Below are 56885 nucleotides of genomic sequence, written 5' to 3' on the forward strand. Positions count from 1 at the left end.
TTGAGGTCGCGGTGGACGACCCCGGCTTCGTGGATCGCGGTCAGCGCCGTGGCGACGGCGGTCGCGAGGCGGTGCAGGTCGCCCCCGGTGAAACGGCGGCCGTCCTCGACGGCCCTGCGCAGGCTGGGGCCCTGGACGTACTCGGAGACGATGTACGGCCTCGGCCCGTCGAGATCGGCGTCGATCACGGCGGCCGTGCAGAAGGAGGCGACCCGCCGGGCGGCGGCCGCCTCGCGCCCGAACCGGTCGCGCAGCTCGGAGTCGGTGGTCGCGTCGCCGTGCAGCACCTTGATCGCGACCCGCCCGCCCGCCGCGTCGTAGGCCTCGTAGACCACGCCCTGGCCGCCCGCGCCGAGACGCCCCGCCAGCCAGTAGCCGCCCAGCCGTTGCGGGTCTCCGTCGATCAGTCCGGTGCTCATCTTCCGCCTTTCCCTCTTCGGCTCGTTGGACGCGCCGGTGGGCGCCGTGGTTCGGCCGATGTCACACACTCGGAGGATGTCTCGTCCTTCTTGTGTGAACAGCGACGAAGACCTCGCGGCCGAGTTCGCCGCCATCAGGCCGAGGCTGGTCGGTGTGGCCTACGGGCTGCTCGGCAGCCTCGACGAGGCGGAGGACGTGGTGCAGGACGCCTGGCTGCGGCTGGGCCGGGTGGAACGCGCCGAGGTCAGGGACGTCACCGGCTGGCTGGTGGTCACGGTGTCCAGGCTGGCGCTGGACGTGCTGCGCTCGGCCCGCGTGCGCCGGGAGGAGTACGTGGGGCCGTGGCTGCCCGAGCCGGTGGTGACCGAGGCCGATCCCGCCGACAGGATCACGCTGGCCGAGTCGATGAGCCTGGCCATGCTGGTGGTGCTGGAGTCGCTCAGCCCCGCCGAGCGGACCGCGTTCGTGCTGCACGACGTGTTCGGGCTGCCCTTCGAAGAGGTCGGCCGGGCCGTCGGGCGGTCGCCCGCCGCGTGCCGTCAGCTCGCCGCCCGCGCCCGCAGGCACGTCACGGCCAGGGCTCCCCGGTTCGAGGTGGACGCGGCCGAGCATCGCAAGGTGGTCGAGGCGTTCGCCAGGGCCAGTTCGGGCAGGGACATCGCCGCCCTGGTCGCGCTGCTCGACCCGGACGTGGTGCTGCGCAGCGACGGCGGTGGCCTGGTGAAGGCGGCCAGACGGCCGATCCACGGCGCGGACAAGGTCGCCCGCTTCCTGGCCGGCGTGACGAAGCGGTACGGCGCGAGCGGCCGGCTGGCGGCGACCACGGTCAACGGCTGGCCGGGACTGCTGCGCTTCCAGGACGGAACGCTCATCGCCGTCCTCGGGCTGTCCGTCGCCGACGGCCGGATCACCGAGATCGACGTCGTGATGAACCCGGAGAAACTGAGGAGTGTTCGATGAAGGAGCGGATGAACGTGGCCGAGCTTGCCCCCGAGGCGTACATCGCGGCGATCAACGCGTGGAACCGGATCGGGGTGACCACGCGTAGGACGGCCGGCTCCCTGCGCGATCAAACCGGTTGATGGCCGTCGCCCACGCGGACTAGGTTGGCTTGCACGGGCATCCGCATGAACCGGCCTCCCGCGGTCTTCGCGGGCCGGACGACGGTTGCCGCCGAATCGGTGAGATCGAGGGAGAGGGGGCGGACAATGCGGCGCACCAAGGTCGCCCGTTCGCAGAATCGGCGTCGCCGCGCCCGCGCTTCCGATCTGGACCTGCGCACCCCGTCAGGCCGTCGGCTTCCCTACTGAGGCCTTTCCCACTGAGGTCTTTCCGCCGACGATCAGATCTTTACGACGGTTTTACACGGCGATCTGTAGACATCTCATGTAACGAAATCGTCACGCCGGGGGGCTCGATGAAGAGGCTTGTGGTTGTGCCACCATACGTCGCGCGGCTCAAGATCAGGGATATCCGTTCCGCGACACGCCGAAGGACGACCGGTGACGCCAAGGTCGTCGATCTGCTCGCCTACACCGGGCGCAACGTCCTGCGGTTCCCGCGTACGAGCGGCCCCACCCCCGCGGCCTGACCCTCACGATCCGCTCCACGAGAAGGACCCGCCCCCGCGGGTCCTTTCCCGTTTCCGGCCCGCACTCCGCCCCACAGGTGGACGGCGCGTCCGCCTATACGCTGAGAGCCATGGAGAGAGCAGACGCCGCACGCAACCGGGCGCGCATCCTGGCCGCCGCCGGGGAGCTGTTCGCCGCCAAGGGGGCGCCGAACGTCACCATGGAGGACATCGCCAGGGCCGCGGGAGTCGGTCGGGGCACCCTGTACCGCCGTTACCCCGACCGGGCCGCGATCGCGACCGCGATGCTCGACGAACACGAGAAGGCGCTGCAGCGTGAGCTGATCGAGGGCGACGCCCCCCTGGGCCCGGGGGCGCCGCCCGCGGAGCGGCTGGCCGCCTTCTACTCGGCGATGGTCGGGCTGCTCGAGTCGCACTCCCACCTGGTGCTGGGCGCGGAGACCGGACGGTCGCGCTTCGGCACCGGGGCGTACGGCTTCTGGCGGGTGCACGTGCGCTCGCTGCTGGTCGCCGCCGGCGCGCCCGACCCGGACGCGCTGGTCGAGGTCGTGCTCGCCCCGCTGGCCCCCGAGGTCTACGCCCACCAGCGGACCGGCAGGAACCTCAGCCCCGAGCGGATAGCCGCGGCTCTCGGCGAGCTCGCTCTGCGACTGCTCCCAGGGCCATCGCCAGCTCCCGGGGATGCGTGAGCTGCGGGTAGTGTCCCGCGCCCGGGATCACGACGGCCGGTCTGTCGACGGCGAGCGGATCCGCCGAGCCGACGACGATCGTCACCGGGGCCTCGACCCGGTCGAGCAGTCCGCGCAGCTCGTTCCTGGCGGCGTCGGCGGCGCGCATCGCCTCGACCACCCGGCGGGCGGCGCCGGGACGGCGCAGGTCGCCGAGCGCGGCCCCGGGGACGCCGAGCCTGGCGCCGAGGCGCGCCCTGGAGATCCGGCGCAGCACCGGCACGGCCGCCGCGGAACGCGGAAACCGTCCGCCCCTCGGCTGCAGGAACGCGGGAGCGACCAGGACGACGGCGGACACCCTGTCGGGCCGGGCCCGCGCGTAGCGCAGGACGGGCCCGCAGCCGAAGGAGTGGCCGACCAGCACCGGCCGTGTCCTGACCGGCTCCAGCAGGGCGGCCGTCCAGTCGTCGAGTGAGCCGGCGGGAGCGGAGCGGCCGAGGCCGGGCAGGTCGGCGGCCAGAGCCTGGTCGTCCAGGAGCTCGCTCACGTCCGCCCACGAGTCCGCGTCCAGCGGCAGCCCGTGCAGCAGCACGTATCCGGGGTCGCGCCGCTCGCCGGCCACCCAGGCGCGGCTTCCGGCGACGTCCTGGAACCCGTACGGCCCGCGCGGCGGGACCCCCTCCCCGAATCCGGTGCCGACCAGCCCGTCCGCCCAGTCCCTGAGCACCTGTTCCACGGGAGGCGCGCTCAGCCCGGCCCGCTCGGCGAAGGCCGCGGCCGGGGCGGTCTCGTAGCGGTCGCCGGACAGGAACGACAGCGTCTCGGGGTCGGCCCCGGTGAGGGCGCGGGGCAGTCGCCGTACCACCCGGACCGGAACCGTACGGCGCGGCGCGCGCACGCCCAGGTGCCCGGCCACCAGCGCGACCAGCTCGGGCAGGTTGGGCGTCTCGTCGTCGAGCACCCAGTAGGCCTGCCCCCGCGTCTCCTCGTGCTCGGGCACCGCGGCCATGAACCGGGCGAAGTGGTCCGCGTCGACGATCGGCAGGAAGACGTCCGGGCCGCCGGGCAGCACGGGCAGCCGCCCTCTCCACAGATCGTGGACCATCGCGGCGAGACCGATGAACTGGCCGGTTCCGACCACCGTGCTGGGGTTGACGATCGTCAGCGGGATGTCCAGTTCGCGTGCCCTGGCCCGGACCGCCGCGTCGCCCTCCCGCTTGGACGCCTCGTAGGCGCCGTCCCGCCGGTAGTCGGCGGGGCCGCCGCTGACGCGATAGCCGCTGATGTGGACCAGACGGCGTAGCCCCGTGCGGGCGGCGGCCCAGTCGGCCACGTTGAGCGCCCCGGTCACGTTGACCGCCCTCGCCTCCTCGACGCCCAGTCCGAAGGCGAAACGGGCCGCGGCGTTGTAGACGTCGCGCACCCCTGCCAGGCCTTCGGCCCCGGGACCGGAGACGCCGTCCAGGCCGAGGCCGGGAACGGTCACGTCGGCGGTGACGACGGTCAGCCGCGCCGCGTCCACCCCCTGCCCGGCGAGCCAGGACGTCAGCCGGTCGCCGCGGCCGCGCAGCGCGGCGGCCACCTCGCGGTCCTGCCGGAGCAGTTCCGCGACCAGGGAGCGTCCGACGAATCCCGCCGCGCCGAAGACGATGGAGTCGGGGGCCACACGATCACCTCATAATAGATCGGTCTACATATTTTATGGACACACAGCAGTCCGCGGCGGCGGATCCCGTCACCGCCGCCGTGAAGGGTCTAAAGCAGCGCCGCGACGCGGCGGGTCACCCGCTCGAGCGGTTCCCTGCTGCGGTGGGCGCGGGCCAGCAGCAGCGCGCCCTCGACCAGGGCGAGAACGGCGACGGCCGTGTCCTCGGGCTCGGGATGCCCGTCGGCGGCCAGCCGGTCGCGCAGCGTGCCCTCCCAGGAGCCGTAGACCTCGGAGCAGACCTCCTGGAGCGGATCGCTGGTCGCCGCCATCTCCAGCGCGACCGTCGCGACCGGGCAGCCCCTGCGCCACCCGGACTCCTCCAGCCTGTCGCCGAGCAGCGCGAGCATCCCGGTGACCAGGCCCACGGCGTCGGGCGCGGCCTCGGCCAGCTCCCGCGCGACGTCGCCGATCTCGCGGCCCGCCCGCCGCACCGACTCCCCGACGAGCTGTTCCTTGCCGCCGGGGAAGTGGAAGTAGAGCGAGCCGCGCGGCGCCCCGCTGGCCGCGACCACCTGGTTGAGCCCGGCCCCGAAGTAGCCTCCGCCCTCGATCAGGTCCCGCGTCGCGTCCAGCAACCGGCTCCTGGTCTCGTCACCCTTCCGTCCCATGCCTTAAAAATAGACCGGTCTTCTTATTATCTGCAAACCCGCCGCACCCCGGTCCGGCGAAGTTTTCCCGTTCCGTCTCCGAATAGAACGGAACATTTTGTTCCACAAGCTATATTGATGGCATGGAGACAACGAGCACACCACCCCTGAGCGGCAGGAAGGCCCAGGCGGCCCGTAACGACCAGGTCATCCTCGAAGCGGCACGGGCGGTCTTCGTCGCCGACCCCGGCGCGCCGATCTCCGCCGTCGCGGAACGCGCCAAAGTCGGCATCAGCGCCCTCTACCGCCGTTACCCCAGCAAGGAGGACCTGCTCCGCAAGCTCTGCTCCGACGGCCTGAAAACCTACATCGTCGCCGCGGAGAGGGCCCTGGCCGACGAAGGCGACGCCTGGACGTCCTTCGCCGCCTTCGTGCGCGACGTCGTGGACGCCGACACCCACTCCCTGACGATCAACCTGGCGGGCGCCTTCACCCCCGACGAGAGCCTCTACCGCGACTCCGCCCACGCCTCCGAGCTCACCGTCCAGATCTTCGACCGCGCGGCTCAGGCCGGAGCGCTCCGCCCCGGCCTGGACGTCGCCGACGTGACGATGGTCTTCGAACTGCTGGCCTCCGCGCACCTCGGCGACGAGGCCAGGACGTTTGAGATCAGGCGCCGCTATCTGACGCTGCTGCTGGACGCCCTGCACCTGCCCTCCGCCCCTCCCCTGCCGGGCCCGCCTCCGAGCGTCGAGGAGGTCAACGAGCGCTGGAACACCTGAGGCCTGTTTCGCGGGGCGTCCAAGCCATGGCGGCGGCCAGGCGACGGGTAGGCGACGGGTAGGCGACGGTCACGCCGGCCGTGGAGCGCGAGGGGCCGCAGGGCCCCTCGCCCGCCGGCGTCGGACGAGCCCGTCGGCGTCGAACTCACCGAAGGCGAAGAAGGCCCGCGCCCCCCTTTCCCCCGTCACGGACACACCAGCCGGAGAGGCGTCCCTCGGCACACGGCATCGACCGAGAATCCTCACGGAAAGGCGCGGGGAATCGCTCCGGCGGGACACGAGGGACACACGGTTTCGTCTTTTCGACATGCCGATAACTCCCCTAAAACAGCATTGACCCAACATGTCCCCCCATTTACTATCCAAATAGGTCACCGTAAATATCTGACTACGGAGAGTGAATATCGCGGAGGCGGCGCGCGGGGCCTGCGATCCGAACGGATCCGCGGCCGCGCCGACACCGCCCGGACGGGACCGGCCCCGGAACGCGACACCTCTCTCATCCCCCCCATGCACGCCCCTGCCATGCCAACCCGCTGAGTCAGCCAGGAGCATCCGCATGACCGTCACCCCCGAGCCCATCGTCCTGGACCCCCGCGGTGCCGACCTCCCCGGCGAGGTCTCCCGGCTGCGCGCCCTCGGCACCGTGGTCAGGGTGGAGCTTCCCGGCGGGGTTCCCGCCTGGGCAATCACCCAGCACGACCTGCTCAAACAGGTCATCCTTCATCCCAAGGTCAGCAAGGACCCGCGCCTGCACTGGAACCTGTGGCCGCAGATCGACTCCCACCCCGAGTGGGGCTGGCTGCACCTGTGGATCGGCATGCGGAACCTGCTCAACGCCTACGGCACCGATCACCAGCGGCTCCGCAACCTCGTCGCGCCCAGCTTCACCAGTCGCCGGACCAAGCTCATGCTGCCGATCATCGAGCGGATCACCGCCGATCTGCTCGACCGCCTCGCCTCCCTGCCCGCGGGCCAGGTCGTCGACCTGCGCGTCGCCTTCGTCCACCCGCTGCCCATGAGGGTGATCTGCGAGCTGTACGGCGTTCCCGACACGCTGCGCCCCGAGGTCGCCGACATCGTGGAGGCCTTCCTCGACAGCAGCGCCACCGCCGAACAGGCGGCCGAGACGGCCGCCAGGATCAACGTCGTCTTCCCCGCGCTGATCGACCACAAGCGTGAGCACCCGGGCGACGATCTGACCACGGAACTGATCAACGCGCGTGACCGGGACGACCGGCTGAACGACGACGAGCTGCGCGACACCCTGCTGACGATCCTGGGCGCCGGGCACGAGACCACCGTCGACCTGATCTGCAGCGCGGTGCACGCCCTGCTCACCCATCCCGACCAGCTCCGCCGGGTCCGCGCCGGGGAGCTCACCTGGGAGGCCGTGATCGAGGAGGTCCTGCGCTGGGCCCCTCCGGTCGCCAACTTCCCGCTGCGGTACGCCGTTGAGCCCCTCGACGTCGACGGCGTGCGCATCCCCGCGGGCGACGCCATTCTCGCCACCTACTTCGCGGCGGGCCACGACCCCCACCAGCACGGCCCGCACGCCGACCGGTTCGACGCGGAGCGGCCCCCAGCCGAGCATCTGGCCTTCGGCATCGGGGTGCACCGCTGCATCGGCGCCCCCCTGGCCCGCCAGGAGGCGCTCATCGCCCTGCCCGCGCTGTTCGACCGCTTCCCCGATCTCCGGCTCGCCGCCGGCGAGACCGGGCTGCGGCGGCTCCCCTCCCTGGTCGTCCACGGCTGGAGCGAGCTTCCCGTTCGGCTGTCCCCCCCGGAGGAGCCCTGAGGACCACCGGTCTCAGAAATCACAACCGCGGAAAGAAAACGGAGCGGCCGCTCTTTTCCAGAAAATGGACACAGTAGGATATATATAGAAATTCCCGAGCTTCGGGGAAGAGTACCTCTTTCCTGCCACCTCACCGGATCACAGATATATGAAAAATCCCTAGATGCCAGGAAAAATGCCGTAAGTCAGGAAAGGGAACTTCTACCGTTTTCTTCTGATCGCCTCGGGCGGTGAGCCCCCGCTGCCCGCGCGGCGTCTCCACCGGGGTACGGCCCGCTCAGGCGGGGGTTCGGAAGGTCCTGCGGTAGGCCGAGGGCGAGGTGCGCATCGCCCTGGCGAAGTGGTGACGGAAGGTCACCGCGCTGTCGAACCCCACCGCCGCGGCGATCTCCTCGATCGGCGCCGCGGAGGACTCCAGCAGCGCCAGGCTGGCCGCGATCCGCTGGGAGATCACCCAGCGCAGCGGGCTGGTGCCGGTCTGACGGTTGAAATGCCTGATGAAGGTGCGTTGCGACATGTGTGCCGCCCCGGCCATCGCGGCGACCGTGATCGGCTCGGCCAGACGGCCGAGCGCCCAGGCCATCGCGGCGGCCACCGCGTCGTCGTCCTCGACGGGGGTGACCGGGGCCTGGACGAACTGGGCCTGCCCGCCCTCCCTGTGCGGCGGGATGACCAGCCTGCGCGCGACCGAGTTGGCCACGGCGGGGCCGTGGTCCTTGCGGACCAGGTGGATCAGCAGGTCGAGGCCGGCCGCGCTGCCCGCGCTGGTCAGCACGTCGTCGCCGTCCACGTAGAGCACGTCCGGATTGACCCTGACCCGGGGGAACCTGCGCTGCAGCAGTCCGGCGTACCTCCAGTGGGTGGTCGCCTCGCGCTCGTCGAGAAGCCCTGCGGCGGCCAGCGCGAAGGCTCCCGAGCAGATCGACACGATCCTCGCCCCTCTGGCGCGCGCCGCTCCCAGCGTCGCGAGCAGCTCCGGCGAGACCTGGCCCCGCACATCCGGGACCGCGGGCACGATCACCGTGTCCGCACCGGCCGCGACGTCGAGCCCGTGCTCGGCCCGCATGGTGAACCCGCCGACGATCCGCAGGTCGCCCGGCCTCTCGGCGCAGACCGTCAGCTCGTACCAGGGGACGTCCAGCTCCGGCCTCGCGATGCCGAAGATCTCCACCACGCAGCCCAGCTCGAAGGGGGCCATGCCGTCGAAGGCGATGACGGACACGGTACGGCGGGCGCCGCGCGACGCCGGCGACGGGATGAGCATGGCGAGATCTTAGCGATAACCGGCATTCACGCCACTGTTCGACCGCCCTCCGACACCGGCACCATTTGTCGTGTCTCCTTCGCCTGCTCAGCCCGCTGTCCCGTCTCTTTGACCTGCTGACCCCGAGTCCCTTCCGTCCCCGTCCAGAGGCGCGCCCTCTGCCCCGCTTTCCCGCTCACGCCCCCGACCGCGAAAGGCCGCCATGATGTCCGCTGCGACGCCCACCACGATGCCCACCACGATGCCCGCCACCGCCTCCCCCGCTCTCCCGCCGTCCCCCGGCGCCGTCACCGCGGTTCCCGCCGCCGGAAACGCCGCCGCGATCGCCCACTTCGCCGCCCGTCTGACCTTCGAGACCGACGTCTCCGACGTGGCCGCCGACCTGGCCTCCGGAGCCGGGAACATCGTGGTGATCGACTCGCGCAGCGCGGAGAGCTGGCGACAGGGCCACATCGCGGGAGCCGTGCACCTGCCGACCGGTGAGATCGCCGCCCGCGCCGCCCTGGTCGTCCCCGCCGGAGCGACCGTGGTGACCTACTGCTGGGGCCCCGGCTGCAACGGCGCGACCCGCGCCGCGCTGGAGTTCGCCAAGCTGGGCCACCCCGTCAAGGAGATGCTCGGCGGCTTCGAGTACTGGGCACGGGAGGGCTTCCCCGTCGAGACCTCGGCCGGTCTCTCACGGCGTGAGATCGACCCTCTGACCGCCCCGGTCTCCGGCGTCTCCTGCGCCTGCTGAGAGGGCTCCGGATCCTTTCCGGGCGTCCGGCCCCGGCCGCCTGCGCCTCAGGCGCCCGGCGAGAACAGGTCGACGCCGTTGCCGTCGGGGTCGTGGACGACGGCGTACCGCTGCCCCCAGAACGCGTCCCAGGGCTCCTTGTGCCCCTCGTATCCGTGTGAGACGAGCTCGTCGTAGGCGGCGTCGACCTCGGCGGGGCTGTCGAAACGGAAGGCGAGGGAGATCCGGTGGCCGCCGGCGGGAGACTGCCACCGGGGGTCGAACGAGCGGATCGTCTCGACCGTGTCCCAGGCGAGACGCAGCCCTCCGGGCAGCCCCGCCTCGACGTGCGGCTCTCCGTCGGCCTCAGGCGGCAGTTCCAGGCCGAGCAGACGGTAGAACGCCAGCGACTTGGCCATGTCCGTGACGACGATGCCGACGACGTCCAGTTGGGCTCGCATACGGGTTCTCCGATCGGTGATGGTGCGACAGACGCCGTGGCCGATCTCCACCGGACGCGTCCCGGGGGACGGCCCACCGGAATCCCGGCCCGCGGATCGGGTTCACGCGGTTCAAGGTAGCCGGGACGGCCGCCGACGGTCTTGCAGGAATCGGACATGCCCGCGAGCTGCCTTCTCTTCCCCGCGCGACCTCTCCTGCCCGCCCCCTGCAGGACTGCCAGAACCCCGATTCAAGGGCCTAAATAGCACCAATTCCCCTATTTCGGTCATGCCATTGCGGCCACGAGGGCAGAATGATCACCTTCGACGCCGCTCGATCGGCAAGTGGCATCCGATGAAGGGATGAATGCGTGATCACGTCGACGAAGACGGTCCTCCTCGCCGCGGCGCTGGCCGCCGGAGGGCTCATGGCGGGCCCGGCGCACGCCGCGACCGCCGCCGCGGCCTCATCGAGCCCGGAGAGCGTCTGCGGCTCGGGGTTCGGCAGGGTGGGCGACGGCAGCCGTCCGGTGAAGACGGCCTCGGGAAAGGTCTGGGGTCACGTCTACCTGCTCTACAACCGCACCACCGGCTACAACTGCGTGGCCACGATCAAGACGAGCTACGCGGGAAGGGCCACCTACACCTCCGTGACCCTGCAGACCCAGACGAGACGGGTCCGCGACGAACCCGCGCGGACGGCGACGAAGAAGGACGCGGGGCAGTTCAAGTACTACGCGGGCCCGATCAAGCTCTACGCGAAGAACCTGTGCGTCAAGTACTGGGGGGTCGTGAAGTCACCCTCGGGTGAGACCGCGACGGGCGGCCGCGGGTCCTGGGGCAACTGCGGATAGCCTCTCGGCGGCGTCCCCGGCCGACCTGCCGGGGACCCCGCCGTCTCAGGAGGCCGCGCTCGCCCTGAGGGCGGCGATCAGCCACTCGAAGGCGGGAACCGCGGACGGGAACGACGGACGGCCGTTGATGGCCCCCAGCAGCTGCCAGTAACGCTCGACCCTGGCGTCGGTGAACGTCTCCAACTGCTCGACCAGCCGGACGCGCTCCTCCTGCGAGGTCTCCGGTGCCACGAGGAGGTCGAGCACGGCCCGCCCCTGCGCGGAAGCGGGTTCGATCCCCTCCCTCACCGCCCGCCCCGCGTGCTCCGTGACGAGACCGGGGTCAGGGGCGGGGCCCGGCTGGGCCGCGTTCTGGCCCGCGACCGCCATCCTCCGCACCCGCTGCTGGAAGTCCTCGTCTCCGACGAGCTCGGCCAGCTCTATCCACGCGTCCACCTGCTCCGGGGTCGGATCGTCCGGCAGCTCGGCGTTCACCTGCCGCATGCCGGCCGCGACGCCCGCTGCGGGCCCGGCGGGATCGAGCCCGGCGAAGACGCGGTCGACGAAGTCGTCGACGATCTGCTGCCGCTCCCGCGCGGACAGCCGGGCCAGTTTGTGCATCAACAGTGCCTCCTCGATCGTGCTGCCGCGCTTGGCCACCGTGCTGAGCACGGCGCGGCGCAGCCGCAGGGTACGGATCTCCGCGTCCAGTGCCAGGACATGCGTCTCGGCCACCTGGGCGACGGTGGTGGTCCGGCACAGAACCTCCCTGACGACCTCGAGCCCCAGCCCGAGCTCGCGGAGAGTTCGGACGAGGTCGAGACGGGCCACCGCCTCCGCGTCGTAGAGGCGGTAACCACCGGCGGACCGGTCGGCGGGTGGGACCACGCCGACGTCGGACCAGAAGCGGATCGTCCGCACCGAAAGCCCGGTACGGCGAGCAAGCTGTCCGATGGTGAAAAGCTCTGTGCCTTCGCTCACGGAGACCACTGTGCGGTCTCCACCCGCTGGAGACTCAAGTCGGGCGGAAGGGGATTTCGCCCCCGAGGCGCGTCCGGCCGGGAGCCGACCGGCGCACCGGTGCGACGGTGGAACATGACAGTGCCTTCCTCCCCCGTGGTTCGCCGTCACAGCCCATGCTCCCCACGACCCGTGACGTTCCCCACGACCTGTGACACGACAAGCCAGGCGCCGAGCGCCCCGGAAGGCGGAGCGGACGGCCGAAACCGCTGACGCGCCGGCGGGCCCTCCACGCGGAAGGGCGGGGCGCCCGGTTCTCACCGGACGCCCCGCCCCCTGGAACGCGCCGCAGGTCGCTGTGCCTGCCGTACGCCCTGTGTCAGCTGCAGCCGCTGGTGGAGCCGCAGCCCTCGCAGACGTAGCAGCTGCCGGCGGGACGCATCTTGGTGCCGCAGGTCATGCAGAGCGGCGCGTCCGCGGTGCGGCCCTGGTGGGACTCGAGGGAGCCGACCCGCTCGGGAGCGGCCACCGCGACCACGGTCTGGACGCGGGGCTGGGTCTGGGGCTCCTCGATGGGCGCCGAGGTGGCCAGCTCGGCGATGACCTCGTCGGAGGCGATCGGGGCCGGGTCCTCGCCACGCTGCTGGGCGGCGCGCTCGGAGGCCGAGAAGATGCCGAGGGCGGCGCGCTCGTCGTAGGGCAGGTGGTCCAGGGCCAGACGGCGGAAGATGTAGTCCATCACCGAGGCGGCCATGCGGACGTCCGGGTCGTCGGTCATGCCCGCCGGGTCGAAGCGCATGTTGACGAACTTGCCGACGTAGGTCTCCAGCGGCACGCCGTACTGCAGGCCGATGGAGATCGCCACAGAGAAGGCGTCCATGACGCCCGCCAGGGTCGAGCCCTGCTTGGACATCTTCAGGAAGACCTCGCCGAGACCGTCGTCGGGGTAGGACGAGGCGGTCATGTAGCCCTTCGCGCCGCCCACGGTGAAGCGGGTGGTGGTGCTGGGGCGCTGGTTCGGCATCCTGCGGCGGGTCGGACGGCTGACCTCGACGACCTGGATCTCCGGCTCGGCGGGCGCGGCCTTCTCCTCCGGCTTCTGCTCGGTCTTCTTACCCGCCGCCGACAGCGGCTGGCCGACCTTGCAGTTGTCACGGTAGACGGCCAGGGCCTTCAGGCCGAGCTTCCAGCCCTCCATGTAGACCTGCTCGATGTCCTCGATCGTCGCGGACTCGGGCAGGTTGACCGTCTTGGAGATGGCGCCGGACAGGAACGGCTGGGCGGCCGCCATCATCCGCACGTGGCCCATGGGCGCGATGGCCCGCTCGCCCATCGCGCAGTCGAACACCTCGTAGTGCTCGAGACGCAGCCCCGGGGCGTCGACGACGTGGCCGTGCGCGGCGATGTACTCGACGATCGCCTCGACCTGCTCCTCCTGGTAGCCGAGCTGCCGCAGCGCGCGCGGGATCGTCTGGTTGACGATCTGCATGGAGCCGCCGCCGACGAGCTTCTTGAACTTGACCAGGGCGAGGTCGGGCTCGATGCCGGTGGTGTCGCAGTCCATCATCAGGCCGATGGTGCCGGTGGGCGCCAGCAGCGAGGCCTGGGCATTGCGGTAGCCGTTCTTCTCGCCGAGCTTGAGGCAGTCGGCCCACTGGCGGGAGGCCTCGGTGTGCACCGCCCTGTCGATGCCGCCCAGCGTGCGCAGCGCCTGGTTGGCGTCGGCGTGCTTGTGCATGACGCGCTTGTGCGCGTCGGCGTTGCGGGCGTAGCCCTCGTAGGGGCCGACGACCGCGGCCAGCTCGGCGCTGCGGCGGTAGGAGGCGCCGGTCATCAGCGAGGTGATGGCGCCCGCGATGGCCCGCCCGCCCTCGGAGTCGTAGGCGTGGCCCGTGGCCATGAGCAGCGCGCCGAGGTTGGCGTAGCCGATGCCGAGCTGACGGTAGGCCCGGGTGGTCTTGTCGATCTTCTCGGTCGGGAAGTCGGCGAAGGTGATGGAGACGTCCATCGCGGTGATGATCAGCTCGGTGATCTTCACGAAGTTCGCGACGTCGAAGGAGTTGTCGTCCTTCAGGAACTTCAGCAGGTTGATGCTCGCCAGGTTGCAGGAGGAGTTGTCCAGGTGGAGGTACTCCGAGCACGGGTTGCTGGCGGTGATGCGGCCCGTCTCCGGGCTGGTGTGCCAGTCGTTGATCGTGTCGTCGTACTGGACGCCGGGGTCTGCGCACTCCCAGGCGGCCTTGGCCATCTTCCTGAACAGGTCCTTGGCGTCGACCTTCTCGATGATCTCACCGGTGAGGCGGGCGCGCAGACCGAAGTCGCCGCCGTTCTCCACCGCGTGCATGAACTCGTCGGAGACGCGCACGGAGTTGTTGGCGTTCTGGTACTGGACGGAGACGATGTCCTTGCCGCCCAGGTCCATGTCGAACCCGGCGTCGCGCAGCGCGCGGACCTTGTCCTCCTCGCGCGCCTTGGTCTCGATGAACTCCTCGATGTCGGGGTGGTCGACGTCGAGGACGACCATCTTGGCCGCGCGGCGGGTCGCGCCGCCCGACTTGATGGTTCCCGCGGAGGCGTCCGCGCCGCGCATGAAGGAGACCGGGCCGCTGGCCGTGCCGCCGCTGGAGAGCAGCTCCTTCGAGGAGCGGATCCGGGAGAGGTTCACGCCGGACCCCGAACCGCCCTTGAAGATCACACCCTCTTCCTTGTACCAGTCGAGGATGGACTCCATCTGGTCGTCGACGGCCAGGATGAAACAGGCGCTGACCTGCTGCGGAGAGGCGGTGCCCACGTTGAACCAGACAGGCGAGTTGAAGCTGAAGACCTGGTTGACCAGGGCGTGCTTGAGCTCGTGGTCGAAGATCTCCGCGTCCTCCTCGGTCGCGAAGTAGCCCTCCTCCACCGCGGTCCTGGTGTAGACGCCGACCACCCGGTCGACGAGCTGCTTCAGGCTCCACTCACGCTGCGGGGTGCCGACCGCGCCGCGGAAGTACTTGGTGGTCACGATGTTGGCGGCGTTGACCGACCAGGACTTAGGGAACTCGACGCCACGCTGCTCGAAGTTGATCGAGCCGTCCCGCCAGTTGGTCATGACGACGTCACGGCGCTCCCAGGACACCTCGTCGTACGGATGCACTCCGGGCGTGGTGAAGACGCGCTTCATCTTCAACCCCTTGCGAGACCGCTTCCCCCCACGCGCGGCCGCGCCACTGACCGTCTCCGTCATGACTTCCCCCTTCCGGGGCTCCCCAGAGCCCTCGAGTCGGACCACATCTACGCGCCGCTTTTCCCCCGGCGCCCGGGGACTGACTCAGTCGCGCCCGGCGGAACGCTCCGCGCGCAACTGCTCGATCTCCGCTTCGAAGTCGGCCAGGGTCTCGAAGCTGCGATAGACGGAGGCGAAGCGCAGGTAGGCCACCTCGTCCAGCTCCCGCAACGGCCCCAGGATCGCCAGCCCGACCTCGTGGGCCGCGATCTCCGCGGTCCCTGTGGCCCTGATGCTCTCCTCGACCCGCTGGCCGAGCTGGGCCAGCGAGTCCTCGCTCACCGGGCGCCCCTGGCACGCTCTCCGGACGCCGGCGACCACCTTGTCCCTGAAGAACGGCTCGGTCACCCCGCTGCGTTTGCTCACCATGAGCAACACCGTCTCCTGCGTGGTGAACCTTCGTCCGCACTCCGGACACGTGCGCCTGCGGCGAATGGCGCCGCCGTCCTCGGTGGAGCGGCTGTCGATGACCCGCGTGTCAGGGTGACGACAGAACGGACAGTGCACGTGCGTCGCCTCCTTGACTTGCCCAGCGGCCCACCTTTCTCGTGTTACTCCACAGCCTCTATCCGGAGACGCTCGCGCACGCCCCTCGAATGGTCGAGATGCGGTAATAGAACCACAATCTATGGTGGAGCAGAATGATGAAGCCACTAGATGTTGTGGTCCAACCGTAGAAGTGTCGGACCATGAACGCAAGTTAGGAAGACCCCGGGGAGCGAAGTCGCTGATCAGCGCACCACAGGAGCCTCGCCCCGGCGTGTCGTCCCCCTGGGCGGCCCGTCGGAGGGTCCGCTCAGCGGTCGGAGCCTCCGGACGGACGGAGCCGGGCACCGGGCCGGACCGGCGGCCGGGACGGGTCGCCGGGATCCATTATCGGGCCGATCGCCGGTCCGGCGTCACGCTCCGTCGCCACACCCGTCGCCACGACGCCCGCGAGGAGTCGCCCCCGCGGGCCGAGACCGACGACGACCCCTCGCGGTCACACATGGTCACACGCAGTCATATGCGGTCACGCGTGATCATGACGCCAGCGCGAGGGCCGCGTCGATGCGGGCGCCCGCCCACAGCGCCCCCAGGAGCACAAGCACGAGCGCCAGGACGACCACGATCCGCCCTCTCCGTGTCAGCCGGATCGGCGGGGCCTGACGCCGCGCCCTCCGCGAGGAACCCCGCCCCCCGGCGCCCGCCTGACCGGGTCTCCCGCCGGCCGTCCCGTCCGCTCTCCTCGCGCCCGCCGCGCCGGCTCTCCCTCCGGCCGCCCTGCCGCCCCCGGCCGCACGGCCCGCGCCCCTCGCGGCACGGCCCGCCCCCACGGCGGTCGCCCGCCCGGCGCCCCCGACGATCACTCGCCCGACGCCGCCCGCGGCCGCCCGCCCCGCGCCTCCCGCGGCCGTCGACTCCGCCCCGCCGGCGGCCGCCCTGTCGGTGCCCCCGACGACCGTCAGCCGGGGCCTGGTTGTCCTGGATGTCCTCGCGGTCGCCTTCATGCTGTCCCCATCCCCTCGACCTGGCCGAACACATGTCGAAGAAAGATCGGCGAATCGAACACGATGTCGATCGAACTCCCGTACGATGTTGTACACCACGCCGCCATCGATTTCGAGGACCACTCGAACAATTGTTTGAATATGATCTTCGGCGAGGGTACGGTCGCTGTGTGCGACTTGAGCAATACAGACCGGGAGCGAGGAGATCGCATGAGCGAGCACGACGAGAACGGTTCGGCCGTCAGCGACCTGGCGGTGCGCAGGCGTGACTCCCTTGGCCTCACCCCCAGGCAGCGCAAGATCCTTGAGGTGATCCGCGACTCGGTGCAGCAGCGCGGTTACCCGCCGTCGATGCGGGAGATCGGCGAGGCGGTCCAGCTCACCAGCACCTCCAGCGTCTCGCACCAGTTGACGGCTCTGCAGCGCAAGGGTTACCTGCGCCGTGACCCGCACCGCCCGCGCGCGCTCGAGGTGCGCCTGCCGGGCGAGCCGGTGCTGTGGGTGGACCCCGACGCGAACGCCGACGAGACGCAGGTCAGCCGCCCCACCGCGGCCTATGTGCCGCTCGTCGGCCGGATCGCCGCCGGCGGCCCGATCCTCGCCGAGGAGAGCGTCGAAGACGTCTTCGCGCTGCCCAAGCAGCTCGTCGGCGAGGGGACGCTCTTCCTGCTCCAGGTGACGGGCGACTCCATGATCGAGGCTGCGATCGCCGACGGCGACTGGGTGGTCGTCCGTCAGCAGCCGGTGGCCGACAACGGCGACGTGGTCGCCGCGATGATCGACGGCGAGGCCACGGTCAAGACCTTCAAGCGCAAGGACGGCCACGTCTGGCTGGTCCCCCACAACGCCAACTACGACCCGATCCCCGGTGACGAGGCCACCGTCCTGGGCAAGGTCGTGGCGGTGCTGCGCAAGCTCTGAGATCGGCGGCGCGGGCCCCGAGACGGCCCGCCGCAGGAGCGGTCCCATAACAGGGGACCGCTCCTCAGTTGTTTCCGTGCCCCTGCGGCCTCACTGAGGATCTCCTATCTCGGCATCTTGTATCTTCCGCCTCGCTCAGAAGACCTCACCCCGATCCGGAACGTGAAAGACCCGGCCTCAAGAGGGTTTCGGGGAGGTACAGCTCCAGCACCCTGGCCAGCCCTGGGCTATCCGGCTTTTTCTCCTGCGATGCTGTACAGCCGAACCCCACCTGCCCTCGGAATCCGGCTTCACAGTCCACAGGACAAAACCAGACCTACTCCTCTTCGTCATCCTCCGGCCCGCCGGTTCGGTTGCGCTGGATGAACTCGAGCACTTCGAAGGCCCTGTGCTGGAGATCCAGCCACTCCTCCGGCGAGCCGAGAAGCGGCGGAAACGACACTCTATTGCCCAGCTCTTCAAGGTTCTCCAGCGAACGTCTCGCGCCACCCAGCCATTCGTGCAGACGCTTGCGCTCCTCGACGATCAACTGCCCTGTGGACATCTCTGTCTGGACAGGGAGCACTACAGGATCAATGTTGGCCTCAGCCTCATCGTCAGCACCGCCACGGATGAAGGGAGGGATTTCCGGCGGCGCATCCGTCTGCCCGATCATCCTCTGAGCACGTTCTGGGTCGGAGGCGAAGACGACATCCCAGGTCGTGAGGGCGACTTCCCTTTCGTCTTCTCGACGGATCCGGTCGGGTGTCGTGAGATCGACGGCCACATGGACATAGGCGTCACTTCCGGTGACCGTGTCGCGCAGACCCAGCTGACGGGCGGTGCTCGCGTTGCGGGGGAGCAAATCATGCCGAAAGCGCTGTGCCGCGTGTGCCAGAGTCCACAGGCCCAGCTCGTTATCTTTACGTGCCAACCCGCCGATGACGGTTGACACATCCGCGCGAAACGGGACCTTCCCCGCAGCGGGCACGGTGGCGACGGCGGAACCGACGTTCCGCGTGAGCAGCTTGTCCGCGATCAAAGCGACGCCCCCCGCCACCGCCAGAGTACAGCGCGCGTTCAGGTCACCGGCAAGCGCCGGTTCAACCAGGCTGAGGAAATCGGTGGTCGGTACGGGGACCCAGCCATTGGCCAGAACGTCCTCACACAGCACTCCACCGTTACTCCAGGCGTTACGAGCGGGCTTTGTCGCTGAGCTCTTAGCCGCCCTCCAGGGAAGATCGATGACAGGGCCGAGCAGGCTCGCGTATCCCTTGGTGGACATGCGACGCTCGTTTTTAATCTCCTTCGCCCTGGCCTTCAGCTGCTCATGAAACTCCGGACGGGTCAAGGTGTGCAGGAGGCAGATCGCCCGCCACATCGGGGTTCCCGGGATCCTTTCGTCTCCGTAGACACGCGGTGTGGCGGCGTCGCTCATACGCCCGATCGCGAGGGAGTACACATCCCGTAGCTGTTCCTGATCTCCTAGCGCGGAGTGACGAGTCTGCGCGAAGAGCTTGAGCGCACGGGTGACGACTTCGAGGTTCTGAGCTGAGTCGTCCCACGGCTTGAACTCGACATGGACTGAGGCGAGGATGGAGCGCACGGCGTCGTCGAACACGTCCTCGGGAGCGAGTGCCCCGCTCTCATGAGCCTCCACTCCGACAGCAAGATGGGCGGGCATCAGATACGTCTGAGCGATCTGAACACTTCTGCAGGAGAGACCCTCACCCTGCGACTCCAGCCGGTGCTCCTGGCGAAGTCGCTCACGATAGGCGGCCCTGCCACTGATCATCCGGTCCACAAGCGACGTGCCCGCATTTGAACTCGACGCGCCGAAAAGGACCTCCACGGTGAGGTTCGCCGCATCACTCGGGGTCGCGGTCGCCCCCGCGAGCACCTTCCAGGCACTGGCGAGCCTGGTGATCCCGTCCCGTGTGGCGATCACGTCGAGAGGATCCGTGCCGTCCTCGAACTCGATCACCACAGGATGCGCGATCAACGCCCGGGTGACCCGGCGCGAGAGAATCGACTCTTCATAGGAGTTGAGGTGCAGCGTGGCAGAGATCGTCTGCCACACGTGCTGCTGGAAATGCGCAAGGTCGCGGTAGCGGTAGCGGATAATCGCCTGCGACCTGCCGTTTTCGGCAACCCCGTAGACCAGAGGGTCGGAGACATCAAGAGCCTCTTGACCCGTGCGCGGCTGGATACCGGGGAAGAGCTCGGTCATCCATACGCGCGAATGCACGGACCGAAGCGTCGCACCGTCGACGTGCTCCTCTAGCAGGAGACCTGCCCCCTGGGACTGCTCCAACTGGAGCGCGACGAGATCCGGGCGCACGCAGGCACGCGCCACCGCCTCCCAGGACCGAGCCGGGACCGAGACGAGCTGATGTCCAACGGCCGCCTGCAGCATCCGCGCGTGGTCATTGAGGTTGGGTGCTTCGGGTAACTCCCTCAGCAGGGAGGAAACGACGAGTTTCTCACGCCCCCATGTGATCTCGGCCGGCTTGCCACCATCGGCCGTCGCCATAACGTTCCACCTTTCGTTGGGATGTGAAAGACTGAAAGTGCGGTCCTGGATCGTTTCCGGCCCAGGTCCTGCCCGGTTGGGTCCGGCCGTACGGCCGGACCCAACCCTTCTCAGAGGGCTATAGGGTCACCTGCCTGCGGAAATGCCCTTTCATACCAATCCCACATGAAAGACCGGTTTGGATTTTCCGCAAGACTCTGGTAAGCGGCATAAGCGACCAGGTCAGCGGCCTGCAAAAGGTCACAGTGTCTCGACGGAAAGAAGACAGGGTCTCCGTCAATTCTGCGGTTCACCTCCGGAAGGCAACGGTGCGCTTCCCGGAATGCCGGATTGGTCCCATCGCCGTCGATGACGATCCTTGCAACTTCACCACTTTCAGCAAGATCGCGATTCATCTTCGTAATCATCGCGGAATAGAGTTCCGGCCCGCCCCTTTTACCCAAAGAGGCGTTCCTATAAGCGACATGAAGTCGAATACCAGGCATGTCGGCAATGACCTGAAGTCCACGCAACACGATGTGCCGCATGTTCTCCCGATGTCTTTCTCGACTGAGACCACGCTCAGCGTAGGAGTGAATACGCCTCCCCCTCCCCCCGGCAAGGTTGACGGCATGCAGTGAGACGTCCGCGTCGAGAAGGCCCCTCTCCCAGAGCTCTCCCCGCAATCCAGACCAGCGAGAGAGCGCACCAGGGAGGGAGCCGTCGTCGAAGCTCAGAGCGGAGAAGATCAACCATTTCCGACCGTCTCCAGAGTCGTCGACATAGACTGTGCGACTACGCCTTTTGCCATCCAGTCCATCCATTGAGTAAGCCGACTCCAGACCCTCGCCGATTGCGGATTCCGTAGATGAGGTGATCGACCGAGGGATACCAGCACAGCTCTCATTGATCAAATAGGCGTCACCCCCCAGGAAAGTCACCCTCTGTGGATGCATACATTACCGCGCCCCCTAATCGTGAGATGCCGATTTTTATCTTCCCGGGCGCCAGTAGTTCCAACCAGATCGACACGGCCACCTCGAAGTAATAAAGGACGACAAAAAATCAGAGTTAAGGAAGACCTAATAACGGATGACCGTAAACTCCCACATTGCCTCGGCGAGACTGGGACGACGCTGCTAATTCTTCAATCTCCGTTTTCGCTTCGCCGCATCACCACCCACCACCCCTACTTCACTCCCACCACACACAGATCACACAAATATGAAATGTAATATTTCACATTTCGCTAGCCGACTCTATGAACCTTGATTCGCTCAGGGGCAGGTCAGTCAAGGTGACAGCAGACAAGGAAGCCCTAGCCCAAGTTCACTCCGGCGCAGGGTGAGTACGGCGAGCGATGACACGGCCCGGCCGGCGTCGGCGATCGGCGGCCCAAGAGCCGCCGATCGCCGCATCACCGAGCCAAGGCGCTACCGGATTGCGGGCCAGTGCTCCGGCTTTCAGACCGGGGGTAAAGGCCCGCGTGGAAGGGCCGCCGAGCCCAGGCGTGCCCTGAGCTGAACGGTTCCGCTGCTCGGTGCACCGACGCAGGATACTGATCGAAGCGCTACCCACCGATCCGGCGAATCCAGGTGAGGTCCGGTGAATATCCGATGCCGAGACTTCGTCATGAAGACCAAAGGGGCATGCAGGGCAAAAGCATCATGTCTACCGGTTTTAGCGTTTCTGTAGTGCGATCATCACCCAAAGCTAGGATCATGGCGTGCAGCTGCGGTACAACTTCCGTCTCTACCCGAGCGCCGGTCAGCGCGAGTCGCTGGCGCGGGCGTTCGGGTGCGCGCGGGTGGTTTTCAACGACGGGCTGCGCATGAGGCAGGACACCCGCGATGCCGGGTTGCCGTACATCTCGGATGGGGACCTGTCCAAGCGGGTCATCACGCAGGCCAAAAAGACCCCGGAGCGGGCGTGGCTCGGCGAGGTGTCGGCGGTGATTCTGCAGCAGGCACTCGCCGACCTGAACACCGCGTTCAGGAACTTCTTCGCCTCGGTCACCGGCAGGCGCAAGGGCCGCGGGGTCGCCCCGCCCCGGTTCCGCTCCCGCAAGGACAACCGGCAGGCGATCCGATTCACGAAGAACGCCTGCTTTGCGATCACGGCGGGCGGGAGGCTGCGTCTGCCGAAGATCGGGGACGTTCCGGTTCGCTGGTCGCGCCCGCTGCCGTCCGATCCGTCATCGGTGACGGTGGTCAAGGACGCTTGCGGCCGGTACTTCGCGTCGTTCGTGGTCGAGACCTCAGAGGAGCCGTTGCCCGAGACGCCGCACGAGGTAGGCATCGACCTGGGACTCACTCACTTCGCGGTGCTGTCCGACGGCCGGAAGATCGGCAATCCGCGTTTCCTGCGCCGCGCGGCCAAGAAGCTCCGCAAGGCGCAGCAGGCGCTGAGCCGCAAGCAGAAGGGCTCGGCGAACCGCAAGAAGGCCGTCGTCAGGGTCGCCAGGGCGCACGCCCGGGTGGCCGATGCACGCCGCGACTGGGCACACAAACAGTCCACCACGTTGATCCGCGACAACCAAGCGGTGTACGTGGAGAACCTGTCGGTGTCCGGGCTGGGCCGTACGAAGCTGGCCAAGTCGGTGCACGACGCAGGCTGGTCGCAATTCGTCGGAATGCTGGAGTACAAAGCCACGCGGTACGGCAGGCACTTCGCCAGGATCGACCGGTGGTTCCCATCGTCGAGGCTGTGCTCGGCATGCGGGACAGTCGCCGCGTCGATGCCGCTGGACATCCGGTCGTGGAGCTGCCCGTGCGGGGCGGTCCACGACCGGGATGTCAACGCGGCGATCAACATCCTGGCCGCCGGGCAGGCGGACAGGCTAAACGACCGTGGAGCGCGGGTAGGACCGGGACCTGTCCCGGCACCGCGCGGCGAAGCGTTAACCCACCCGAAGCCGCACACGCGGCAGACGGGAATCTCCATCCATTAGGACGGAGAGGATGTCAAGGGACGATGTTGACCAGCTTGGGCGCGCGGACGATGACCTTGCGCGGGGCGCCGGATAGGAAGGACTGGACCTTCTCCGAGGCCAGCGCCAGGGCTTCCAGCTCGGCGTCGGAGATCTCCGGGGAGACCTCGACGCGGTCGCGGACCTTGCCCGCGACCTGCACGACGCAGGTGACGGAGTCCTGGACCAGCAGTGCGGCCTCCGCAGTCGGCCATCCCGCGGTGGCGACCGAGGCGGGGTGTCCCAGACGCTCCCAGCCCTCCTCGGCGACGTACGGCGCGACCAGGGACAGCATGACCGCCAGGGCCTCCGCGGCCTCTCGCACCGCCGGGTCCGCGGCGCCGGGCCCCGAGTCGATGGCCCTGCGGGCCGCCGTCGTCAGCTCCATCATGCGGGCGATCGCGACGTTGAAGCGGTGCGACTCGACCAGCTTGGTGATCTCGTCGACGGTCCGGTGGACGACCTTGCGCAGCTCCAGGTCACCGGTCGCGACGTCGACTCCGGGGGCGGAGGCCGCTCCCGCTTCGGCCATGACGCGGAACGCGCGGGCCAGGAACTTCTGCGACGCGGCCGGGGAGACGTCGGCCCAGTCGATGTCGTCCTCGGGCGGGCCCGCGAACACCACGGTCAGCCTGACCGCGTCGACGCCGTAGGCGTCGATCTGCTGGCCCAGGTCGACGCCGTTGCCCAGGGACTTGGACATCGCCTTGCCCTGGTTGATGACCTGCCCCTGGTTCAGCAGACGGGTGAAGGGCTCGGTGAAGTCGACCATGCCCATGTCGTGCAGGACCTTGGTGAAGAAACGTGAGTACAGCAGGTGCAGCACCGCGTGCTCGACGCCGCCGACGTACTGGTCGATCGGCCCCCACTTGCGGACCTTCTCCACGTCGAACGGCCCGTCCTCGTAGGTGGGGTCCACGTAACGCAGGTAGTACCACGAGGAGTCGACGAAGGTGTCCATCGTGTCGGTGTCGCGCCTGGCCGGACCGCCGCACTTGGGGCAGGAGACGTTGACCCAGTCTTCGGCCGAGGCCAGCGGGGAGACGCCCTTGGGAGCCAGGGCCTCGCCGCGCAGGTCGGGCAGGGTGACGGGCAGCTGCTCGTCGGGGACCGGGACCTCGCCGCAGTCGACGCAGTGGATGATCGGGATCGGGCAGCCCCAGAAGCGCTGACGGGACAGCAACCAGTCGCGCAGGCGGAAGTTGACCGCCGCCCTGCCGGTGCCGCGCTCCGCCAGCACCTCGGTGATCTTACGGATCGCCTCGGCCTTGGACAGGCCGTCCAGCGGCCCCGAGTTGACCAGGGAGCCCTCGCCCGCGGTGGCGACACCGGTCTCGCCCGGGTCGGCCAGACCGGTGTGCACGACGACCCGCACCGGCAGGTTGAAGGCGCGGGCGAAGTCCAGGTCACGCTGGTCGTGCGCGGGGACCGCCATGATGGCGCCGTGGCCGTAGTCGGACAGCACGTAGTCTGCCGCCCAGACCGGCATGCGCTCGCCGTTGACCGGGTTGACCGCGTAGCGGCCCAGGAAGACGCCGGTCTTCTCCTTCTCGGTCGACAGGCGGTCGATGTCGGACAGCTTGGCCACCTCGGCGCGATAGGCCTCGAAGGCCTCCCGCCTGTCCTCTGAGACGATCTCCTCAGCCAGCGGGGCGTCGGGGGCGATCACGAAGAAGGTCGCGCCGTACAGGGTGTCGGGGCGGGTGGTGTAGACGGTGACCGGCTCGTCGCGGCCCTCGATCACGAAGTTGACGTCGGCGCCCTCGGACCTGCCGATCCAGTTGCGCTGCATGGTCAGCACGCGCTCGGGCCAGCCGCCCTCCAGCTGGACCATGTCGTCCAGCAACCGGTCGGCGTATTCAGTGATCTTGAAGTACCACTGGGTCAGCTCCCTGCGGACGACCTCGGCCCCGCAGCGCTCGCACCTGCCGTCCTTGACCTGCTCGTTGGCCAGCACGGTCTGGTCGTTCGGACACCAGTTGACCAGGCCGCCCTTACGGTAGGCCAGGCCCCGCTCGAAGAAGCGGACGAACAGCCACTGGGTCCACCTGTAGTACTCGGGGTCGCTGGTGTGCAGGCGGCGGGACCAGTCGAAGGAGATCCCGTAGCGCTTGATGGAGTGGGCCTGCGTCTCGATGTTGGCGTAGGTCCACTCGGCCGGGTGCGCGTTCCGCTTGATCGCGGCGTTCTCGGCGGGCAGGCCGAAGGAGTCCCAGCCGATCGGGTGCAGCACGTTGTAGCCACGCTGGAACCAGTAACGTGAGAAGACGTCGCCGATGCCGAACGCCTCGGCGTGGCCCATGTGCAGGTCGCCGGAGGGATAGGAGAACATGTCGAGCATGTAGCGCCGCTCACGCGTGTCGGCGGGGTCGTCGGAGCCTCGGAAGGGCTCCAGCTCCTCCCACCGCCGCTGCCACTTGGCCTGCAGCGCCTGCGGATCGTAGTGCTGTTCGTCACCCTGCATGTCGACTCGCTCGCTCACGTCGTTCTTCCCTCGGTATTCGTCTGCGCAGACGATCTGACCCATCCGACCCAATAGAAAAACCCTCCGCTCACGCGAAGGGCAGCCGCACCGGCGAGGCGTCTAGCGCCGAGAAGGCCGATGCGGCCAGGTAAGCAGCAGGGTCGCGGCACGCATATGCCAAGACTATCGCAGCCCGCAAGTCGTATTCGTGGCCTGGGAAAACAAACCCGATCGCGGCAAACGGGAGACACCGGGCCCGGCAGTTCAGCACAATGGGGACGCTCGCATGTCTGGACTGGCCGAGACGCGATGAGGACACATCCGTTGTGACCTCGCATGTCCCGTCAGTTTACTCTTCTCACCGTGGCACACTCAGTCGAGCCGGGGCAGGGCCCGGATCCCTCGGAGGTCGGCCTGCCGATGCAGGATCCGCCAACCGACCCCACAGGACTCCAGTTCAGGGGGGCGTTCTCCGGTTTCCCTGCGAACGCCCCTGGCACCCGTGAGACCATGCCCAATACCCATAATTCGGGCACCCGTGCAGGAGGTAAGGAAGCCATGGCCTCGGAGCAGTCCAGCCAGTCACACCTGCCTCCGGCATGGCCGGACACGGCGGAGTCGACTCCGTCGTGGGCGAACGACTCCCTTGGCACCAGTCCCCGGCTTCCTCTCCCCCAGGACGAGCCCCAGCGGGCCAACGGCTCTCCGCAGGCGTCCTCCGGCTCCGCCCGGACCTCTCCGGGCAACGGCTGGGACCAGGCGAGCAACCCCCAGACCGGCTGGGACCAGGCGAGCACCCCCCAGCCGACCGGTCGGGAGCAGGCGGGCGCGACACAGCCCGCCAACGGCTGGGACCAGACCGCCGCCCCCCAGCCGGGCAACGGCTGGGAGCAGGCGAGCAACCCCCAGACCGGCTGGGACCAGGCGAGCACCCCCCAGCCGACCGGCCGGGAGCAGGCGGGCGCGACACAGCCCGCCAACGGCTGGGACCAGACCGCCGCCCCCCAGCCGGGCAACGGCTGGGAGCAGGCGAGCAACCCCCAGACCGGCTGGGACCAGGCGAGCACCCCCCAGACCGGCGGCTGGGAGCAGGCGGGCGCGACGCAACCCGCCAACGGCTGGGACCAGGCGAACACATCCCAGCAGGAGAACGGCTGGAGCCAGGCGAGCACTCCTCAGCCGGGCGGCTGGGAGCAGGCGGGCGCTTCCCTGCCGGGTGAGGGCCAGGACAGGTCGGGCGCCCCCGAGCAGGGCGGCGGCTTCTCCCAGGCCTCCTCCCTCCCCGACTCCCCGCAGGCCCCCTCCGGCAACGGCTGGGACCAGGCGAGCAACCCCCAGGCCGGCGGCTGGGAGCAGGCGGGCGCGACGCAACCCGCCACCGGTTGGGAGCAGGCAGGCGCTCCCCAGCCGGACAACGACCGGGCACGCACGTCCTGGGCCACCGGCAGCTGGGACCAGGCCTTCACCCCCATGCCGAAGGACGAGCTCCGGCAGGACTCCGCTCTGCCCGGCGAGCGGGAGAACACTCCGCCCGGCGAGCGGGAGACCCGGCCGCAGGACGCCGCGCCGACGGACGTCGAGGGCTGGCAGCCGTTGCCGCCGAGAGAGCCGGGAGCCTCGCTCTCCGCCGCGATCGCGGAAAGCGGAGCGTGGGAGCCGGTCGCCCGGACCGACAACGCCGTGTGGCCGTCGGCCGCGCAGCCGGAGGCCACCTGGCCGTCGAGCGCGCAGACCGACAGCGCGTGGCCGCCCGCCAACCCCGCCGCGAACGGCGCGAGCGACCCGAACGCCGGATGGCCCTCCGCCACCCCGGCGGACAACGCCGTGTGGCCTCCCGCCGCCTCGACGGACAACCCCGTCTGGCCCCCCGCGAACCCCGCGGAGAACTCCGGATGGCCGCCCGCCTCCTCCTCGGGCTCCTCCTCGGACGGCGGCGCGTGGCCGCCCGCGTCCCCCGCCGCGAACACCGGGAACGGCCTGAGCAACCCGAACGCGGGATGGCCCTCCGCCACCCCGGCGGACAACGCCGTGTGGCCGCCCGCCGCCTCGACGGACAACCCCGTCTGGCCACCCGCGAACCCCGCGGAGGCCCAGAGCCCGCTGACCTCCCCCGCCTGGGCGAACACCACGGCCCAGCCTCAGGGTGACCCCTTCGGGCAGGCCGCAGGGAACGGCGTCCCCCAGGGCGGCGGGGCCTCCCCCGGCGACGGCGCCGCCGGCTTCGGCGTGCCGAACAACCCGGCGGTGTGGGCCCTGGCGTCCGCGACCGACGCTCCCCCCGCCTCCCAGCCCGTCGCGCATCCCGCGCAGAACCCGCTCGGCGCACAGCACCCGGCTGACGGCGCGCACGCGCCGCAGGGCCAGCCGCTCGGTCCCGGCTACCAGCCCCTGCCGGGACAGCCCGGGCAGCCGCCGCAGGCCCAGCCCGGGCATCCGGGGGCGCCGGGGCAACCGCTCCAGGGACAGCCAGGGCACCACCTGAGCCAGGACCCGTCCGATCCCAACAGGCGCTTCGTCACCGCGGGCCAGATCAGCGGCCCGAAGACCCCGCCGCCCGAGCGTCAGCAGGAGCTGTGGGACACGGTCTTCGGCGACAACTACCAGGCCATGGGCGACGAGGACGAGCTTGAGGGGCAGGGCAGGCCGGTCTGGGTCTTCGCGCTCGTCGGCTCGGTGGTGATCGCGCTGGTCGGCGCGCTGCTCTGGGCGTTCATGGCCGGCCCGCTGGCCGCGACCAAGGAGGAGGACCCCGCTCCGCAGACCAAGCCCTCCGCCACCAAGAAGCCCACGGCCAAGCCTCAGACGATCGGCCGCCTGCCGCGCTTCCCCGGCAAGGCGTCGCCGGTCGCGGGCACCCTCCCCGACCAGGCCGCGGCGATCAGCGTGTCACGGCTCGGCGGCCCGTGGCGGCAGGACCAGCGGCGGACCGTGCCCACGGTCTACGGCTTCACCACCCGCCAGTACGTCCCTGCGGGCACCGACTCGGCGGGCAGGGCGCAGTTCGCCCAGCTGATGTCGGGCGCGCTCTCGCCGCGGCTGAAGGACAAGTACACCTCGCCGGAGAACCTCGCTCCGGTGATCAACGCGGTGGCCTCCGGCGCGCGCAAGAAGTTCTTCCCCGAGGACAACAGCGCTCGCAAGACCGCCCAGCAGACGTTGTCCGTCAACGGCCTGCCGGGACAGCTGGCCGCCTATGAGATCACCACCGGCGACTCGAAGACCACCATGGTCGTGGCAGTTGTGAGCACCGGCGCCGACCTGCCCTCTGTCGTCTACATGTCGGTGCCCGACAGCAAGAAGGAACTGCTGCCGGACATCAACACCGTCTTCAAGTCGATCCAGGCCGTGGCCTCCTGACCTTCGGAGGCGGCCTCGGAGAGCGGCGTCAGAACTCGCAGGCCATGTGCTTGACGCCGTTGATGAAGCTGGAGTAGAGCCGCTCCGGCCTGCCGCCCTCGATCCGTGGGAGGCGGCGGAGCAGCTCGCGGAACATCACGGTGATCTCACGGCGGGCCAGATGGGCGCCCAGGCAGAAGTGCGGCCCCGGCCCGCCGTACCCGACGTGGGGGTTGGGGCTGCGGGTGACGTCGAAGCGCAGCGGGTCGGCGAAGACGCTCTCGTCGCGGTTGGCGGCCCAGTAGTACAGGACGACCTTCTGACCCTCCCGGTAGAGCTGGCCGTTCATCTCGTGGTCCCTGGTGACCTTGCGGCGCATGAAGTTCACCGGGGAGGCCAGGCGGACGATCTCCTCGACCGCCCCCGGCAGCCCCTCCTCGAGGTCGGCCAGGAGCAGCGCGCGCTGGTCGGGGTTGCGGGTGAGCAGGTGCAGGCCGTGCGAGATGGCGTTGCGCGTCGTCTCGTTGCCCGCCACGACCAGCAGGATGAAGAACGAGCCGAGCTCCTGAGCGGTCAGCCTCTCGCCGTCGATGTTGGCGTTGACCAGCGACGAGATGAGATCGCCCGTGGGGTGCTCGGCGCGGTGGGCGGCGAGGTCCTGGACGAGTCGCTGCAGGTCCATCCCGGCGGTCAGCAGCTTCTCCGCGGCGGTGTTCATGTCGCCGCCGCCGTACTCGGGGTCGAAGCCGCCGAGGATCAGGTTGGACCGGTCGAAGACGAAGCCGTAGTCCTTCTCCGGGATTCCCATCATGTCGCAGATGATCTTCAGGGGGAGCCTGGCCGCGACCTCGGTGACGAAGTCGCAGCCGGGCCCCTTGGCGATCAGGTCGTCCACGATACGCGCGGCGGCCGTCTCGACGTCGGCTTCGAACTGCCCGATCATCCTGGGGGTGAACGCCCGGGAGACGATCCTGCGGAGCCTGGCGTGCCGGGGGTCGTCCATGTTGATCATCGATCCGAAGTACTCGGTGAACTCCGGAGGCATGTCCGGGATGTTGGTCGCCCCGCCGCCGCCCGAGCAGAACACCTCGGGGTTGCGGCTCGCCTCCAGGATGTCGGCGTGCTTGACCAGCGCGTAGTAGCCGGGCCCCTTCGGCGCGAAGGAGACCTCCATCTCCTCGTAGAAGGCGGGGCGGTCCAGGCCGCGCAGCAACTGAAAGGCGTGCTCCCGCTCTCGCACGGGCCTGGCCCAGAAGTCGTAGTCCGACAGGTCGAAGTCGGCGGCGGAGGTGATCGTCTTCCGCCCGGCAGGCGTCACGCTCATACCGTCAATCATTTTCGCAAGCGACCACTTACGTCAATGAGCGACTCAGAAGTCGCATTCGAGGCGTTTGATGCCGTTGATGAAGCTGGAGCGCAGGCGGACGGGCTCGCCGATGGAGCGGATCTGCGGAAGCCGGGTGAACAGCTCGCGGAACATCACGACGATCTCGCGGCGGGCCAGGTGGGCGCCCAGGCAGAAGTGCGGCCCCGGGCCGCCGAAGGCCACGTGGGCCCCTCCCGCACGCCGGATGTCGAAGCGGTAGGGGTCGGCGAAGACGCTCTCGTCACGGTTGGCCGCCCAGTAGTAGAGCAGCACCTTGTCGCCCTTGCGGTAGGGGTGGCCGTTCATCTCGTGGTCGCGGGTGAGGGTGCGGCGCATCCAGGCCACCGGCGAGGCCAGGCGGACGATCTCCTCGACCGCCCCGGGCAGGCGTCCCTCGAGGTCCTCCAGGAGCAGCGCGCGCTGGTCGGGGTTGTCGGTGAACAGCTGCAGGCCGTGCGAGATGGCGTTGCGCGTGGTCTCGTTACCCGCGACGACCAGCAGGATGAAGAACGAGCCGAGCTCCTGCATCGTCAGCTTCTCGCCGTCGATGTTGGCGCTGGTCAGAGAGGTGATGAGGTTGTCGCCGCCCTCCGCGGCCAGGGAGACGACGAGGTCCTGCAGCCGCTGGCCCGCGCCGAGGAGCAGCTCCGCGGCGCGGCTGACGTCCTCGATGAACTCCGGATCGCCGCCGGACAGGATGATGTTGGAGGCGTCGAACACCGTCTGGTAGTGCTCGGCGCCGATGCCCATCATGTCGCAGATGATCTTCAAGGGAAGCTTGGTGGCCACCTCGGTGACGAAGTCGCAGCCGGGCCCCTTGACGATCAGGTCGTCCACGATCCGGCCCGCCTCCTTCCGCACGTCGTCCTCGAACCGCCCGATCATCCTGGGGGTGAACGCCCGGGAGACGATCCTGCGGAGCCTGGCGTGCCGGGGATCGTCCATGTTGATCATCGACCCGAAGTACTCACCGAACTCCGGCCCCAGGTCGTGGATGGCGGTGGCGCCGCGCCCCGAGGAGAAGATCTCCGGGTTGCGGCTGGCCTCGACGATGTCGGCGTGCCGGACCAGGGCGTAGTAGCCCGTTCCGCCGGGAAGGGCGAAGCTGATGTCCGGCTCGGCGAACCTGACCGGGGCAGGCTGGGCGCGCAGCAGCGCGAAGGCCTCCTCCCGCTCGGCCATCGGCCGCTCCCAGAAGGCGACGTCCGAAAGGTCGATGTCCGCCAGCGAAACAGTCACACCAGCCCCCAATAGAATCGCATTCGGCTTGCCGATCCTGCCACGACCTTTCGCCCCCACCAATTCAGGACGAGGTCACCCATTTCGCGAGGTCAATCCAGCTGGAGAGAGCGTCCTGCCCGCTCCCCATGGGCGGAACCTAACACCGGCTTGGCGGCGAGGAGGCCAGGATTTCCCTCAGAGCGCCTCGCGGATCGGAAATCGTCACGCGGCGGGAACAGTGGCCCCGCCCGCCGGACACGCGGCGGACGGTCCGGCGGGCACTGTAACGGGCACTACGGCGGGCACTGTGACGGGCCTGCGGCGGGCACTGCGGCGGACGGTCCGGCGGGCACTGCGACAGGCGCTGCGACAGGCGCTGCGGCGGGTCGCCTCACGGGGCTCCGGCGACGAGGTCGGCCGCCCTTTCGGCGATCATGACGGTGGGGGCGTGGGTGTGGCCCCGGTTGATGACCGGCATGATCGAGGCGTCGGCGACGCGGAGCGCCTCGACGCCGCGCACCCTCAGCTCCGGATCGACGACCGCGTCGGCGTCCTCGCCCATCCGGCAGGTTCCGACCGGGTGGTAGAGGGTCTCGCTGCGCTCGCGGATCCAGCGGACGAGCTCCTCGTCGCTCTCCGCGCCCCAGTAGGGGTTCATCGGCGGCCCGGCGAACGGCAGGAGCGCCGCGGTCGCGAACAGCTCCTTGGCCTTCCTCAGCCCGGCGACCTGCCTTCTGACGTCCGCCTCCGCCGTCAGGTACGCGGGGTCGATCACCACGTCACGGCCTTCGAGGAAGACACGGCCCCTGCTCTCGGGACGCAGGAGGATCGAGGCGATGGTCAGGCCGTGACCGGGCGGCGGGGTGAGGCCGTGGTCGATGAAGGGGCCGGGGGCGAAGATCAGCTCGATGTCGGGGGCGGGCTCCCCCGCTGACGTCCTGATGAAGGCCACCGCCTCGCCGACGTTCGAGGTGAGCATGCCGCTCCGGCCGACCAGGAAGCGCAGCAGGTTGCCGACCGACTCGGCGCCCGCGAGCGTGACCGGCCTGGGGCAGTGCAGGATGACGCCCGAGGCCAGGTGGTCCTGGAGGTTGGCGCCGACCTGGGGAAGGTCGTGGACGGGCTCGATCCCCTGAGCGAGCAGTTCGTCGGCCGCGCCGACGCCGGACAGCATCAGCAGGTGCGGCGAGCCGATCGCCCCCGCCGCCAGGACGACCTCCCTGCGCGCCCGCACGATCGTGCCGCCGCCGTTCCCCTGGCTCCCGGCGCTCCCGCCTCGCCCGTCGCCTCCGGTGGCCGCCTGGCCGTACTCCACCCCGGTCGCGCGCCCGTCCTCGATCACCACCCTGCGCACGTGGCAGGAGGTCAGCACCGCGAGGTTGGGCCTTCTCGCCGCGGGTTTCAGGTAGGCGTCGGCGGAGCTGCAGCGGCGGCCCCTGTCCTGGGTGACGGGGGTCTGGGAACAGCCCTCGTTCGAGGGGCCGTTCAGCTCGTCGAGGCGGTTCAGCCCGAGCTCCTCACAGGCCCGCAGGAACACCGCGGTCATCGGGTTGGGGCTGCGCAGTTCGGAGATGCGGATCGGCCCCGCCGTGCCGTACACGTCACCGTGGTTGGAGCCGACACGGCGCTCGGCCCTGCGGAAGTACGGCAGGACCTCGTCGTACGACCAGCCGGGCACCTCCCACCCGTCGTAGTCGGCCCGGTGGCCCCGCACCCACATCTGGGCGTTCATCGACGAGGAGCCGCCGAGCATCCGGCCGCGCGGCCAGTAGAGCCGCCTGCCGGAGAGGCCTGACTGTTCGACGGTGGTGAAGCCCCAGTCGCAGCTGGTCTTGAAGAGCTTGGCGAACCCGGCCGGCATCCGGACCTCCAGCCTGTCGGCCGCGCCCCCCGCCTCGATCAGGGCCACCGTCGTCGCGGGGTCGGCGGACAGCCGGTTGGCCAGCACGCACCCCGCGGATCCCGCCCCTACGATCACATAGTCGTACTCCACGTGCCCACTGCCCCTTCGTCGCACGAACGGACGACCGCCTCCCCCCGGTAAGCGGGCTCTCATCTGCTTACCCCGAGTGGTTTTACGCGTCAATTCGTAATCGCTGTTACCTACCGGTAGGTATCTCGGCCTGAAAAGATGAGACGGGTTAGAGCCTGCTCGGAGGAGGACGCCCATGCTCAATCTGTCGATCGTCCTGGAGGACAGCGCCCGTCAGCAGCCCGACCGCGTCGCACTCGTCTTCGGCGACCTGCGGCTGCCGTACTCCCTGGTCGACACCATCGCCAACCAGGTCGCCAACCTGCTGGTCTCCAGAGGCGTCGGCAAGGGGGACAAGGTCGCACTGGCCTGCCCGAACCTCCCCTACTTCCCCTTCGCCTACTACGGCATCCTCAAGACGGGCGCCACGGTCGTGCCGCTCAACGTGCTGTTGCAGTCCAGGGAGATCGCCTACCACCTCCAGGACTCCGAGGCCAAGGCCTTCTTCTGCTTCGAGGGCACCCCCGAGCTGCCGCTGGGCGAGCGCGGCAGGGCGGGCTTCGAGGAGGCGACGGCGACGGAGCACTTCTTCGTGCTCCCCGCCACCGCCTTCGCCACCGAGTCCGAGTACGGCGAGACCCTGTGGGCGGCGCTGGACGGCGTGTCCGGCGAGTTCCAGACCGTGCAGACCGCGCCGGACGACACGGCGGTGATCCTCTACACCAGCGGCACCACGGGCCAGCCGAAGGGCGCCGAGCTGAGCCACCAGAACATGCTGCTCAACGCCATGGTCTCCGACGAGATGTTCCCGCGCTCCGAGGGGGGCGACGCCTTCCTGGCCGCGCTGCCGCTGTTCCACTCCTTCGGCCAGACCACCGTGATGAACCTGGGCTTCCGGCGCCGGGCCACCGTGGTGCTCATGCCGCGCTTCGAGCCGGGCCCGGCCCTGGAGCTGATGCGCACGGAGGGCGTCACGCTGTTCGCGGGCGTGCCGACGATGTACTGGGCCATGCTGACGAAGATCCACACCGACGGCGACGAGGTGCCCACCTCGTTGAAGGTCCCGGTCTCCGGTGGGGCCTCGCTGCCCGCCGAGGTGCTCAGGGACTTCGAGGACACCTTCGGCATCGGCATCCTGGAGGGCTACGGCCTGTCGGAGACCTCTCCCGTGGCCAGCTTCAACCAGCTCGGCAGGCCGACCAAGCCCGGCACCATCGGCACGCCGATCTGGGGCGTGGAGATGAGGCTGATCGACGGGGACTGGAAGACGGTCGAGGGCGACGAGCCCGGGGAGATCGCGATCCGCGGCCACAACGTGATGAAGGGCTACTACAACCGTCCCGAGGCGACCGCGGAGGCCATGAACGACGGCTGGTTCCGCACCGGCGACATCGCGGTACGCGACGCCGACGGCTACTACACGATCATCGACCGAGCCAAGGACATGATCATCAGGGGCGGTTTCAACGTCTACCCGCGCGAACTCGAGGAGGTCCTGATGACCCATCCCGAGGTCTCCCTCGCCGCGGTGGTCGGCGTCCCCAACGACTCGCACGGCGAGGAGGTCAAGGCCTACGTCATCCGCGTCCAGGGGGCGGAGCTCACCGAGGAGGACCTGGTCGCCTGGTCGAAGGAGAACATGGCGGCCTACAAGTATCCGCGCCTCGTCGAGTTCCGTGACGCTCTCCCGATGACGGCCACCGGCAAGATCCTCAAGCGCGAGCTGAGGTAGGGGCCAGGAGAGGCCGCCGCGCTTTCCCACGACAACTGGATACCGCCGCGAAGACCGTTCTCGAAAGCGGTTCGGGAAAAGCCGGGGCACGGCCGTCGGCGACGGCGACCGGGGCGGTCACCGCGAACGGCCGTTGACGCCAGACGCCCAGCCGGGTCTCCCCGGCCGGGCGTCCAGCCGAACTCTCAACCGCCCGCCCCCGGCGGACGATCCCCGAAGGGCCCTGGAATCCGGCGTCGCCGACGCGAGCCTTTCGGGGCCGGGGCCGCGCGTCAGGGCCAGTCGAGGGAGGGACGGAGCGGCACGTGGGCCTCGCCCTGGGCGTCGAGTTTCACCCCGAGGACCTGGTGAAGCTGGATCTTGTTGCGCTCGAAGCCGACCACACAGCCCGCCATGTAGAGCCGCCACACCCTGGCCGTGCCCTGCCCGACCTCCTCGACCGCCTCGTCCCAGTGGTCGTCGAGGTTGGCGCACCAGTAGCGGAGGGTCTGCGCGTAGTGCTCGCGCAGGTTCTCCTCGTGGCGGATCTCGAAGCCGGTGTCCTCCATCTGGCGGACGAGGTAGCCGACCGACTCGAGCTCCCCGTCGGGGAAGACGTAGCGGTTGATGAAGCCGCCCGCGTTGAGGGTCTTCTCCGTGCCGGTCGGCCTGGTGATGCAGTGGTTGAGGATGCGCCCGCCCGGCACCAGCTTGTCGTACAGGAACTTGAAGTAGAACGGGAGCTGGTCCTTGCCGATGTGCTCGGTCAGGCCGATCGAGCTGACGGCGTCGAACCCGCTCTCCTTGACGTCCCGGTAGTCCATGTGACGGACCTCCGCCAGGTCGCCGAGCCCCGCCTCCGCGATGGCCTTCTGCGCCCACTCGGCCTGCTGACGCGACAGCGTGACTCCCAGTGCCTTCACGCCGTACTCACGGGCGGCGTGGATGACCATCCCGCCCCAGCCGCAGCCCACGTCCAGCAGGCGCATCCCCGGCTTCAGGCCCAGCTTCCTGGCCACCAGGTCGAACTTGGTGTGCTGCGCCTCCTCCAGCGTGGACTGCTCGGTGGGGAAGACCGCACAGGTGTAGGCCATGGACGGGCCGAGCACCCAGGAGTAGAACTTGTTGGACACGTCGTAGTGGTGGTGGATCGCCTCGGCGTCACGCTGCTTGGCGTGCCTGCTGCCCATCTTGGCCAGCACGCTGCGCCGCACCTCCTGGGGAGGAGGCTGCACCCGCATCATCAGGGGCTTGACGCCGAGCGCGCGCACCGCGCCGATCTTCTGAGCGGTGGTGATGTCGTTGATGGTGAGCGACCACATCCGCGACAGGAGGGAGTACATGTCCCCGTCGACATTGATGTGTCCTGAGATGTAGGCCCTGGCGAGGCCGAGCTCGCCCGGGGCCTGGGCGAGATAGGCCACCGCGGCCGGGGATTTGACCTCGATGCCGATGTCCGCACCGTCAGGGCCTGCCTTGCTGCCGTCGTAGGCACTGAAACGGATCCCAGCCCCTGAGCCGACGACCATCTCGAAGATCTCTGCGAGCCTCACAGATTCAACCTCCTAACGCCCCCGTACACACTTGTCGTAGAGGTCGAGCAATCGGCCACCCGCATCGTATGCCCGCTTTACCGGCCAGTAGGCCGTTCCGTTATAGAACTGCCAGAACTCGTCCTTGGGGTAGAACGACGTGGAGTACAGCGACTTGTGCCCGTCAAGTTCGTGCACCCGGCGTTCGATGAGGCGGTTGTAGTAGCCGTCGAACTGACCTCTGGGCAACGGAACCGTACCCCAGAAGCCAAAGTTGACATAGAGACGCTCCGGCTCGAGGGGATAGAGCGGCCACTCGCCCGAGGCCTTCAGCGGGCACATCCACACCGGCTCCATGCCGACCTTGTCGTGGAAGAACTCCAGGAACTCGGCGCCGCGCTCGACGGGCACCTCGACGTCCTGGATGACCGACTCCTGCAGGGGCCTGCCCCGCCAGCGGTCGACCCGGGCGACCACGCCGTACTTCCGGTCGAGGCCGACGAGCCTGCGGTAGACGTCGGAGCGCATCCACTTGCGCGGCATCAGCGAGCGCACCAGCGGCTCCTGCACGCCGAAGGCCCGCGAGCACCAGAACCAGTCGGTGTCCCAGCGCCAGAGGTAGTCACGGACGGTCAGCCAGTCACGGGTCCTGGTCTGGATCGACCGGTAGTAGATGCGCATGCCCGTGTAGTCGGACAGGTAGGGGGCCTTGTCCGCGAAACGGCCGACGGTGACGTACATCTCGCCGGGGCCGAAGAACGTGCCGTCCACGAAGTCGACGGACTCGCCGTCATGCTCGCCGCGCTCGCAGATCTCCTTCATCGCGATCATGCACTTGTCCGCGTCGGCGAACGGGATGTGGGTCAGCCTGACGTACGGCTGGACGCGCTTGAGCTTGATCCGGATCCTCAGCGCGTAGCCGAGCGTGCCGTAGGAGTTGGGGAAGGCGCGGAACAGGTCGCGGTGCTCGTTGTCGTCGCGCGCCACGACGATCCGGCCGTCGCCGGTGAGGATCTCCAGCTCCTCGACCGACTCGTGCGGCAGCCCGTCGCGGAAGCTGGTGGACTCGATGCCCAGCCCGGTCACCGCACCGCCCAGCGTGATCGTCTTCAGCTGCGGCACGACGTACGGCATGAGCCCGTGGGCGAGCGTGGCGTCCACCAGGTTCTCGTAGGTGGTCATGCCCTGGACCTCGGCGGTCATGGCGACCGGATCCACCTCGATGACCTGGTCGAGGTCACGGGCCGACAGCTTCGCCCCCTGGGCGCCGTCCCTGAACCGGAACAGGTTCGTGGTCGCCTTGGCCAGCCGGGGCACCGAGTCGTCCGGAATCGCGGCGTAGGAGTCCCTGATCTGCTCCACGGCACGTCTGTGCGCCGCCATCTGTGTCATCTGTTCCACAGGACATCACCCCCAGGGCTCCCATAGTAAAGATCGCCTCTAGCACGTTATATCTCGGATGTCCCGGGAGCCAGGTGGGACACGGTAAACGCGTGGAAACTCTACGGCGACCCCGTTCCGAGCCCGCGGCGGGTCACTGTCCAGGCACCGCCCGGGCGCCGTCTGAGCACTGTCCGGGCACCGTCTGAGCACCGTCTGAGCACTGTCCGGCGCTGTCCGGGCGGCGGGTCACTCCCCTCCGCGCGGCTGGAAGCTCGCGAACACCTGGTTCATCAGGGGGACCTGGCTCTTCCACTCGGCGGAGGAGGTGGCCCAGCTCAGCACCATGACCGTGTCGCCGACCGCGATGAACCTGCTTATCTCGTGGTAGTTCGTGCCCGGGCTGGCCCACGGCACGCCGCCGACGTCCGTCGCCTTCCAGTTGAACTCCCACTGCAGGCCCGTGCCGTAGGCGAGGGGAATCCGCGTGGTGCGGTCGGCGCCGATCTCGCTCCACTGCGCGGCGTTCTCCTTGACGGTCCGCTGGACCGTCTCGAGGCTCTCCAGGGGGCCGGGAAGCACCTCGACCGACATGTGGGCCATGCCGTCGGGGCGCAGCCACTGGGTGTATCCGGTCTCGGGCGCCCAGTCGCCCTTCCAGCTCGCCGGATAGCGGATGGACCAGTTCTCCGGCGCTCTGGCCCGCCAGGTCCTCAGCCGCGCCGCGGTCTCGGCGGGCCTGCTCCTGGTGACCCTGGGCGAGGGCGACTCGCTCACCGGGCTCGTCGTCGCGGTGGCGACGACGGCGGTCGGGGAGCTCGACGGGTCGGGCTGCCGCTCCTGCGCGGCCGGAGGGGCCGCCGTCTCGCCGGAGCTCGTCATCGCCACGGCCGCCGCGCCGCCTCCGGCTAGAACGACCACCGCGGCGACGACCAGCGCGACCTTGCCCCCTCCGCCGCTCTGGCGCTTTCTCCGCCTCCTGGCGGGCATCGTCGCGGTCGGGGCCTGCCCCGTGGGGAGCCTTCCCGTACGGCGCGGCGCGGTGCCGGAGGGGTCGTCGGCCGCCTGGGCCAGCAGCAGGTCGGCCTGCTCGGCGCTCAGCCGGCGCCCGGGGTCGCGCTGGAGCAGGCCGGAGAGCACCTCGTGCATCGCGGGCGGCACCCGGCTGAAGTCGGGCTCCTCGGTGAGGAGCGCGCCGAGGGTGGCGATGGCGTCGCGGCGCTCGAAGGGGCCGTGGCCGAGCAACGCGGCGTACAGGGTGGCGCCGAGCGCCCACAGGTCCGACCACGGCCCCGCGTCGGCGTTCGTGGCGCGCTCCGGCGGCAGGAAGCTCGGCGAGCCCGTCACCATGCCGGTCTGGGTGAGCGAGGTGTCCCCCTCGACGGTGGCGATGCCGAAGTCGGTGAGCACGGCCCTGCCGTCGGGGGCGAGAAGGATGTTGCTCGGCTTGACGTCGCGGTGCAGGATCCCGGCCTCGTGGGCCGCCTGGAGGGCCGACAGCACCTGGCGTCCGATGTCGGCGACCTGCCGCACCGGCAGCAGCCCCGCCTCGTCGAGGCCGCGGGCCCTGACGAGCTCCATGATGATCCAGGGGCGGCCGTCCTGTTCGGCGACGTCGTAGACCGCCACGATGTTGCGGTGGTTGAGCCTGGCGGCGGTCCTGGCCTCACGGGAGGTGCGGGCGAGCTGGCGCTCGTGCTCGGCGGGGGCGAGGTTCGACGGGAGCAGCACCTCCTTGACGGCGACCGGGCGGTCGAGGAGGGTGTCGTATCCCTCCCACACCACACCCATGCCGCCGCGGCCGAGCTCTCTCAGCAGTCGATAACGCCCAGCGACCACCCGTTCACTGTGCGGATATGTCATCGCGCGACCCCTAGTCCCATTCAAATAGGGCGCAAGTTTCCCATATCGCCTGGAGGCTCGTGCGCCGCCGAGGGATGCCTTGCCACAGAAAGCCGAACGTTGTTCTACTTGGCCGGAGGGGAAGGCCACCAGATCGTACCAAGCATCCGGTTGACGCGACCGTGTCACGACGGAGCCGACACAGCAGCCGACGCAGCAGCCGCCACGACGACCGCCACGATGGCCGACGCGGCGCCCCGAACGCGGCCGGCACGCGACCGAAACAGCGACGAGGAGACGCCGATGGAACGCGCGACCAGGAGCGGCCCGCTGGCCGGAGTGCGCGTGCTGGAGCTGGCGGGCCTGGCCCCAGGGCCGTTCGCCGGGATGATGCTGGCCGACCACGGCGCCGAGGTGCTGCGGGTCGAGCGCGCCGCGACCGTCGCCGCGGCCGGGGACGAGCCGAGGCACGGGGTGATGGACCGGGGAAAACGGACGATCGGCCTGGACCTGAAGTCGCCCGAAGGGGTGGCCGCCTTCAAGCAGCTGGCGGGCGGCGCCGACGTGGTCATCGAGGTCTACCGCCCCGGGGTCGCGGAACGGCTCGGCATCGGCCCCGCCGACCTGCACGCGGTCAACCCCCGCCTCGTCTACGGGCGGATCACCGGCTGGGGCCAGGAGGGACCGCTCGCCTCGGCCGCCGGGCACGACATCGACTACATCGCGCTCTCCGGCGTCCTGTCGGCGCTGGGGCGCGAGGGCGAGCGGCCGACCCCGCCGATCAACCTCCTCGGAGACTTCGCGGGCGGCGGGCTCATGCTGGCCTACGGCGTGCTGCTCGCGCTCGTCGAACGGGAGCGGACCGGCGTGGGCCGGGTGGTCGACGCGGCCATGGTCGACGGGGCCGCGACGCTGTTCGCGATGTTCTGCCCCGAAGCCCAGAGCGGCCGATGGGGGGCGCGCGGCACGAACCTGCTCGACACCGGCGCGCCCATGTACGACACCTACGAGACCGCCGACGGAAAGTTCCTCGCGGTCGGGGCGCTCGAGCCGCGGTTCTGGGCGGAGATGGTCTCGTTGATGGGCCTTTCCGACCTGCCCGACCGGGACGACAGGTCCCAGTGGCCCGCACTGCGGCGACGGCTGGCCGAGGCGTTCGGGTCCAGGACCCGCGCCGAGTGGGAGGCGGTCTTCGAGGGGTCGGACGCGTGCGTCTCCCCGGTGCTGGAGATGACCGAGGCGGCCGACCACCCGCACAACAAGGCGCGCGGCACATTCGTCGAGGTCGGCGGCGTCCGCCAGCCCGCTCCCGCGCCGCGCCTGCTCGGCGTGCCCGAGCAGGATCTCTCCCCCGCGACCCGGCTGGCCGACCTCTCCTCGTGGGGTCTGTCCGCCGAGGCTCAGACCCGGCTGCGCGAGGCCGGGACTCTCGTCTGACGGCTCTGACGGTCGTCACCGTTCACCCGCTCCGAAGGCGGCACACCGGACACAGGTGTGCCGCCTTCTGTCGTAGGTCTGGCGCTGAATGTAGTAGGTGTACTACATTCATTCGCATGAGTACTGCACAATGCTCAGGCGAGCGGCGTCTCCCCGCTCAGCGCCCCTGAGCGCCCGGAGGACCCGCGATGCCCACCGAAGACGTCTACAACCGGATCCCGATGCTGCGAGCCGAACGCGGCGTCTCCCGCAAGGACCTGGCGGCCGCGCTGGGGGTCCACTACCAGACCATCGGCTACCTGGAGCGCGGCGAGTACAGCCCGAGCCTGTTCCTCGCCCTGCGCATCGCCGAGTACTTCGAGGTTCCCCTCGAGGTCGTCTTCTCCCTGAAACCGTTCCCGCGACTGGGCAGTGAGGTCAAGTGATGAGCACACTGAGGGAAAGCTGGGACCGCAGGCGGATCGAGGCGCTGCACACCGACCTGCTGCCCGGCTGGTACGCCACCCGGCGCAGGCGACGGCTGCTCGCCTCCGCAGGACTGGTCTCGATAGCGCTCATGTGGGTCAACGGCGCCCTGTTCTGGGCTCCCAAGGGTGACGTCGGCCCCACGATCGTCTACTTCACGCTGCTGGCGATCTCACTGGTGCTCTACTTCCCGGCGGTCACGCTGCTCAACGTCGCCACCCGCGGGCTCACCGAGCTGGCCGAGCGCCACCTGGACGAGCGTCAGCTGGGCGAACGGCTGCGCGCCGTGGCCCTGGCCCACCGCGCCATGACCGGTCTGATCGTCGTGCTGGCCGTCACCGTGTTGGCACTGAACGTGGCCAACGACCGTCACTTCTCCATGCCGGGCTCGGCGCTGTTCCAGCTGACGATCGCACTGGCCCTGACCAACTTCGTGCTGCCCCTGATCGTCTCCGCCTGGCGGCTCCCCGACCCTCCTCCGGACGAGGAGGAGAACGGGCCGATCGGGGAGGGTCAGCGCATCGAGGGGAAGACCGCGACGTAGAGGTCGACGCCCTCGGGGTGGTGGATCTCCAGGTCGGTGGTGAAGGCGCGGGGCGGGGTGCCGCCGGACTCGGTGTGCTTCCACAGCCGCTGCCAGGCCTCAAGGAGCGCGCCCGGCATGGGCCCCCGTGCCTCGACCTTCAGCGCCGGCACCGCGGGCACCCGCACCGCGACCATGCCCTCGGGCAGCGCGGCGGCGCTGCGCACGGCCACTCCGACGATCTGCGTGTACGACCCGTGGTGGTCGCTCTCATAGTCGGTCAGCACCGCGTAGAGGTTCTCGTCCACCCTGCCGGGAACATGGGCGAAGGCCCCGGGAGCTCCCGCCCGTGCCCACAGCGCGCCGAGCCGTCCCCGGCCCTGCTCCATCTCGTCGGCGTTGGATGTCCGTACGGCATGGCCGACGACGAGCATCTCGGACCGATCGACAACGATCACAGCGCCTCCCCTGGCCATCCCCTGAACTCCCCGCAAACCGGATCCTAGTGCCCCTCACGAGTGCTGCTCCCTCTTGGGGATCTTCAAAACGGGAACGCTCACCTTTAACTATTCACCGGACAAGGTGGACTTACGTGAAATTTCTCAATGAGATGGCACCGGCCCACGACCTGACCTACAGCGACGTGTTCATGGTTCCGTCACGCTCCTCCGTGGGCTCCCGGCTGGCCGTCGACCTGTCGACGCAGGACGGCACCGGCACCACGATTCCCGTCGTGGTCGCCAACATGACGGCCGTCGCGGGACGCCGCATGGCCGAGACCGTCGCGCGGCGCGGCGGCATCACCGTGATCCCACAGGACATTCCCATCGAGGTCGTCGCCGACGTGGTCGACTGGGTAAAGAAACGCGACCTGGTCCACGACACGCCGCTCACGCTCACCCCGCACGACACCGTGGGCAAGGCGCTCAGCCTGCTGCCCAAGCGGGCGCACGGCGCGGTCATCATCGTCAACTGGGACAACCGCCCCGTCGGCGTGGTCACCGAGAGCGACTGCGGCGGCGTGGACATGTACACGCAGCTGTCCCAGGTGATGTCCGACCACCTGCTCACCCTGCCCGCAGGTCTCGACCCCCGTGAGGCCTTCGACCGCCTCCACGAGGGGCGCCACCGGCTCGCCCCGATCGTGGACGGCGAGGGGCGTCTGGTCGGCATCCTCACCCGGACGGGGGCGCTGCGCGCGACGCTGTACCGCCCCGCGCTCGACGCCTCCGGCAGGTTGCGCGTGGCCGCCGCCGTCGGCGTCAACGGCGACGTGGCGGCCAAGGCCAAGGAGCTGCTCGAAGCCAGGATCGACTGCCTGGTCGTGGACACCGCCCACGGCCACCAGGAGAAGATGATCAACGCTCTGAGGGCGGTCCGCTCGCTCGACCCGGGCGTGCCGGTCGCCGCGGGCAACGTGGTGACCGCCGAGGGGGTGCGCGACCTGGCCGACGCCGGAGCGGACATCCTCAAGGTCGGCGTCGGCCCGGGGGCGATGTGCACCACGCGGATGATGACCGGCGTGGGCCGCCCGCAGTTCTCCGCCGTGCTGGAGTGCTCCGCCGAGGCCCGGCGCCTCGGCCGGCACGTCTGGGCGGACGGCGGCGTCCGGCACCCCAGGGACGTGGCCCTGGCCCTGGCCGCGGGGGCGGCGAACGTGATGATCGGCTCCTGGTTCGCCGGGACCTACGAGTCTCCCGGCGACGCCCGCACCGACGCGGACGGCCGCAGGTACAAGGAGAACTTCGGCATGGCCTCGGCCCGCGCCGTGAAGCTGCGCACCGCCGAGGACTCTCCCTTCGAGCGGGCTCGCAAGGCTCTGTTCGAGGAGGGGATCTCCACCTCCAGGATGTATCTCGACCCGCTCAGCCCCAGCGTCGAGGACCAGATCGACGCCATCGTGGCGGGCCTGCGCTCCTCCTGCACCTATGCGGGGGCCTCGACCCTGGAGGAGTTCCACGAGCGGGCGGTCGTCGGGATCCAGAGCTCCTCCGGCTACACCGAGGGGATGCCGCTCCACCAGAGCTGGTGACCGCCCGCCGCCTCCCTGCCCGGCCTCACCCGCTCCGCGCCGCCGCCTCCGGTCTCACACGGTCCGCCGTCACGTCCAGATGACGGCGGCACGTCGGCTCCTCGGCGTCTCCCGCCCGCCGAGGAGTCGACTCAGCTGCGGTAACGCGACTCCAGCACGCGCTCATGACGGTCATCCGCCGACAGCCGCCCGCCTCGGTAACGAGTGAGCCTGCACAGTGCCATCAGCCCCGCGAGGGCGAGCACTGCTTCGATCATCATGATGAATGCGATCATTTGGGGTTCCTTCACGGACCTGGCACCTGACGATCCCTGCCCACCGTCCGCGCCACTCGCAAGAACCTTAACAGTCCCCTGGACGATTTGTCGCCTAATGTCCGCTTTCGAGAGAAAAGTTTTCATATGGAAGCTTTTCGCAGCCTACCAGGAGGGTGACAGCCAGGCCAGCGGGCGCATGCTCCACCCGGCCCGGGGTAGTCGGCGTGCCGGATCCCCCTACCAGGCACGGGAAGGCGAACGGACATGGCAGAGCTAACCACAACCCCTGACACCCAGGTCGTCGTCAACCGCAGGACGCTCGTCAGCTACGACAACTACCTCGCCGCCCAGCGAGCCGTCGACGGGCTCTCCGACGCGGGGTTCCCCGTCGAGCACGTGGCGATCGTCGGCAGCGACCTCCGGCTGGAGGAGACCGTCACCGGCAGGCTGACCAACGGCCGGGCCGCGCTCACCGGGGCGGGAAGCGGCGTGGTCTTCGGCGTCGTCGTGGGACTGTTCCTCGGCCTGTTCACCTCGACCACGATGTCGTTCGTCGTGCTCGTGCTCTGGGCCGCCCTCTGGGGCGCGGTGGTGGGAGCCGCGTTCGGCTTCATCAACCACTTCTTCACCGGAGGCAAGCGGGACTTCGCCTCGCGCAGCGCGATCGTCGCGGGCCGCTACGACATCCTGGTCGCCGCCTCCCACCTCGACCACGCCCGCGCCGTGCTCGAGGGCGGCCCGCGTCCCGCCGACACCGTGGTCGTCGAGCCCCCGCCGTCCGCGGGCGCGTACGACCCGGCCGCCTTCGGGAGCACCACCCCGGACCTGCCCCGCCCCGAGACCCCGTCCACGCAGGCCCGCTCCGAGGACCCCTCCCTGAGGACTCGCCCCTGACCAGGGCTCGGGGCCGGGACTCCCGTTCAGGGCCCCGAGGCGAACCGAGCCCCCGGCCCGGCCCCACGCTCAGCCCTTGACGCCGCCTGCCAGCAGGCCCCTGACGAAGTGGCGCTGCGCCGCCAGGAAGACCGCCAGCGGGATGACCGCCGAGACGAACGCCCCCGAGGTCAGACGCTGCCACTCGTTGCCCCTCGTGCCCGCCATCTGCGCCAGCCGTACGGTCACGGGGGCGGTCTCCGCGGTGCCACCCGCGAAGATCAGGGACACCAGCAGGTCGTTCCAGACCCACAGGAACTGGAAGACGCCGAAGGCGGCCAGCGCGGGACCGGCCAGGGGAAGCACGATCCGGCGCAGGATCGCGCCGTGCGCGGCTCCGTCGACCCTGGCCGCCTCCATGAGCTCTCCGGGGATCTCGGACATGAAGTTGTGCAGCAGGAAGACGCCCAGCGGCAGCGCGAAGCAGGTGTGCGCACACCAGACCTGGACGAAGCGGGCCGGGCCCTCCAGGTCCCACGCGGGCAGCATCTGGACGCCGAAGACCTCCACTCCCCTGGAGAAGAACGACAGCAGCGGGACCAGGGCCATCTGCAGCGGCACGATCTGCAGGGCGAAGACGCCGACGAGGATCCAGTCGCGTCCCCGGAACGGCAGCCAGGCCAGCGCGTAGGCGGCGAAGGTCGCCAGGGCCAGCGGCAGGAGCACGGAGGGGATCGTGATGACGACGGAGTTGACCAGGAAGCCGGCCATCCGTCCCGAGGACGAGGACGTTCCGAAGAGCACCTGCCGGTAGTTCTCCAGCGTGAACTCGGGATCGGAGAAGAACGTCCACCAGCCGGTGGACTTGATCTGATCCTCCGGGCGCAGCGAGGACAGCAGCAGGCCGAAGGTCGGCGTGGTCCACAGGACCGCGATGACGATCGCGGCGACTCCCGCGCCCCGGCCGGACAGCCGCCGCCGGACCCGCGCGGCGGCGGCGCGGGCGTCCGCCCGCCCTCCTCGCCCGCTCACCGGGCCCGCCCGCGGACCTGGTAGACGACGACCGGCGTCACCAGGACGAACAGCAGGACGGCCAGGGCGGCCCCCCTGCCGGTCTCGCCGTACCTGAACGCCTGGTCGTACATCTCGTTGGCGATGACGCCGGTGTCGAACTGGCCGCCGGTCATCGTACGGACGACGTCGAACAGTTTCAGCGTGCCGATCGACTGGGTGACCAGCACCACGGCCACCGCGGAACGGATGGAGGGCAGAGTCACCCGGAAGAACAACTGCCGCGGGCTCGCCCCGTCCAGCCTGGCCGCCTCGACGATCTCCCCGGGAATGCCCTTGATCGCCGCGGAGAGCACCACGGTGGCGAAGCCCGCCTGGATCCAGACCATCACCGCCACCAGGAACAGCGTGTTGAGCGGAGGCTCCTGGAGCCACTGCCGAGGTTGGCCGCCCACGCTCACGACGAGCTGGTTGAGCAGGCCTATCTGCTCCTGGCCCTCGGCCCGGTAGGCGTAGACGAAGCGCCAGACGACGCCCGCACCGACGAAGGAGATCGCCATCGGCAGGAAGAGCAGCGACCTGGCCAGCGCCTCGAAACGGGTCCTGTCCACCAGGACCGCGTAGACGAGCCCGACGGAGGTCACCAGCGGCGGCACGAGCAGGACCCAGACGACCGTGTTGCGCAACACGGTCAGCGCCTCGGGCCGGGTGAACATCCACACGTAGTTGTCCAGTCCCGCCCACCGCCTGCCGTCGCCGCTCATGAAGGACAGCAGCGTCGTCCGCACGGCGGGCGCCACGAGCCCGACGCCCAGGAGCAGGAGGGCGGGCGCGAGCAGGATCGTCGCGTGCGGCCAGGCCCGCCGCCGCATCGGGACGCGGTCGACCAGCAGCAGGACCGCCGCGACCACGACGAGGAAGGCGGCGACGCCGATCAGCAGTTGGAGGAGCTTGGGCTGTTCTGCCGCGAGGTCGAAGTCCATCGATGGGATCTCCCGAGGGGGACGGGGCGGGCGGCGGGTTCCGCGTCGCGGATCACCCGGTCCGGACGCGTCGTTCGCGCGGCCCGGGTGTGCCGCCGGACATCAGGACGTCGGCCAGGACGCGTTGACGCGGTCGAGGACCGTCCTGGTGTCCTTGCCGTTGATCCAGTCGGTCATGGCCTTCCAGAAGGCGCCCGCGCCGACCGAGGCGGGCATCTGGTCGGAGCCGTCGAAACGGAAGACCGTGTCCGGGTCCTGCAGCATCTCGATGGAGAGCCTGTCGACCGGGTTGTGCGCGTTCGAAGGGTCCACACCCCTGCGCGCCGAGACGTAGGGCCCCAGCCTCATCCTGGCCTCGGGGAAGTCGGCGGAGGCCAGGTAGGCCCGCAGCGCCTCGACCTCGGGACGGTCGGAGAAGGCCGCGACGAACTCGCCCGCGCCGAGCACCGGCCGCTTCGACGGGTCGTCGCCCGGCAGGTAGAACGCGAACACGTCGCCGTCCTCGGCCACCTGCGTGCCCTCGGGCCAGAAGTTCGCGTAGAAGGACGCCTGGCGGTGCAGCGCGCACCTGCCCTGGGTGATCGGGATGCCGCCCTCCTGGAAGGCGGTGCTCGCGATCGACCTCACTGGGCCGTAGCCGCCGTTGACGAACCTTTCGTTCCTCAGGATCGCGCCGACCTTGTCCACCGCCGCGACGACCTTGGGATCGTTGAACGGCAGCCTGTGGCTCACCCAGTCGTCGTAGCCCTGGGGGCCGACCTCACGCAACAGGACGTCCTCGACCCAGTCCGTCGCGGGCCAGCCGGTCGCGTCGCCGGACTCGATGCCGGCGCACCACGGCTTGAGACCGGTGGCGGCGATCGTCTCGGAGAGCTTCATCAGCTCGTCCCAGGTCCGGGGAACGGCCCAGCCCCGCTCCCTGAACATCTTCGGGGAGTACCAGACGAGGGACTTCACGCTGGCGCCCAGCGGCGCGCCGTAGAGAACGCCGTCGACGGTGGCGTATCTGGCCCAGTCCGGCGACCACCCCTCGGCGGCCAGCCTCTTCACCTCCGCGGAGGCGGGCTTGAGAACGCCCGCCTCCGCGAAGCGTGCCAGCAGGCCAGGCTGAGGGAAGAACGCCAGGTCAGGAGGGTTTCCGCCGTCGACGCGCACCTGGATCTGCGCCTCGAACTCGCCGGTCCCCTCGTAGTCGATCCTCATCCCGGTGCACTCGGCGAACGGCTTCCACGCCCGCTCCAGCAGGTCGGCCTCGACGTCGCGGATCGGGGAGTAGACGCTGACCGTTCCGCCCTCGTGCCTGCCGTACCCGGCGAAGGCCGCGCACCCGGCCGACGCGCCGCCCTCGCCCGTCGACGACCCGGTCCGCGCGGATCCGCACGCGGTGGCCGCCAGTGCCAGCCCCGCGACGCCTGCCGCCAGAACGAGGCGCTCCGGCCGTGAGAGGAGCGACATGAACCTTCCTCCATACGCGTCACGGGACCCTGAGAGCGCTCTCTGGAAGAATCATCTGCTCACATGGCGATGTCAATGACCGTGACATGACGGTTACGGGACGTCTTCCAGACCTTCGCCGGGCGAGAGCCGCCTCCGGGAGAGCGCTCTCAGGGCGGCGACGACCGCGACGGGCCCGCAGGGCCGGCGAGGCGGGAGACTACGAGGAGGACCTGACGACGAGTTCCGTCGGCATGATCAACGGGTCGGCCGGGCTGTCCTCCATGAGGCCGAGCAACAGCCTGACCATGGCGACGGTCTGCTCGGCGTGCGCGCTGTGGACGGTCGTCAGCGGCGGGTCGGTGTAGCGGGCGGCCTCTATGTCGTCGTAGCCCACCACGGCCACGTCGTCGGGGACCCGGCGGCCCGCCTGGCGCAGCGCGTGCAGCGCGCCGATCGCCATGAGGTCGTTGGCGGCGAACACCGCGTCCAGGCCGGGGTCGTCGGTCAGCAGCTGGCGCATGGCGACCGCGCCGGACTCGCGGGTGAAGTCGCCGACCGCGATGATCGAGCGGCGGTCCGAGTCTCGCAGCACGTCACGGTAGCCGGTGAGACGGTCCTGGCCGCCGACGGTGTCCAACGGCCCGGCGATGGTCGCGATCCGCCGTCTCCCCCGTTCCAGCAGGTGGCGTACGGCGCCGGCGGCGCCGCCCACGTTGTCGTTGTCCACGTACGGCAGGGCGACCGGCACGGCGGGTCTGCCGTAGGAGACGACGGGGACGCGCAGCCGGGTGAGCGCGACGGGCAACGGGTCGGCTCCGTGGCTCGACACGAGCATGACCCCGTCGACGTGTCCGCCCGCGATGTACTTCTCCACCCTGGCGTGGCTCTCCGGCGACCCGGCCAGCAGCAGCACGACCTGCTTGCCCGCGGTCTCCAGCTCAAGGCTCGCCGCGCGGATGACCGTGGAGAACATGGGGTCGTCGGAGAACACCCGGTTCGGCGGCTCGGAGACGACCAGCGCGACGGAGTTGGTCCGCTGCGTGACCAGGTTCCTGGCCGCGCCGTTCGGGACGTAGCCCAGCTCGTTCACCGCCCGCATCACCATGTCGCGGATGTCGGGAGTGACGGTGGGCTGGCCGTTCACCACCCGTGAGACGGTCGAACGGGACACCCCGGCACGAGCGGCGACCGCCTCCAGGGTGGGTCTTCTCATCTGGCTCCCCCGTAGTTCGATGACTGTCGACACCACAGCGTGCTGCCAGCGGGCGGCGAGGCCGACGCGCGCGGTCGCGAACCCCCGTCGGACTCTCTTGGCCACTCGGCATTGTCCGGTCATTATGCGACAACGCCCTGAGGGGAGGCCTGGCTCACCGGCCCCCGCGCCGATCGCGGCGCGCACGGCACACCGTTGGCCGTCCGGGCAGCGCTCCCAGCTCCCGTGCCCGTGTCCGGGACCCTGATTGAGAACACCGATTGAGAACACCGGTTGAGACGCTGACCGGGGACGCTCACCAGGCCGTGCCCACGTGCCCCTTCCGGGGAGTGCCGAGGGGCGCGTCCGGGCATCACCCCCGGAAGGGGCATATGTCCGAGGGACATGTGGGGTCATCGTGTCCCCCGGCTCTCATGCGTCGGCCGGACCCCGTAGAGTCGTTCGGCCGACCGGAAAACGGCCGGCGCGCATCCAATCGAGGAGAACACGTGGCACTGGAGAAGCCTGAGATCGACTTCCCCGAGGGCGAGGCGCCCAAGGAGTTGCAGATCGTCGACATCGTCGAAGGAGACGGCCCGGAGGCCAAGCCAGGCCACCAGGTCAGCGTGCACTATGTCGGCGTCGCCTTCTCCACCGGCGAGGAGTTCGACGCCTCCTGGAACCGCGGCGAAGCCTTCCAGTTCCCGCTGGGCGCAGGCCGGGTCATCGCCGGCTGGGACCAGGGTGTCGCGGGCATGAAGGTCGGCGGCCGTCGCCGCCTCACCATCCCGGCGCACCTCGGCTACGGCGACCGCGGCGCGGGCGCCCGCATCAAGCCGGGCGAGACGCTCATCTTCGTCGTGGACCTGCTCGGCGTCAGCTGACGTCCCCGCGAGTCGGCAGGCGGGCCGCCCCTCGTCCGAGGGGCGGCCCGCCTGCCTTCGGGGAGTTGGATCGCTCCGAAAAGGAGGAGTTCACCCTCCCGAAATGTCACCGGCAGCTCATAGGCTGGGCCTGTGCTGTTGATCGACCTTGCCCGCACCTCGGCGGCCGTGGCCGCCGACTCCGCCAGGCTGGCGAAGATCCGTCACCTCGCGGAGCTGCTCGGCCGGGTCGAGCCCGACGAGGCCGAGATCGCCATCGCCTACCTCTCCGGTGAGCTTCCGCAGCGCGCCATCGGCGTCGGCTGGGCCGGTCTGCAGGATCCGCCTGATCCGCGTCTGGCCGCGACAGCCACCCTGCGCCAGGTGAACGGGCTTCTCGACCAGATCAAGGCCCAGGTGGGCCCGGGCTCCCAGGCGGCGCGCAAGGCCCTGATCACCGAGCTGTTCAGCGCGGCCACCCGCCAGGAGCAGACCTTCCTGGCGCGCCTGCTCCGCAGCGAGCTCAGGCAGGGCGCGCTCGACGGCGTGATGATCGAGGCGATCGCGAAGGCGGCCGAGGTGCCGGTCGCCGAGGTCCGGCGGGCGTTGACGCTTCGCGGCTGGCTGCCCGCCGTCGGCGCCGCCGCGCTGAACGGCGGGGTCGAGGCGCTGCGTGCCTTCCATCTGGAGGTCGGCCGCCCGGTCTCACCGATGCTCGCCCAGAGCGCCACCTCCGTCGCCGCCGCGTTGGGCAAGATCGGCGGCTTGGCCGCCGTCGAGTGGAAGCTCGACGGCGTCCGGATCCAGGTTCACCGCTCCGGTGAGACGGTGACCGTGTTCACCCGCACGCTCGACGACATCACCGCACAGGTTCCCGAAGTGGTCGAGGCTGTCGGCGCCCTGTCCTCCCAGGACCTGGTCCTGGACGGCGAGGTCATCGCGCTGCGTCCCGACGGCCGCCCCGAGCCCTTCCAGATCACCTCAGGCCGGGTCTCGAGTCGCGCCGACGTGGCCGGGGCGCGTGAGAAGACCCCGCTGAGCGTGTTCTTCTTCGACGCGCTGCGGGTCGACGGCGCCGACCTGCTCGAGCTGCCCGGCGAGTCGCGCCACGCGGCCCTCACCGGGGTCGTGCCCGCGGAGCTGGTGACCCCCCGCCTCGTCACCGGGGAGACGGCGACCGCCGAGGAGTTCTACAAGGACGCGGTCAGAGGCGGCCACGAGGGCGTGGTGGTCAAGTCCCCGCAGGCTCCGTACGCCGCGGGAAGGCGTGGAGCGGGCTGGATCAAGGTGAAGCCCAGGCACACGCTCGACCTGGTCGTCCTCGCCGCCGAGTGGGGGCACGGCCGCCGCGAGGGCAGGCTCTCCAACCTGCACCTGGGCGCCCGCGATCCGCTGACGGGCGGGTTCGTCATGCTCGGCAAGACCTTCAAGGGCCTGACCGACGAGTTGCTCGCCTGGCAGACCGAGCGTCTCCTGGAGCTCAGCGACGGTCCGGCGGACAGCTGGACGGTCACCGTCCGTCCCGAGCTCGTCGTCGAGGTCGCCTTCGACGGGGTTCAACAGTCCAGCCGCTACGCCGGGGGCATGGCGTTGCGCTTCGCCCGGGTGCTGCGCTACCGCTCGGACAAGAGCGCCGAGCAGGCCGACACCGTGGAAACCGTGCGCGCCCTCATGCTCTGACCTGACCGAGCCGCTCCGACTCCGGTGGAGACCGCCCCGACCTCCCTTCTCACCGGTCCGCACTCCACGAGCCCAGGAACCCCTCCCCAGCAGACTCCACGAGCTGAGGCACCGCTCCCCACCAGCCCGCTCCACGAGTTCCTCACCGATCCGCACCCCATGAGCCGAGGCCTCCTCCTCACCACCCCACCCCACGCCCTCCTCACTGGCCCGCACTCCACGAGCCCAGGCACCGTTCCCCCATCAGTCCACTCCACGGATTCCTCACCGGTCAGCGCTTCATGAGCCGAGGCTCGGGAGCCATTCGACGGCCTCGGTGATCCGTTCGATGTGATCTCGAATGGCGGCTCATCCGGGTCCGTGAGCTCTCGGCACGGGGACGGGAGTGAGGCCGGAGAGCCTTTGTTGTTTCCTCCGGGACAGGAGTTGTTTCAGGGGCGAATGAAACGTCGGAGTTTTTTGAGGTTTTCCGCGCTCACGGCCTCCGTGTCGCCCACATCTGGCCCCCGTGTCGCCCACATCCCCCGCGAGCGTCACCCCGCACCCTCGTGAGCAGCGGATACGCACGTCGGCACGTCGCCTCCGCACCGCGATCGCCTTCGCCCCGCACATGATCGATCGTCTCCTGGAATCGCGGACTTCCCGGGAGCGCCCTCCTACCTCTCGCCAGAAAAGGCGATCAAGGATAGGTTCATTATCATTTTAGACTCAAAGTGACATAAATCACTTTATGTGTCATTAACATGGCTTTGCTTGCAGTTTGTCGCATATGGTCGGCCCACGTTACGCGGGAAGCACTCCTGTGCCCCGCGTATGGGATCGGCCGGTGCGCACCCCCCGCCTCCTCCGCCCCGTACGGCCCTCCCATGTCCTGCCCCCGACCTTGGACCGTGGTTTCCCTTGGGCCTGCACTCCCACACCCCCTCCCCCGACTCCTCCCCGAAGAAGACGTTGCCAGGAAAGCGGCGCCTGGCCGCCCTGGCCGCCGGCGTCACCGTGGTCGCCGTGGTCTCCGCCACCGCGTGGGCGGTCTCCTCCCCGGGCGACGCCCGGCTGACGACGACCAGCGCCGCCCTGGCCGGCGCGGGCCTGACCGATGCCGGACAGAACGCCGACGGCTCCTTCGAGCCCGCTCCCGGCGAGTCCGCGTCCTCCTCGGAGTCCCCCTCGAACACGCCCTCCCCCGCGAACGCGACGGCCACCCCGCAAAAGGCCGCCCCCTCGCCCTCCGTCCCCGAGACCGCGGCGGGTCCCCGGTCCGCCGGGGACGGGACCAGGACCTCATCCCCCGAGTCCACCGCGAAGCCGTCCGCCGCCCCCACCACGAGCACGCCGTCCACGACGACGGCCCCGGTCGACGCCGCCGCCTCGGAGACGAAGAGCGCGCCGAAGACCAGGAAGACCGTCAAGGCCAGGAGCACCGCCAAGCAGAAGGTCCGCGTGATCTCGAGCGGGACCTGTGGCGCCTCCTACTACGACGAGGGACAACTGACAGCCAGCGGCGAGCGTTTCAACCCGAACGCGATGACCGCCGCGCACAAGACCCTGCCACTGGGCAGCAAGGTCAGGGTGACCAACCCGGCGAACGGCGAGTCGATCACGGTCAGGATCAACGACCGGGGACCCTATGTGGGCGGACGCTGCCTCGACCTGTCCAGGGCCGCGTTCTCCGCGATCGGCAGCGTCTCCGCCGGGGTCATGCGGGTCAAGTATGAGGTCCTCGGCAAATGACCGAGGTCTACTTCACCGGTCGCAGCGTGAACGGGTAGCGGAAGTCGCCTTCGCCCAGCGCGGCCACGCCGCCCACCACGGAAAGCGCCATCGCCCCGAGCCAGAGCACGGGCATGAGCACCACGCCGACGAACGTGATCGCCAGCAGGACGGTGGCGCCGAGCAGGGTGAGCTGGAAGTTGAGCGCCTCCACCGCGTGCCTGCGGACGTAGGGCGAGGTCTTGCCCGCGGTGAGCAGCATGATCAATGGGCCGATCGCGAGCAGGCCGGTCAGCGGCAGCAGGTGCGCCGCGGCCGCTCCCAGGCGCTCTCCTCCCGCGTCCGCCCGTGCGCAGTGCCGGCTCGAGGCCGACACCCCCTCCGAGAAGGGGTACGGCGCGGGCATGGGCGGACGATGGCCGTACAGCTCGTGCATGATCGGCATGAGGTCGGCGTGGACGCGGGCCGTCATCGCCCGCTCCAGCCTGTCATCGAAGTCGATCTTGTCGAGGCGTCCGTCCGCGTAGGCGGCCTTGACGTGCTCGACCACCTGTTCCCGATCCTGGTTGCTGACCCGGAGTCCGGCGTGCTCGAGGCCCGGGCCGGGGGGTGACGCGCTCCCGGGCCACCGGTGCGCCGCTGGTGTCGCTGTGCCTGCCATAGGACCGACATCCCTTTCGTCTCCGATTTGCCTTCAATATTTGTCGACGACTTTTGAGCGGTCTATCAGGATGAACCCTTGGATGTCCCTTAGAGTCCACCCTGACCTTGCACCATGAAACGACCAGGGGATGTATACAAGGAGACATGAGATGGCGTGATCGCTATGGGTTGAGGCGTCTACGCGGACCGAAGATCGCCAAGTTTGACCGTGAGGCAACAGACTCCGACGTCGAGGCGCTCATCGCCTTCGCGAAGTCGCGTCGTGGCGTGGAGTTCTACGTCGAGCCCGAGACCTTCGCGACCGACACCACCGCGATGGCCATCGCGGACGACGGTGAATGGACACGACGCCGGGTCGGCTCCCCGGCGGTGATCCGCAAAGTGGCCCGTGATCTGGCTCTGCCGGTCTACGACGTGCAGCTGACCGGCTATCCCGCCCGGATGCGGGCCTACAACGAACGCCGCAAGCGCGCCGAGAGCTGAGTCACCCCCCGGAGGCCTCCGGCTCCCCCAGCAAGGCGATCACTGGCAGCAGCCAGGCCATGCGTGGACTGCCCATCTCCCGGTCCAGCTCCTCGGGGCTGGGCATCCTGTCTCTGAGCACCTGCGGCGAGAGCATGTGACGCAACGCGTGCGTGAGCAGATTGGCCATCGAGTAACCCGGATCGACGTCGCACGCGCGGGTGAGGGCCACGCCGGCGAGCGCTGAGTCGCCCCGGCACCAGGCGACCACCGCCAGCAGACAGGCGGCCGGAGGCACGAACCTCGGCTCCAGCCTGCGCGTGAGGTCTCGCCACAGCCCGAGGTGGGCGTCGTGGGCGTCGTCGGCGACAAGCGCCCACGCCTCGTCGCGGACCCGGATCACCGCGAGCGCCAGCCCCAGCCTGGCCGCCTCCTCGTCGTCGAGCCGCCCGCCTGAGGCGTGGACGGCGACGGCCGAGCGAACCCGCGCCACCCCCTCGGCGACGAACTCCGCCGCGAACCCGCCGGGGTCGTCGGACGCGGCGAGCCTGTCCCTCAGCTCCTTTGTGACACGCGCGGTCGCCCGGCGCATCGCGGAACGCGTGGATCCTCCGACGGGGTCGAGCGACCGCTCCAAGGTCCGCCTGTCGGGCAGGGCGACCAGCCCGTGCACGGTCGCCCTGGCGGCGACGACGCCGGCCTCCCTGTCGTACGGCGTGCCGTCGACGGGACAGCAGTCGGTCCGGGAGCACACATAGGACCAGTAACGCCCGTCCTCGACCCGCAGCGCGTCGAGGAGCGTGATCCCGGCCCGGCGAAACAGCGCGACGGCCGGATCCACCGCCGGGGTCACCAGCGTCCCCGGGCCGTATCCGACGACGATGACCTGGGCGACCCTCTCCTGGGCGAACAGCGGCACCAGCCCGTCGAGCCCGGGATCGGCGAGCGGCAGGTCCCAGCGGACCGTGAGGTGCAACCGGCTTCTGGGCGGCCTTCCTCTCAGGCCGATGACGACCAGGCTGTCGGAGGGATGGAATCCCACGAGATACGGCACCGCGCCGAGGACCTCCTGGGTGGAGCCGAGCAGGAGGCCGGACGGCGGCCGGAGCGAGGGCGGCGAGATCGGGATGTCGGTTGGCATGGGGTAGAGCATGGCCGGAGGCCCGTCCCCGGTCCCGCGCCGAACCACGTTCTGGGGATTGTCCTCCCGGTTGTCCACAGCCCCTGCGGATCTCGCGCCTCCGTCACCGCCCGGGACCCGGCACGACGCGTTCGACCAGGTCGGTGACCAGGTCGTGGATCTGCTCCTCGGGAAAGACGTCGGGCAGGGTCAGCCGCTCCAGGATCAACCAGTTCAGCGCCAGGTAGAGCGAGATCACGGTGGTCGCGTCGCCGGGCAGGCCCGACTGCGTGTGGTAGGCGATGTTGGCGTCGACGTCGGCGCGGATGCGCTCGGTGAGCAGGTGGCGCAGCTCGGGGCGGCGGGTGGCCTCCAGGCGCAGCTCCAGCAGCGCCAGGTAGCCGGACCGGAAGCGGCTGACGCGGTCCACCAGTTCGTGCATGAGCTCGGTG

General features: G+C 69.6%; 48 protein-coding genes (2 of these 48 cut by a window edge). 21 read left to right on the plus strand and 27 right to left on the minus strand.

Annotation, left to right across the window (positions count from 1 at the left end; genetic code table 11):
- On the minus strand, positions 1 to 419 hold the 5' portion of the coding sequence (locus tag PKF00_RS26935) for a serine/threonine-protein kinase (protein ID WP_271220431.1). It extends 958 nt beyond the left edge of the window; 419 of the gene's 1377 nt are visible here — the first part of the coding sequence; the start codon lies at positions 417 to 419; the stop codon falls past the left edge of the window.
- A 94-nt stretch (positions 420 to 513) separates the two neighbouring features.
- Between PKF00_RS26935 and sigJ the strand changes: the two genes are divergently transcribed.
- The 4 genes from sigJ to PKF00_RS26955 all read left to right on the plus strand — a co-directional run bounded on the left by sigJ (position 514) and on the right by PKF00_RS26955 (position 2700).
- Entirely contained in the window at positions 514 to 1380 is an 867-nt protein-coding gene (gene sigJ / locus PKF00_RS26940) for an RNA polymerase sigma factor SigJ (RefSeq protein ID WP_271220432.1), read from the plus strand.
- The gene (locus tag PKF00_RS26945; protein ID WP_271220433.1) at positions 1377 to 1502 is read left to right on the plus strand and encodes a hypothetical protein; all 126 of its coding nucleotides are present in this window, start codon (positions 1377 to 1379) and stop codon (positions 1500 to 1502) included. The genes sigJ and PKF00_RS26945 overlap by 4 nt, the downstream gene beginning before the upstream one ends.
- A 347-nt stretch (positions 1503 to 1849) precedes the next feature.
- Positions 1850 to 2011 (plus strand): hypothetical protein, encoded by a 162-nt coding sequence (locus tag PKF00_RS26950; RefSeq protein ID WP_271220434.1) that lies wholly within the window; start codon positions 1850 to 1852, stop codon positions 2009 to 2011.
- A gap of 110 nt (positions 2012 to 2121) precedes the next feature.
- The gene (locus tag PKF00_RS26955; RefSeq protein ID WP_271220435.1) at positions 2122 to 2700 is read left to right on the plus strand and encodes a TetR/AcrR family transcriptional regulator; all 579 of its coding nucleotides are present in this window, start codon (positions 2122 to 2124) and stop codon (positions 2698 to 2700) included.
- Here PKF00_RS26955 and PKF00_RS26960 read toward each other — a convergent pair.
- Together PKF00_RS26960 and PKF00_RS26965 are read right to left on the minus strand one after the other, a co-directional pair.
- Entirely contained in the window at positions 2615 to 4345 is a 1731-nt protein-coding gene (locus PKF00_RS26960) for an alpha/beta fold hydrolase (protein ID WP_271220436.1), read from the minus strand. The genes PKF00_RS26955 and PKF00_RS26960 overlap by 86 nt on opposite strands.
- Positions 4346 to 4434: 89 nt before the next feature.
- Positions 4435 to 4995, minus strand: a complete 561-nt coding sequence (locus PKF00_RS26965; protein ID WP_271220437.1) for a TetR/AcrR family transcriptional regulator — start codon at positions 4993 to 4995, stop codon at positions 4435 to 4437.
- A 122-nt stretch (positions 4996 to 5117) separates the two neighbouring features.
- Between PKF00_RS26965 and PKF00_RS26970 the strand changes: the two genes are divergently transcribed.
- Positions 5118 to 5756 (plus strand): TetR/AcrR family transcriptional regulator, encoded by a 639-nt coding sequence (locus tag PKF00_RS26970; protein ID WP_271220438.1) that lies wholly within the window; start codon positions 5118 to 5120, stop codon positions 5754 to 5756.
- Between the two features lie 559 nt (positions 5757 to 6315).
- Positions 6316 to 7554 (plus strand): cytochrome P450 family protein, encoded by a 1239-nt coding sequence (locus PKF00_RS26975; RefSeq protein ID WP_271220439.1) that lies wholly within the window; start codon positions 6316 to 6318, stop codon positions 7552 to 7554.
- Between the two features lie 277 nt (positions 7555 to 7831).
- On the opposite strand, the gene PKF00_RS26980 is transcribed toward PKF00_RS26975, so the two are convergent.
- Positions 7832 to 8818 (minus strand): helix-turn-helix domain-containing protein, encoded by a 987-nt coding sequence (locus PKF00_RS26980; protein ID WP_271220440.1) that lies wholly within the window; start codon positions 8816 to 8818, stop codon positions 7832 to 7834.
- Positions 8819 to 9047: 229 nt separating this feature from the next.
- Here PKF00_RS26980 and PKF00_RS26985 point away from each other — a divergent pair, with 229 nt between their 5' ends.
- A complete protein-coding gene (locus PKF00_RS26985; protein ID WP_271220441.1) occupies positions 9048 to 9554 on the plus strand; it encodes a rhodanese-like domain-containing protein in 507 nt (168 codons plus the stop codon).
- A gap of 47 nt (positions 9555 to 9601) precedes the next feature.
- Here PKF00_RS26985 and PKF00_RS26990 read toward each other — a convergent pair whose 3' ends face one another.
- A complete protein-coding gene (locus tag PKF00_RS26990) occupies positions 9602 to 9994 on the minus strand; it encodes a VOC family protein (RefSeq protein ID WP_271220442.1) in 393 nt (130 codons plus the stop codon).
- Between the two features lie 350 nt (positions 9995 to 10344).
- On the opposite strand from PKF00_RS26990, the gene PKF00_RS26995 reads away from it, so the two are divergent.
- Entirely contained in the window at positions 10345 to 10827 is a 483-nt protein-coding gene (locus tag PKF00_RS26995) for a hypothetical protein (protein ID WP_271220443.1), read from the plus strand.
- A gap of 45 nt (positions 10828 to 10872) precedes the next feature.
- Here the strand turns inward: PKF00_RS26995 and PKF00_RS27000 are convergent, their stop codons facing one another.
- From PKF00_RS27000 to PKF00_RS27015, 4 genes are all read right to left on the minus strand, one after another.
- Positions 10873 to 11787 (minus strand): helix-turn-helix domain-containing protein, encoded by a 915-nt coding sequence (locus PKF00_RS27000; protein WP_271220444.1) that lies wholly within the window; start codon positions 11785 to 11787, stop codon positions 10873 to 10875.
- Positions 11788 to 12145: 358 nt separating this feature from the next.
- Positions 12146 to 14992, minus strand: a complete 2847-nt coding sequence (locus tag PKF00_RS27005; protein ID WP_271220445.1) for a vitamin B12-dependent ribonucleotide reductase — start codon at positions 14990 to 14992, stop codon at positions 12146 to 12148.
- 84 nt (positions 14993 to 15076) lie between these two features.
- Positions 15077 to 15538 (minus strand): transcriptional regulator NrdR, encoded by a 462-nt coding sequence (gene nrdR, locus PKF00_RS27010; protein WP_271220446.1) that lies wholly within the window; start codon positions 15536 to 15538, stop codon positions 15077 to 15079.
- A 515-nt stretch (positions 15539 to 16053) separates the two neighbouring features.
- Complete coding sequence (locus PKF00_RS27015; protein WP_271220447.1) at positions 16054 to 16521, minus strand: hypothetical protein; 468 nt, start codon at positions 16519 to 16521, stop codon at positions 16054 to 16056.
- A 210-nt stretch (positions 16522 to 16731) separates the two neighbouring features.
- On the opposite strand from PKF00_RS27015, the gene lexA reads away from it, so the two are divergent.
- A complete protein-coding gene (lexA, locus tag PKF00_RS27020; protein ID WP_271220448.1) occupies positions 16732 to 17442 on the plus strand; it encodes a transcriptional repressor LexA in 711 nt (236 codons plus the stop codon).
- A 316-nt stretch (positions 17443 to 17758) separates the two neighbouring features.
- On the opposite strand, the gene PKF00_RS27025 is transcribed toward lexA, so the two are convergent.
- On the minus strand, positions 17759 to 19954 hold the full coding sequence (locus tag PKF00_RS27025) for a hypothetical protein (RefSeq protein WP_271220449.1): 2196 nt from the start codon (positions 19952 to 19954) through the stop codon (positions 17759 to 17761).
- 110 nt (positions 19955 to 20064) lie between these two features.
- Positions 20065 to 20889 (minus strand): DUF3800 domain-containing protein, encoded by an 825-nt coding sequence (locus PKF00_RS27030; protein WP_309298436.1) that lies wholly within the window; start codon positions 20887 to 20889, stop codon positions 20065 to 20067.
- A 770-nt stretch (positions 20890 to 21659) separates the two neighbouring features.
- On the opposite strand from PKF00_RS27030, the gene PKF00_RS27035 reads away from it, so the two are divergent.
- Positions 21660 to 22883: an RNA-guided endonuclease InsQ/TnpB family protein gene (locus PKF00_RS27035; RefSeq protein WP_271220450.1), complete on the plus strand. Its 1224-nt coding sequence runs from the start codon at positions 21660 to 21662 to the stop codon at positions 22881 to 22883.
- A gap of 13 nt (positions 22884 to 22896) precedes the next feature.
- On the opposite strand, the gene leuS is transcribed toward PKF00_RS27035, so the two are convergent.
- Positions 22897 to 25365 (minus strand): leucine--tRNA ligase, encoded by a 2469-nt coding sequence (leuS, locus tag PKF00_RS27040; RefSeq protein WP_271220513.1) that lies wholly within the window; start codon positions 25363 to 25365, stop codon positions 22897 to 22899.
- Between the two features lie 558 nt (positions 25366 to 25923).
- Between leuS and PKF00_RS27045 the strand changes: the two genes are divergently transcribed.
- Positions 25924 to 28722 (plus strand): hypothetical protein, encoded by a 2799-nt coding sequence (locus PKF00_RS27045; protein WP_271220451.1) that lies wholly within the window; start codon positions 25924 to 25926, stop codon positions 28720 to 28722.
- 28 nt (positions 28723 to 28750) lie between these two features.
- Here the strand turns inward: PKF00_RS27045 and PKF00_RS27050 are convergent, their stop codons facing one another.
- The 3 genes from PKF00_RS27050 to PKF00_RS27060 form a co-directional block, all read right to left on the minus strand.
- Complete coding sequence (locus tag PKF00_RS27050; protein ID WP_271220452.1) at positions 28751 to 30025, minus strand: cytochrome P450; 1275 nt, start codon at positions 30023 to 30025, stop codon at positions 28751 to 28753.
- 45 nt (positions 30026 to 30070) lie between these two features.
- Positions 30071 to 31306 carry a cytochrome P450 gene (locus tag PKF00_RS27055; RefSeq protein ID WP_425582141.1) on the minus strand — a complete coding sequence of 412 codons (1236 nt, stop codon included), beginning with the start codon at positions 31304 to 31306 and terminating at the stop codon, positions 30071 to 30073.
- A 373-nt stretch (positions 31307 to 31679) separates the two neighbouring features.
- Positions 31680 to 33281 (minus strand): GMC family oxidoreductase, encoded by a 1602-nt coding sequence (locus PKF00_RS27060; protein ID WP_271220453.1) that lies wholly within the window; start codon positions 33279 to 33281, stop codon positions 31680 to 31682.
- 175 nt (positions 33282 to 33456) lie between these two features.
- Here PKF00_RS27060 and PKF00_RS27065 point away from each other — a divergent pair, with 175 nt between their 5' ends.
- A complete protein-coding gene (locus PKF00_RS27065) occupies positions 33457 to 34992 on the plus strand; it encodes a long-chain-fatty-acid--CoA ligase (protein ID WP_271220454.1) in 1536 nt (511 codons plus the stop codon).
- Positions 34993 to 35264: 272 nt separating this feature from the next.
- Here PKF00_RS27065 and PKF00_RS27070 read toward each other — a convergent pair whose 3' ends face one another.
- The 3 genes from PKF00_RS27070 to PKF00_RS27080 form a co-directional block, all read right to left on the minus strand.
- Positions 35265 to 36524 (minus strand): class I SAM-dependent methyltransferase, encoded by a 1260-nt coding sequence (locus tag PKF00_RS27070; RefSeq protein WP_271220455.1) that lies wholly within the window; start codon positions 36522 to 36524, stop codon positions 35265 to 35267.
- A 12-nt stretch (positions 36525 to 36536) separates the two neighbouring features.
- Entirely contained in the window at positions 36537 to 37895 is a 1359-nt protein-coding gene (locus tag PKF00_RS27075) for an FAD-binding oxidoreductase (RefSeq protein ID WP_271220515.1), read from the minus strand.
- A gap of 237 nt (positions 37896 to 38132) precedes the next feature.
- The gene (locus tag PKF00_RS27080; RefSeq protein WP_271220456.1) at positions 38133 to 39746 is read right to left on the minus strand and encodes a serine/threonine-protein kinase; all 1614 of its coding nucleotides are present in this window, start codon (positions 39744 to 39746) and stop codon (positions 38133 to 38135) included.
- 282 nt (positions 39747 to 40028) lie between these two features.
- Here PKF00_RS27080 and PKF00_RS27085 point away from each other — a divergent pair, with 282 nt between their 5' ends.
- The 3 genes from PKF00_RS27085 to PKF00_RS27095 all read left to right on the plus strand — a co-directional run bounded on the left by PKF00_RS27085 (position 40029) and on the right by PKF00_RS27095 (position 42171).
- Positions 40029 to 41162, plus strand: a complete 1134-nt coding sequence (locus PKF00_RS27085; protein WP_271220457.1) for a CaiB/BaiF CoA transferase family protein — start codon at positions 40029 to 40031, stop codon at positions 41160 to 41162.
- 188 nt (positions 41163 to 41350) lie between these two features.
- Positions 41351 to 41587, plus strand: a complete 237-nt coding sequence (locus tag PKF00_RS27090) for a helix-turn-helix transcriptional regulator (protein ID WP_271220458.1) — start codon at positions 41351 to 41353, stop codon at positions 41585 to 41587.
- Entirely contained in the window at positions 41587 to 42171 is a 585-nt protein-coding gene (locus PKF00_RS27095) for a hypothetical protein (RefSeq protein ID WP_271220459.1), read from the plus strand. Before PKF00_RS27090 ends, PKF00_RS27095 begins: the two co-directional genes overlap by 1 nt.
- Here PKF00_RS27095 and PKF00_RS27100 read toward each other — a convergent pair.
- The gene (locus PKF00_RS27100) at positions 42141 to 42608 is read right to left on the minus strand and encodes a GyrI-like domain-containing protein (protein WP_271220460.1); all 468 of its coding nucleotides are present in this window, start codon (positions 42606 to 42608) and stop codon (positions 42141 to 42143) included. The two genes, PKF00_RS27095 and PKF00_RS27100, sit on opposite strands and share 31 nt — an antisense overlap.
- Positions 42609 to 42742: 134 nt before the next feature.
- Here PKF00_RS27100 and PKF00_RS27105 point away from each other — a divergent pair, with 134 nt between their 5' ends.
- Positions 42743 to 44182 (plus strand): GuaB1 family IMP dehydrogenase-related protein, encoded by a 1440-nt coding sequence (locus tag PKF00_RS27105; protein WP_271220461.1) that lies wholly within the window; start codon positions 42743 to 42745, stop codon positions 44180 to 44182.
- A gap of 131 nt (positions 44183 to 44313) precedes the next feature.
- Here PKF00_RS27105 and PKF00_RS27110 read toward each other — a convergent pair whose 3' ends face one another.
- Entirely contained in the window at positions 44314 to 44457 is a 144-nt protein-coding gene (locus PKF00_RS27110; protein ID WP_271220462.1) for a hypothetical protein, read from the minus strand.
- Positions 44458 to 44703: 246 nt separating this feature from the next.
- On the opposite strand from PKF00_RS27110, the gene PKF00_RS27115 reads away from it, so the two are divergent.
- A complete protein-coding gene (locus PKF00_RS27115; protein ID WP_271220463.1) occupies positions 44704 to 45333 on the plus strand; it encodes a YflT domain-containing protein in 630 nt (209 codons plus the stop codon).
- A gap of 69 nt (positions 45334 to 45402) precedes the next feature.
- Here the strand turns inward: PKF00_RS27115 and PKF00_RS27120 are convergent, their stop codons facing one another.
- The 4 genes from PKF00_RS27120 to PKF00_RS27135 all read right to left on the minus strand — a co-directional run bounded on the left by PKF00_RS27120 (position 45403) and on the right by PKF00_RS27135 (position 49956).
- Entirely contained in the window at positions 45403 to 46344 is a 942-nt protein-coding gene (locus PKF00_RS27120; RefSeq protein WP_271220464.1) for a carbohydrate ABC transporter permease, read from the minus strand.
- Positions 46341 to 47306 (minus strand): carbohydrate ABC transporter permease, encoded by a 966-nt coding sequence (locus tag PKF00_RS27125; protein ID WP_271220465.1) that lies wholly within the window; start codon positions 47304 to 47306, stop codon positions 46341 to 46343. The genes PKF00_RS27120 and PKF00_RS27125 overlap by 4 nt, the downstream gene beginning before the upstream one ends.
- A 102-nt stretch (positions 47307 to 47408) precedes the next feature.
- Positions 47409 to 48761, minus strand: a complete 1353-nt coding sequence (locus tag PKF00_RS27130; protein WP_271220466.1) for an ABC transporter substrate-binding protein — start codon at positions 48759 to 48761, stop codon at positions 47409 to 47411.
- A gap of 199 nt (positions 48762 to 48960) precedes the next feature.
- Positions 48961 to 49956 (minus strand): LacI family DNA-binding transcriptional regulator, encoded by a 996-nt coding sequence (locus PKF00_RS27135; protein ID WP_271220467.1) that lies wholly within the window; start codon positions 49954 to 49956, stop codon positions 48961 to 48963.
- 488 nt (positions 49957 to 50444) lie between these two features.
- On the opposite strand from PKF00_RS27135, the gene PKF00_RS27140 reads away from it, so the two are divergent.
- The 3 genes from PKF00_RS27140 (at position 50445) to PKF00_RS27150 (ending at position 54209) form a co-directional block, all read left to right on the plus strand.
- Positions 50445 to 50819 (plus strand): FKBP-type peptidyl-prolyl cis-trans isomerase, encoded by a 375-nt coding sequence (locus tag PKF00_RS27140; RefSeq protein ID WP_271220468.1) that lies wholly within the window; start codon positions 50445 to 50447, stop codon positions 50817 to 50819.
- 132 nt (positions 50820 to 50951) lie between these two features.
- Complete coding sequence (locus PKF00_RS27145) at positions 50952 to 52478, plus strand: ATP-dependent DNA ligase (protein WP_271220469.1); 1527 nt, start codon at positions 50952 to 50954, stop codon at positions 52476 to 52478.
- A 900-nt stretch (positions 52479 to 53378) separates the two neighbouring features.
- Positions 53379 to 54209: a septal ring lytic transglycosylase RlpA family protein gene (locus PKF00_RS27150; RefSeq protein WP_271220470.1), complete on the plus strand. Its 831-nt coding sequence runs from the start codon at positions 53379 to 53381 to the stop codon at positions 54207 to 54209.
- Between the two features lie 7 nt (positions 54210 to 54216).
- Here PKF00_RS27150 and PKF00_RS27155 read toward each other — a convergent pair whose 3' ends face one another.
- Positions 54217 to 54849, minus strand: a complete 633-nt coding sequence (locus PKF00_RS27155; RefSeq protein WP_271220471.1) for a DUF1707 and DUF4870 domain-containing protein — start codon at positions 54847 to 54849, stop codon at positions 54217 to 54219.
- A gap of 146 nt (positions 54850 to 54995) precedes the next feature.
- On the opposite strand from PKF00_RS27155, the gene PKF00_RS27160 reads away from it, so the two are divergent.
- Positions 54996 to 55334: a hypothetical protein gene (locus PKF00_RS27160; protein WP_271220472.1), complete on the plus strand. Its 339-nt coding sequence runs from the start codon at positions 54996 to 54998 to the stop codon at positions 55332 to 55334.
- Between the two features lies 1 nt (position 55335).
- Here PKF00_RS27160 and PKF00_RS27165 read toward each other — a convergent pair whose 3' ends face one another.
- Positions 55336 to 56454 carry a DUF4192 domain-containing protein gene (locus PKF00_RS27165; protein ID WP_271220473.1) on the minus strand — a complete coding sequence of 373 codons (1119 nt, stop codon included), beginning with the start codon at positions 56452 to 56454 and terminating at the stop codon, positions 55336 to 55338.
- Positions 56455 to 56557: 103 nt separating this feature from the next.
- Positions 56558 to 56885, minus strand: the 3' portion of a protein-coding gene (locus PKF00_RS27170) for a TetR/AcrR family transcriptional regulator (protein ID WP_271220474.1). The gene runs 254 nt beyond the window's last position; only the last 328 of its 582 coding nucleotides appear in the window; its start codon lies off the right edge, out of view; it ends in the stop codon at positions 56558 to 56560.

The sequence above is a fragment of the Streptosporangium carneum genome, assembly GCF_027922005.1.
Lineage (GTDB): Bacteria > Actinomycetota > Actinomycetes > Streptosporangiales > Streptosporangiaceae > Streptosporangium > Streptosporangium carneum.

Excerpts from the sequence above, each read along its gene's own strand:
- PKF00_RS26945 (WP_271220433.1), top strand. The coding sequence starts at position 1,377 with ATGAAGGAGCGGATGAACGTGGCCGAGCTTGCCCCCGAGGCGTACATC.
- PKF00_RS26955 (WP_271220435.1), top strand. The coding sequence starts at position 2,122 with ATGGAGAGAGCAGACGCCGCACGCAACCGGGCGCGCATCCTGGCCGCC.
- PKF00_RS26965 (WP_271220437.1), bottom strand. The coding sequence starts at position 4,995 with ATGGGACGGAAGGGTGACGAGACCAGGAGCCGGTTGCTGGACGCGACG.
- PKF00_RS26970 (WP_271220438.1), top strand. The coding sequence starts at position 5,118 with ATGGAGACAACGAGCACACCACCCCTGAGCGGCAGGAAGGCCCAGGCG.
- PKF00_RS26975 (WP_271220439.1), top strand. The coding sequence starts at position 6,316 with ATGACCGTCACCCCCGAGCCCATCGTCCTGGACCCCCGCGGTGCCGAC.
- PKF00_RS26980 (WP_271220440.1), bottom strand. The coding sequence starts at position 8,818 with ATGCTCATCCCGTCGCCGGCGTCGCGCGGCGCCCGCCGTACCGTGTCC.
- PKF00_RS26985 (WP_271220441.1), top strand. The coding sequence starts at position 9,048 with ATGCCCACCACGATGCCCGCCACCGCCTCCCCCGCTCTCCCGCCGTCC.
- PKF00_RS26990 (WP_271220442.1), bottom strand. The coding sequence starts at position 9,994 with ATGCGAGCCCAACTGGACGTCGTCGGCATCGTCGTCACGGACATGGCC.
- PKF00_RS27005 (WP_271220445.1), bottom strand. The coding sequence starts at position 14,992 with ATGACGGAGACGGTCAGTGGCGCGGCCGCGCGTGGGGGGAAGCGGTCT.
- PKF00_RS27015 (WP_271220447.1), bottom strand. The coding sequence starts at position 16,521 with ATGAAGGCGACCGCGAGGACATCCAGGACAACCAGGCCCCGGCTGACG.
- lexA (WP_271220448.1), top strand. The coding sequence starts at position 16,732 with ATGAGCGAGCACGACGAGAACGGTTCGGCCGTCAGCGACCTGGCGGTG.
- PKF00_RS27025 (WP_271220449.1), bottom strand. The coding sequence starts at position 19,954 with ATGGCGACGGCCGATGGTGGCAAGCCGGCCGAGATCACATGGGGGCGT.
- PKF00_RS27030 (WP_309298436.1), bottom strand. The coding sequence starts at position 20,889 with ATGCATCCACAGAGGGTGACTTTCCTGGGGGGTGACGCCTATTTGATC.
- leuS (WP_271220513.1), bottom strand. The coding sequence starts at position 25,365 with ATGCAGGGTGACGAACAGCACTACGATCCGCAGGCGCTGCAGGCCAAG.
- PKF00_RS27045 (WP_271220451.1), top strand. The coding sequence starts at position 25,924 with ATGGCCTCGGAGCAGTCCAGCCAGTCACACCTGCCTCCGGCATGGCCG.
- PKF00_RS27050 (WP_271220452.1), bottom strand. The coding sequence starts at position 30,025 with ATGAGCGTGACGCCTGCCGGGCGGAAGACGATCACCTCCGCCGCCGAC.
- PKF00_RS27065 (WP_271220454.1), top strand. The coding sequence starts at position 33,457 with ATGCTCAATCTGTCGATCGTCCTGGAGGACAGCGCCCGTCAGCAGCCC.
- PKF00_RS27075 (WP_271220515.1), bottom strand. The coding sequence starts at position 37,895 with ATGACACAGATGGCGGCGCACAGACGTGCCGTGGAGCAGATCAGGGAC.
- PKF00_RS27080 (WP_271220456.1), bottom strand. The coding sequence starts at position 39,746 with ATGACATATCCGCACAGTGAACGGGTGGTCGCTGGGCGTTATCGACTG.
- PKF00_RS27085 (WP_271220457.1), top strand. The coding sequence starts at position 40,029 with ATGGAACGCGCGACCAGGAGCGGCCCGCTGGCCGGAGTGCGCGTGCTG.
- PKF00_RS27090 (WP_271220458.1), top strand. The coding sequence starts at position 41,351 with ATGCCCACCGAAGACGTCTACAACCGGATCCCGATGCTGCGAGCCGAA.
- PKF00_RS27095 (WP_271220459.1), top strand. The coding sequence starts at position 41,587 with ATGAGCACACTGAGGGAAAGCTGGGACCGCAGGCGGATCGAGGCGCTG.
- PKF00_RS27110 (WP_271220462.1), bottom strand. The coding sequence starts at position 44,457 with ATGATCGCATTCATCATGATGATCGAAGCAGTGCTCGCCCTCGCGGGG.
- PKF00_RS27115 (WP_271220463.1), top strand. The coding sequence starts at position 44,704 with ATGGCAGAGCTAACCACAACCCCTGACACCCAGGTCGTCGTCAACCGC.
- PKF00_RS27125 (WP_271220465.1), bottom strand. The coding sequence starts at position 47,306 with ATGGACTTCGACCTCGCGGCAGAACAGCCCAAGCTCCTCCAACTGCTG.
- PKF00_RS27130 (WP_271220466.1), bottom strand. The coding sequence starts at position 48,761 with ATGTCGCTCCTCTCACGGCCGGAGCGCCTCGTTCTGGCGGCAGGCGTC.
- PKF00_RS27135 (WP_271220467.1), bottom strand. The coding sequence starts at position 49,956 with ATGAGAAGACCCACCCTGGAGGCGGTCGCCGCTCGTGCCGGGGTGTCC.
- PKF00_RS27155 (WP_271220471.1), bottom strand. The coding sequence starts at position 54,849 with ATGGCAGGCACAGCGACACCAGCGGCGCACCGGTGGCCCGGGAGCGCG.
- PKF00_RS27160 (WP_271220472.1), top strand. The coding sequence starts at position 54,996 with ATGAGATGGCGTGATCGCTATGGGTTGAGGCGTCTACGCGGACCGAAG.
- PKF00_RS27165 (WP_271220473.1), bottom strand. The coding sequence starts at position 56,454 with ATGCCAACCGACATCCCGATCTCGCCGCCCTCGCTCCGGCCGCCGTCC.